Origin of the sequence: Dysgonomonas hofstadii (assembly GCF_014196915.1) — a bacterium.
Lineage (GTDB): Bacteria > Bacteroidota > Bacteroidia > Bacteroidales > Dysgonomonadaceae > Dysgonomonas > Dysgonomonas hofstadii.
Genome location: NZ_JACIEP010000010.1, coordinates 149,293 through 190,167 on the forward strand (window position 1 = coordinate 149,293; position 40,875 = coordinate 190,167).

The window sequence follows — 40,875 nt, forward strand, 5'->3', positions numbered from 1 at the left end:
ATTGTTTGTGCCATTGTATGCGCATATTCGTCCAGCGATTCGCCAATACGCGGGATATGCCATTCTATATATTTTTTAGCAAAACCTTTTGGAAGTTTTATTTTATCGAAAACACTGCAATTGTAGCACATGCCCGAGATGAAGTATACATTCGTATCTTCTTTTTTCCATAGCTGCTTTACTATCTTCCATAGTCGCTTTACGGGATGCAATGTTTCTTTTTCAGTTTTTTCGGACATATAGGTGTATCGGGTCTGTTATGAGTATATAAAGATAAGAATTTATCTTGTTTAACTAAAATGTGACATTTTGATGAAATATGTGACGATTTGCTGTCTATTTTCGTCTCTTATTATTATTTTAGTTAAAAAAATATCATAGTATTGAATAAGATAATATCTTTATGCGCTATATTGGAAGGTTTTCGGGTATCGTATTATAATCTAATTCATTCACATCATGGCTAATTTTTTTACCTATTTCGTAAGTAGAAATAAAAAGATTTATTCGGAAATAGCCAGAGAAGAGAAATGCAACTCTTTTCATGTATATTATCTGGCGCACGGAAAGAAAGCCAAATCGGATAGAGATTTCCGGATTATTAGCACACTTATACAAAAAGGACTGGTTCAGGGATGGCATATAGGGCGTAATCCTAACTGAATTCCTGTTTTTGTATAGCTTAGTATCCCGGAATAATATTATTCCGGGATTTTTTTTGATTATATCAACTTTTTTTAATTTTAATTTACTTGTAATCAAATTGTTAAAATAATTTCAAAAAAAATAGAAAAAATTTACAGTACCTTTTTCAATTATCATTGTCTTATTTTTAGAAGAGCCTTAATAAGCAATGAAAATTGATGAAAAACGGAAAGTATACACTCGAAGAACTATTAAGGGACGAGCTTTTTATAAAATCAGCCACCGATCCCAATGCAGAATCCACCGCTCACTGGCAGGATGCTGTAAACCAGGGGATACTGGATGAGGAAACTCTTGAGGAAGCTCGCAGAATAGTTTTACTCATCAATAAAAACGATATTCCCACTGATTTTGTAGATTCACGCATGCCCGCCATCTGGGACAGGATAGAAGAATCAATTAGTCCGAATAAACGGAAACTGTATATAAAATATATATCTGTTGCTGCGGCCGTTGCTATTATTGCTATTTTGGTGATAAGCCAATTTATAAATACAGATCAGTTTACCTCTTCACCGCTGGCCATAGAGAATATAGAGAATGACGATATAAAAAGAGCAAGCGACATACAGCTGATAACCTCTGACGAGAAAATGACCATTCCGGGCGATATTGCCGAGATCGATTACAGTCAGGAAGAAGGAATCATTGTGAACAATGAGACCATCGACAAAAAGGCAGGAGGAAAAGATAAACTGAAATACAACCAGCTTATTGTCCCTTACGGCAAACGCTCATCGCTCACATTAAGCGATGGCAGTAAGATATGGGTGAACGCAGGCACACGTGTGATCTACCCGGTAGAATTCAGCAAAGACAAAAGGGAAATTTCCATAGACGGAGAAATATATGGGGACTTTGCCCACGATCCCGGTCGTCCGTTCACCATCAGGGCGAGAGATATGGAGGTGCAGATACTCGGCACGCAAATCAATATACAGGCCTATCAGGACGACAACCAGCAAACAGTAGTACTGGTGACCGGTGCGGTAAGCGTGAAGAAAAAAGGGGAAAAAGCCCAACGCTTAATACCGAACCAGATGATAACCATCACAGAAAAGGATATAAATGTGCGCACTGTCAATGTCCTCAATTACACATCGTGGAAAGACGGTTATTACCAGTTCAAGAATGAAAAATTGCAAACAGTACTCGACCGCCTGTCCAAATACTATGGCGTAACAATAGAATGCGACCCGAAAGCAGCCGGACTGCATTGCTCAGGAGGGCTTTTCTATCAGGACGATATACTTCAGATACTGGACGGGGTTTGCCTCTCGGCTCCTGTAAGATATGAAATGAAAGAAGACAAATATATATTTAGTATTAACCCTTAAAAAATCGGAATGCCTATGAGAAACCAATAATATGAAAAACCGAAAAAGACGAATAATACTCGCGATATTATCCGTCTTCTATGCTTATGAATACACATTTCTGTATAAACATCTAACAATTTACAAATATATGAAAAGTTTTAAGTATTATAAGGAAAAGAAGCCTTTGTTAACCATTAACCTGAAAATATTTACATTCTTTATTGCTTTTCTCATCTTTACCGGTGTGCATGCCCGTGAATACCAGGCAACATATTCTTTCGACATAAAGAATGAGAGCATAACAAAAGTTATAGAGAAAATTCAGAAAGAAACAGGGTATATATTTTTCTACTACAATGGAGTGATCGATCCCGATCTGAAAATAAACCTCAAAACCAATAACCTTTCTTTATCACAGACACTCGACCGTTTATTTGCTAGTACCAATAACGGATACAGGCTCAGCGGACGGCAGATTTTCGTGTTCAGGAAAAACGAAGAGAAAGGTAATTCAATAGCGCCTCAGCAACAAACCAGGAAGGTCACGGTAAAAGGTACAGTGACCGACGATAGCGGTCTTTCCGTCATTGGAGCCAGTATTGTGGAAAAAGGTACGACAAATGGCACGGTTACTAATATCGACGGGCAGTTTACGCTCGGCAATGTAGCTCCCGGAGCCACTGTTACCATTTCATACATCGGTTTCACCACGCAGACTATCATTGCCAAAGAAAATGAGACGTACAATATCCGCCTCAAAGAAGACCCTAAGACAATGGACGAGATCGTAGTTATCGGCTACGGTACACAACGCCGTTCGCTGGTGACAAGCGCCATCAGTAAACTGACGATAGACGAATCCACTACAAGACAGGTGGCCAGTCCCAGCCAGTTGCTGAACGGCCGTATTGCAGGCGTCACTACATTCACCGGATCGGGTAATGTAGGTAGCGGCGAACGTATGAGTGTGCGTGGTATGGCATCTATCAGCGCAGGGAACGAACCTCTCTATGTGATAGACGGAGTGCCTATTACCAACGATTCGGGAAACCTTTTCAACTTCGGGGAAACAATGAGCTCCCTTGCCACGCTGAACACTTCCGATATAGAATCTATCGAGGTGCTGAAAGATGCGGCATCGGCTGCCATCTATGGTTCACGGGCAACAAACGGGGTTATTGTTATCACCACCAAATCGGGTAAAGAAGGGCGTTCCGATGTGCAGGTGAACGTTAGTACGGGATTCTCCAAATTCCCGAACATCGGAAAAATAAAGCTTGCCGATTCGGAGCTGTACATAAAAGACTACAATGCAGGTATAGACAATTATAATAAGCAATATGGTTATTCGGTGGGCAGTTCGGGATACAAGACACATATATCGAACCCTTTCGGTGACCTGCCCGATACTGACTGGATGGATCTGATCACACAGACCGGAACAATGTTCAACATGGACGCATCCTTTTCGGGAGGGACAAAGAAAACAAAATACTACATCGGAGCTAATTATAATACCACTGAAGGTATTATAGTTAACAACAAAATGAACAAGGTAAACCTGAAAGCAAAGGTCAGCCACGAATTTACTCCCTGGCTCGAAGTAGGGACAAACAATTCGGCCAACTATACAAAGAATTTTCAGGTTCCGGGTGCCGAACTGGGTTCTACCGTGATCGGACGTGCTATCGAGCAACGTCCTTTCGACCGCCCGTATAAGCCCAACGGAGACTATTATGTTGGGGGCACAGACGAACTCACACGCCATAACATTGTGCAGATAATGAACGAGCAGGACGTATATCTCGAAAACTTCCGTTTTCTGGGTAACTACTATGCCATGCTCAAGTATAAGGACAAATTGTCGTGGAAATATTCTTTCAGCGCCGATGTGAATTATACTTACGACTATACGTATTACAACGAAAACCATCCTTACGGAATGGGTAACGGACGCCTCATCGATCAGAACCGTCTGATAAAGAACTTCATCTCCGAAAATGTGATCAATTACAATGATAAGTTCAAAGACTTCTCACTGAGCGCCACTTTAGGGCATTCATTCCAGAAGGTAACCAACAGGAACGCGCAGGTCGACGGCCGTGGATTTCCTTCACCATCCTTTAATGTAAACAGTGTTGCCAGCGAAATTCTGGGATCGACCAGTATGGGTGTATATGCCATGGAATCGTATTTCGGGCGTGCTACCTTATCTTATCTCGACCGCTATATCCTTACAGGAACACTTCGTGGCGACGGATCATCCAAATTTGCGAAAGACCAACGTTGGGGCTGGTTCCCTTCGCTGTCGTTAGGATGGAATATATCGAACGAAAAATTCATGGAAGGGCGTGACGCCGAGATAAAATTCCGTGCCAGTTATGGTAAGACTGGTAACCAGGGAGGAATCGGACGCTACGACTACCAGGCGTTGATGATGGGAGGATACAACTACAGGGGGAACAGCGGTATCGCCGTTTCATCGTTCGGTAACAGCGAACTGACCTGGGAAACAGCCGACCAGTATGACATAGGTTTCGATGTCACTCTCCTTAAAGGGAAAGTGAATATAATGCTGGACGCTTACCAGAAGAACACAAAAGACTTGCTTTACAGTATGCCAATACAAGCCACATCGGGCGTTACTTCCATTATGTCGAATATTGGCAGTATGCGCAACCGTGGACTGGAGTTTACCATAAACACTCATTTCACATTCGGAAAATTCGAATGGTTGTCGCAGTTCAATATCGCAACCAACAAGAACAAGATCACGTCGCTTATCGACGAAACGACTCCTATCAGTATCGGCTCCAACAGGGCGCTGAAAGTAGGAGAGGAGATGGGTGCGTATTATATTTTCGAAATGGAAGGCATTTACCAGTATGATGGGGAAATTCCTAAAGAACAATACGATATAGGTATCCGTGCCGGAGACGTGAAGTGGAAAGATGTAGACGGCAATGGTATCATAAATGATAACGACAGGGTGATGATGGGTTCTTCCAATCCCGATTTTTATGGAGGATGGAACAATACATTCCGCTACAAAGGGTTGCAACTCGACGTTTTCTTCACCTACATGTACGGCAACGATGTATATGCGCAATGGATGACCACTGTTGCCCGTGCCGGATACCGCATGGCCAAACTGAAAGAATATGCTGAAAATGCATGGACAGGCCCGGGTAGTACAAATACATACTCACGGTCGATGGAGGGCGATGTGAATAACAACCGCAACTCTGACCGCTGGCTCAAAGATGGCTCTTTCATCCGCCTGCGCACACTTACGCTGGGATACAATTTACCTAAAAAAATTATAGAACCGATAGGGCTGAAAGGGCTGCGTGTATATTGCCAGGCCGATAACCTGTTCTTGCTGACCAAATATCCGGGATGGGACCCTGAGATAAGCAACAACCTCGATCCACGCTTCGTAGGAGTCGACAACTGGAATGTGCCTCAGCCACGGACATTTATGATAGGTGCTAACATTAGTTTTTAAAAAGTAACGGATATGAAAAAATATATATTACCAATAATCTGCTTAGTATGCCTCTTCTATTCGTGTTCAGGCGAATTAGACCAGTACTCACATGCGGCGATACCACCCGAAGCCGTTACCGAAAAAGATATCCCTGCCGTTCGTAATGGTATGTACAGTAGTGTACAAAACGCTCCGACAGTACGTGCGTATATTATGTTCGATATGCTGGGCGGTATTCTTACCACCAATACAGGGAATGCCAAAGACCTTATCAATTCAACCTTGAGCCCGCTTAATTCTTATATAGTTTCCAGTTGGAACGGCTATTTCAACGCGCTTTATCAGGTCAATAACATGCTGGCTATAACCGAACGTTTCCCTTATTCCGAAACAGGGCAGCTTGCTCGTGGCGAAGCTTATTATTTCAGGGCATATATTTATTATTGCCTTGTAACACGCTGGGGTGGGGTGCCTATCCTCAGGCAGAATACACTGGAAAAAGTATCCCGCAATTCAGAGAGCGAAGTATGGGCATTTATAGAAGAAGATATTGAAAACGCCCTGTCGATACTTGGCAACACGTCTACTTTCTACCTTGTATCGGCAGATGCAGCCCTTGCGCTGAAAGCCCGTGTTAAACTTAGCCAGGGCAAGATGCAGGAAGCAGCCACTATCGCCGAAAGCCTGATTACATCGGGGACTTACAAGCTCGATAGCTTCTCTAAAATATTCAGGAAAGAGATGAATAATGAAATCATCTTTGCATTCGAAAATCTGACGGAAGAATCAGCCCCTATCAATATCAGCGACCTGTATTATACCTATGCTCACCCTAACAAGGGGCAGGGGACATATAAGCCAACAAATGAGGTGATAGCCCTTTTCTCCGATCAGGACAACAGGAAAAGTATCTCTCTTGTGAATGTAGCCGGAACCGAGTGTATCAATAAATATCCAAGCGGACAAACAGGAACCGATCCGCTGATTATTTCCCGCATTGCCGAAATGTACCTTATCAGCGCAGAAGCCAAAGGGCGCACAGCCGGAGTAAGCCGCCTCAATGATCTGCGTACATATCGTGGACTGGACGAAATATATCCGTCTACCGATGAGGCTTATCTGGGCGCTATACTCGAAGAAAGGAAGAGGGAGTTGATGGGAGAAAACTTCATGTACTACGATCTGGTACGCACAGGACGGGCGAAATCTGAACTAGGACTACTCGATCATCAGGAGGTGCTGCCTATACCGGGCAGGGAACTACAGTTGAATCCTAATCTGGAACCGAATCCGGGATATTAAGACTTAGAATAATTGATATTTTGTCATCCTGAGGAACGAAGGATCTCGCCTTATTCAAAAGATGTTTCACTATCGTTCAACATGACAAAAGAAAGACAAAATATTAATAAATTATTTATAAAACTTAATTAATAAAAACAATGAAAAATTTTAGATATATATTTCTACTCTCAATATTTACCTGTTTTTCAATCAACTACAGTTGCAGCAATGATGAATATAGTTTTGAGTACAAAGTTGAACCGAAAACCGAAGTAGGAACTAAGCTGGCCAGTGGCACCGATCTTTTCGGGCAGATCTTCAGCGATTCTTCTTACACCGTTACCAGTGGTGTGACTGCTACCGAGATCAAATACCTGTCGCAGACAGGGCTGGCCATGAAAGTTTTTGTTTTTGAAGTAGATCTCACTAACCAGAATATCTCCATAGAAGCATCTATGCCAAAAGGCGGCACCAGCTTCGGCATGCAGCAGATGACCAAGCAGGCCACTTATGTGGATAAAGATGGTCATAAAGTGTGGGCAGGTGTGAACGCCGACTTCTATAATATGACTACAGGTGTTCCTCAGGGAATCGTTTACCGCAACGGTACCGCTGTGAAAACCACGTTCCAGGATGCAGTTTGCACATACTTTGCCATAACCAAGGATGGAAAAGCCATTGTGGCCGGACAGGATGTGTTCGAAGATATTAAGGACGATATACAGGAAGCCGTGGGCGGACGTGTATGGCTGGTACAGGACGGAGCCATCGTGAAGCAAACCGATGCGACCGTAGAGCCCCGCACTTGTATTGGCGTTTCGAAAGATGGTACGAAAGTATACATCATGGCTATAGACGGGCGTAACTTCTGGTATTCGAACGGTATGGCCTATGGCGAAATGGGGCAATGCCTGAAAGCTTTGGGTACGGAGAACGGAATCAATCTGGACGGTGGAGGTTCCACTACCTTCTTCATACGCAACACTCCGGATTTTGCAGATGACAGATTTGAGATACGCAACTGGCCTACCGACAACGGAGGAAAGGAACGTGCCGTTGCCAACGGTTTATTGATTATCTCAAAATAGTACAAATTCCTAAAATTGAATTTTTATGAACAAGATATTAAAACATACAGGACTCTTACTGTTTTTGAGTATATTCTTAGCTTTGATGAACGCATGTTCGGAAAATCTGGATATTGCAAGCTTCGATCCTGAAACACCGGAATATTCTCTCGAGGGAGGAGATGTTTCCGTACCAAAAGAAGGGGGTGATTTTACTGTGAACGTGAAATCGAATCTGCCATGGCGTGCCAAGACCAGCACCGACTGGATAACTATGAAAAGTGAAAGCGGAATGGGGGATGGCACATTTACATTTACGGCAGGCCGTAACCGGACTGTAGATGAGCGAATTGGAGAAATTATTGTATGGGTTACAGATGATGAACAGAAGTCAATAAAAATAATACAAGCGCCAAGCGAGGTCAGCGATCTGGTGAACCACTACTATGTGAAAACCACAGGAACAGATGCGAATGACGGATTGTCGTGGGCTACACCTACAACCTTGTCAAATGCTATTGATATGATGGCTCCGGGCGATTATATCCATATTGCGGCAGGAACGTATATTCCGACCAATAAGGTGTCGGGAGGAAGTCAGGATGCTGATATCACATTTGAGATACATAGTAATGTAACGATCATAGGAGGATATCCTGCTAATGCTGCTGAAGGAGCCGTTTCCGATCCTGAGAATAACGAGACCATCCTCAGCGGAGACAAGAAGTACTACCACACAGTGACAGTTACGGCACCTGTGGAAAGTGGCAATAAAGTAACAATTCAGAACCTGTCTATAAAGAACGGACTTGCGGGAGCTTCAACAGCAGGAACGATCAATATAAACGGAGCTGTTTACCGCCGCTCGTATGCCGGAGGTATGATGATAGGAAAATCGGTTGTCGATGTTATCGGCTGTAAGATATCCGAAAACGAAAGCCAGCAACATGCAGCCGGTATTTATGTATTCGCCGGGGCTAACGTTAGTTTTGTGGACAGCGATATAACCAATAATAAAGGTATACTCGAAGGCTCTAATGGCGGCGGTATATTTGTTGAATCGGCAACGGTTTATATGACCAATTGTAATATTACAGGCAATACCGTTTGGGGTGTTGGTGGTGGAATTTACACATACAGCGCCGATACAAATACTTACTTGTACCTGAGCAATTCTACTGTCGCGCACAATTCTACTAACGCCGGACCAAATACAACCCGCCGTGGCGGAGGATTTTATGCCCGCGAATTCTCGCGTGTACAGATAGTAAACTCTACGTTCTATGCCAATGAAAGTGGCCGTGGCGGTGGTATCAGCATGTACGGTGCGGCAGGAAAAACTGCGGTGGTAGATATGATAAGCTGTACTTTCTTTGATAATTATGCAATAAATAGTGCGGCAGGTGTAGAAGTACTTGCTAATACGACACTGAAAGCTTATAACACGATCATATCGGGTAATGATGCGCCTACCTATCCGGATATTCAATCGGCTGCCAATACGGCTACCCTTTCTTATATGGCAGTAAGTAACCAGCTACTTGATGCTTCAGGTACTGTGATAAACGGACAGGTATTCGATCCGGTCACAATGTTCGGTGGCTTTGAAGATAATGGTGGTCGTATGAAAACGATTATGTTATCTGCGACCTCTCCTGCAGCGACACTGGGTATGACATCAGCCGCGCTGGAAACACTGGCTTCCGAATATAGTCCAGCTATCGATCCGGATATAATCACGAAAGACCAGATTGGTAGTTCGCGATCCGGAAAAACAGCTATGGGTGCTGTCGTTCCTAAATAAACGTCATTCTTTAGTTTGAATATATCCCGGGTCTTATATTGGCCTGGGATATATTTAATTAAAATTAATAATGAAATGTTATATCCTATTGTCATGTTGAACGGAGTGAAACATCTCTTACGTAAGGAGATCCTTCGTTACACTCAGGATGACAGAGATATATTATTTGCTTTATTAATTGCCTCCACTTTTAAGTGGAGGATAATATAGCGATACAAAATGGCTTTAGCCAAATATATCCACGCCTTAAAAGGCATGGCAATTAATTAGAAAATCAAAAACAATGAAAAGAATCTATCTTATATTACTGGCATTCATTGTTATACTTCCCCTGTGTGCGCAACAAGAGTACCGCACACCGGTAAAACCCGTGAAGAATGTCATACTGATGATACCCGACGGCACATCGACCAGCGTACTGGCCATTTCGCGTTGGTATCAGATATACAACGATCTGGGAGGGGATAAGCTGAATCTTGATCCCTATCTTTGCGGGCTGGTAAAGACATATCAATCGAATGCCCCCGTACCCGACTCTGCACCCGCTATGTCGGCCTATACTACAGGAGTTCCAGCTCAGGCGGGGAATATAGCTATATACCCGCAAGCTAATCCCGATGAGGATATTTTGGAAGTAGATACACTGAGGGCATTTCAACCGTTGGCAACAGTAATGGAAGCCGCAAAAACAGATAAGAAAAAAGCGTTGGGACTGGTTGTCACCGTTGACTTTTGCCATGCTACGCCCGCAGCTTGCGTGTCGCATCATTACAACCGTGCCGAATATAAATACCTTGCCCCGCAAATCGCCTATCAGGATATGGATGTCGTATTCGGAGGCGGAGCATCTGCCGTGACCAATGAAATACGGCAATACCTGAAAGGAAATGAAACGGATTATTACAGAAACAATATAAAAGCATTCCGCAACTACAACGGAGAAAAGAAGCTGTGGGCTCTATTTTCGGATGGTTACCTGCCTTACGATCTCGACCGTGATAACGAAAAAGTACCGTCATTAGCTGAAATGACAGAAAAAGCCTTAATGAGGCTATCTAAAAACGAGAACGGCTTTTTCCTGATGGTAGAAGGTAGTCAGGTAGATGCTGCGGCTCATGCCACCGATCCGATAGGGATTATCACTGAATTTCTGGCATTCGATAAAGCTGTGGGCGCTGCTATCAATTTTGCCCGGAAAGATGGGGAAACTGCGGTGGTTATCATGCCCGATCATGGCAACAGCGGATTTAATTTTCCCAGCCGTAAGCTTCTACAATATACTCATAAGGGTTTAAAGCATACTTTTGAGAATGTATCTAAATATAAGAAAACAGCAAAAGGCCTCGAACAAATATTACTGAAAACAAAACCCGATAGCATTAAACCTGTATTCAAACAATATACAGATATCGACCTGACCGATGAAGAACTAGACTTGCTTTTATCATCCAAAAACTATAAGACAGCCGATTATACGCAAGTGGGAAATACAGTGAATATGATCTCGTCCATTGCGCATATTATGACCTCACATACTTATTTCGATTTTATCAGCGGGAATCATACGGGTGAAGATGTTTTCCTCGCAGCCTACCATCCGCAGGGAGATTTGCCTTACGGGCTGAATACAAACACAGAGATCAACAGGTATCTCTGCGACCTGATCGGTTTGCACAGGCCGTTGTCTGCCATAACGGATGAACTTTACGCCAAACATACCGATGTATTCAAAGGTAAGGACTATGAAATCGAGATTCTGTTAAAAGACAGGCCTATATTGTTAGTGAAAAAAGGAAATAAAGAATTATCCATACCTGCGTTTTCGTCTGTGGCCTTCCTTAATGGAGAACCATTCAAACTAGGTTCGGTGACAGTGTATATAGATAAGAATAATACTTTTTATCTGCACCGTAATGTGGTGGATAAGTTGTAGTTGTATTTTTTGTTGAATACTTTATCTATGTAGATAGTTATGAGTGATAAATTATAAATTATGAATGAAAGGTTCAAAAAATATTTACTCTGCTTAGCGTCTTTGCGAGATAATCTGTCAGGTTTGTCAGGTTTTGTGAACTAAATTATTATTAACGATCTTATTAAAAATAAATTATGAGAAACATACGATTATTATCTCTCTTTGCCATATTACTGGCTCTCGTTTCGTGCGAAAAGAAAGAGGTTGTCACCACTAATTATAATGTGATACCGCTTCCTCAGGAGATAAGTTTAAGCGAAAATAAGCCATTCGCTCTGAAGCAATCCACTGCGATCGCTTATCCGAAAGGAAATGACAAATTGAAAGTTAATGCGGAATTCCTGTCCGGATATATTTTTGAAACCGTTGGGATTAAACTTGCGGTGAAAGAATCGGATGGCGGGAATAACACCATAGCATTGAAAACAGGATTAAACCACGGCAATGAAGAAGCTTACCGGATAGATGTTTCCGAAAAGGAAATTGTAATAGAAGGCGTTTCCGAAAACGGCGTGTTCTATGGCATACAGACCTTGCGAAAATCGCTGTCTCCCGACTATAAGGGAAAAGAAGTGCATCTTCCATCCGGAATTATTTCCGATTATCCCCGCTTCGGTTATCGGGCGGCATTGTTCGATGTGGGCAGGTATTTTTTTTCCACGGATTTCATAAAAAGGTATATTGATATTCTGGCTCTGCATAATATCAACTATTTCCATTGGCATCTGACCGAAGATCAGGGATGGCGGATAGAGATAAAGAAATATCCGAAGCTGACAGAAATAGGAAGCATGAGGAAAGAAACCCTTGTCGGACATTTGAAAACAAAGCCGCATCAGTTTGATGGAACTCCGCACGGAGGTTTTTACACTCAGGAAGAAATAAAAGACATCGTGAAATATGCTCAGGACAGATATATCACCATTATTCCCGAAATAGACTTGCCGGGACATATGCTGGCAGCCCTGACTGCTTATCCCGAACTGGGATGCACAGGTGGCCCGTATGAAGTGGCTACCAAATGGGGCGTATTTGAAGACGTGTTGTGTATGGGAAAAGAAAATACTTATCAGTTCCTGAAAGATGTATTTACTGAAGTATTAGATTTATTTCCTTCCGAATATATTCATATCGGCGGCGATGAATGCCCGAAAACACGCTGGCAGAAATGCCCTCATTGCCAGGCGATGATAAAGAAGCTTGGGCTGAAAGGCGATGGGAAACGCACTGCCGAACAAAAGCTTCAGAGCTATTCGATGGCTGAAGTAGAAAAGTTTCTCAACAGTAAAGGCCGTAGAATAATTGCATGGGAAGAAATTCTGGACGGCGGAATAGCCGATAATCCGGTCGTGATGTCGTGGCTGAAAGAAGAAAGTGGTGCTGAAGCTGCAAAACAGGGATACGATGTGATAATGGCACCTCACAAGGAAGTGTATATCGACTACTATCAGTCGGAAGACAAGGAGAACGAACCTTTGTCCATCGGTGGTTATATTCCTTTGGAAAGGGTTTACCGTTTCGAACCTGTCCCTGCTGAACTGACCGATGAACAGAAGAAACATATTATCGGTACACAGGTGAATCTATGGACAGAATATATTTCGAAGCCTGATCATGCCGAATATATGCTGCTGCCGCGCCTGGCCGCAATCAGTGAAGTGCAATGGTCTGATCCGCAGAAGAAAGATTACGGGTCGTTCAAGAATCGTCTGACAGGTCTATTCAAATTTTACGATCTATATAAATACAATGCCGCGAGGCATGTTTTTACACAACAGTGATTTTTTAATTATGGGATGGTAAGGCTGCCATGTTACCCTTTTTGTCATTCTGAACGGAGTGAAGAATCTCATATCTCTAAAGGAGATTCTTCACTCCGTTCAGAATGACAATGAGACTATGATAACTGCATTTGTAACTGTCTCATCTTCATTTATTAATCTACTTAACTTCAACCTCTATTATTGAATCTACATCATCCAGATCGCCATCGAGGATAAACATCACATAACCAGTCTCCTTATCCTTTTTCCAAACCAGTTTTGAATCGACATTTAACCATTTGGCCGATTTTATATCGGGTATATTCAGTACGATAGTCTCAGTATTTTTATCCAGAACATGTATGTAATATGTTTTCTCTTTTTGGGTAGTGGCACCCCATGCCTGAGGTTTTACAAACCCTTGTTGTGTACCGTAAATAGTATATCCGTACTTATCCATCCATTCACCCATCTCTTTCAGGCGGTCTACACATTCCGGCTGAATTTTACCGTTTGGCATCGGGCCTACGTTCAGCAACAGGTTTGCTCCTGTCCCGGCCGTGCGGATAAGCAGATGTAGCAGATCTTTGGTTGGTTTATATTTATCATCGGTTATATTGAAACCCCATGTACGGTTTATTGTTTCACAGGTTTCCAGCGGCAGACGCGATACTTCCTGTCCGCTGAATCCAGATTTATTCTCTCCCGGCACATCCCGCTCAAATATCTGATAATCCTCTCCCGGGAACGGTGGCAAATGATGGTTGTTTGCGATCAGGCACTCGGGTTGCAATTTCTTTATCAGGCTGTATATTTCAGGATAGCGCCAGTCTACATGGGTAGAATGGTCAGTGCGGTTTTCATCGGCGGTCTGATCCCAGTGTCCGTCGAACCATATTCCGGCTATCGGGCCATAGTTAGTTAACAACTCGGTCAGTTGGGCTTTCATAAAATTGATATACGAATTCCAGTCACTCTTTTCAGTACGTCCTGCATTTTTACCAGTGCGTCCTGTCTCATATTGGTAGTCAGACCGCATCCAGTCGAGGGTAGAATAATAGAAGACAAGTTTTATGCCTTCTTTATGGCATTCGTCGGCAAGCTGTTTGATCAGGTCTTTTCCATAAGGAGTATTCATTATATTCCAGTCCGATTGCTTTGTGTCCCAGTTGCTGAACCCGTCATGGTGCCGCGAAGTAAAGGTTATGTATTTCATCCCCGCGTTTTTAGCTATCATCACCCACTCTTTGGCATCGAAGGCCTGAGGATTGAAAATATTCTGTAATTTCATATAGTTCTTTCCGCTGATGGGGCGGGTATTCATCACCCATTCTCCGGCTCCGAGCACACTATAAGGACCGAAATGAACAAACATACCAAAACGGGCATCTTCGAACCATTTAATGTCGGATTGCTTCGTTTGGATTTGGCAATTCATACTTACACAGAAAAGCAATAAAGAAAGGCTGATTATTATCTTTTTCATGAGACTGTATTTAAAGTTAGGGCAATAAAGGTATGAATTTTATCATTTCCAGTGTATACATTTTCATCTTTTTCAAAGATGTTTATCTATACTATAAAAAACAGTATGGAATTATTATTTTTTATCTTTCCCATTGTTGCCATCTCTGTCATTTCTCTTTGGCTGGGCAACACCCTTTCGATAAGGTTACCTGAAATTAATCGGGTGTTTAATCGCAAGCCATTCAATTGCAGGCCATGCTTTACATTTCATTTAACATGGTTATTGTCATTGATTTACACATTGATATCAAATGACGAATTATTTATATTCATTAGCATACTTATATCATTCGCATTGTTCTTTCTAACTAAATATATCGATAATAAAAAAATAACAAAATGAGCGAAATCAATCTAAAACAGGAAGTTGGACAGCTATTAGCTGAAATTGACAAAACACACCGTTACTCAATGAGCAGGATTTATAATCTCGCGAATAATGTATTTGGTGAAAGTGAAAGCCCCCAGTCGTGTGCAAGTTGCCTGATAAGGAAGGTAAGAGAACTGAGAAGCTGGCTGGCAAAACAGGAGAATGTAGTTGAAACGGAAAAAGTCCCACAAAAGAAGAAGCGGAAAAAGAAAGAGGGAAATATATAATTTGAATAATCTAAAATATTTATTGTAACATGTCAGCCTGACTGAAAGGAAGGATTTCGCATTTATAAAGGTAAGGAGATGCTTCGTTCCTCAGCATGACAAAATAAAACAATAATTATTATCAAATACTTAAACTTATCCTGAAAATATTTACTATTTCTTTTAAACCTTTTCCTAAATGATCAGTCAAAGTAAAAGTCTCACAATTAATAATTAAGGAAATGAAAAAACTGGTCGTATTATTGATGCTTACATTCTTCGTTGGTGGAAGCATATTTGCTCAACAAAGACAACGTGCCACACCTGAAGAGCGTGCAAAAAGGCAAACCGAAACTTTGGTGAAAGAACTGAGCCTGACGAAAGAGCAGGAAACGAAAGTACATGAGATTAATCTGAAATATGCGCAGCCAAAAGAAAACGCAAGCACAGACCGGGACAAGCGTCGTGAAGAAATGCGTAAATCGATGGACGAAAGGAATGCTGCTATAAAAGAGCTATTGACAGATGAGCAGAAGAAAAAATTTGAGGAGCATATAAAGAAGGCTCCTGAAGCACGTCCCAGGGGCGGTAACAGATAAGAAACAATATTAGACTGAAGGTAAAAAGTGGAGGTTATCAGAAGGGGTGGAAATTATTTTTTCTGCCCTTTTTTATTTAAGAAAACCGGAGTAAGCAATGATTCCAGCGAATCGAACCGCTTGATGAACCGGAATTGTATAGCCCCCGTGTCGAAAGCCATCTTAGCCTCGTCCGAGAAAAGAATGTATACCCGGTTGTTTACAACAGACAGTCCCAGCGACCAGTTATCATGATTATACCCTGCCGAGAAACGCGGAAATACCGTAGGATATATTTTCCACTCTTCTTTTTTTCCTAATTTGTCGAAACCCTCGGCACCGAGATTAGCACCTACTGCAATCGATCCTGAAATATATACCCGTTTATTGATAACCCATGTATAAGCGTATCCCAGGCTTACACCGATCTGTACATTTTCCATCATTTTGGCTCCGTTATTGAAAGCCAGGGTGCTGTCTGATTCTACCTTATTGTAATAGACCCCTCCACCCAGCAGGAAACTGCCGGTCGATTTCAGTTGCCTCTGATTCTGATCGAATGCCGCCTGGTAAGAGAACCTGTTCCCGTTGAAGACGTATTGGGCAAATCCACCGTACTGTGTTAGTTTTATATCAGAAAACAGATCATACACCTCCCTTTCTCTCTCAATATAGAATCGTTTATACCTCTGGAAAAACAGATCCATTACAAATTTGCGGCCATAGTGATGGTATTGGAAGTCTGTCGCCTTGGTATTTCCTTTTTTCTTGTCGCGCATAAAGCCAAACCCGTACGATCCGCTGATAGAATAGCCTTTATAGGTGATACCTATCCCCAGGCCAAAAGGCGCATTGGGCCTGTAAGTTATTTCATCATCGTCACCAAACTGGCACGACAAAGCTGTGAAGCTATCCGAAAAATAGGGACGTATAGACAGCTCATGGCTGAAAAAGCCAATGTATGTGGAATCTATTTGTGAATAACATTTCTGGCCTGCTACCGCCAGGCAGAGAAATAATAAGATAAACAATCTGCGCCGCACAGACATAGTTTTGATGTTAATTTAATATGAAACGGAAACCATACAAAAATAGTATAAAAAACGTTTCGTAAAAATATACAAAATAAGTCTCGTCAACTCAATATCTATTGATAGAGCAGGAATGTGAATAATATGAATCTAATCACACCGGAGAGTACCGAACGGAGCTTAGCAAGGGAACTTTGCATCAGGTTTTTTGCTGATTGCATGTTTATCTCCATCAATATGGCTATCTCCTTATACGATAGTTGTTCTACAAAGCGGTAGTAAATGATTTGTTGCTGGCGTGAAGATAATTTCTCGTTCAGTAATTTTACGAGTTCTTCGTTTTGTCTGATCTGTTCGTTTTCTATCAGTTCTTCTTCTACGCTGCTGTATGATAGCGACAATACATCTTCTGTAATATTCAGGCGGAACGTGTCCTGATTTTTATTCAGATGGTTATACAAAGTATTTTTAAGTGAAACGAAGAGATAGAATTTAATATTGTTTACTTCTGCAGGGAGTCTATGCCTATTGTTGTATAGCTTTACAAACACATCGTGTATGGCATCTTCTATCAGCTCCTTGTCGGTGGTGATATGTAATCCGTACATATACATAGCTTTTGCATACTTTTTATAAATATTCTCATACGCCCCTTTCGAGCCATTTATAAAAGCAAGCCAGTTTTCAGAATCTGTTAACTGTTCTTCGTTTTGCATAAACTTTGTAAATACTCAAACTTAGCTATTTTCCTATACGGACATTTAATTATAATCAGAGTGCAAGTTAGTAAAAAATATATTGTTACCAACCGGCTTTTGTTAAACTTCACAGGTTTGTAATAATCAACCGGTATAAAAAAACAGAACCATTATGCAACTTTATTTAACATATTTGCATCAATCAGATATATGGACAAATATCCTAAATCAGAAAACATATGAAAGCACTATCTACAATTTTTATTATCTTGTTATTATTATGGGGAGTTTCTTGTTCAGACGATGATTATGCTGTTTACACATATGATGATCCTACAATCTATTCTTCGTCAAATAAGGTTTTGCTTACCGAAGTTATTCTTTTTCTAAGTCCGTATATCGAGGATGCTGGGCAGAAAAAATATATAGTGGCAGATAATCTAAGCAACTTATTCCTGACCGTAAATAAAAGAGGCTGGCAACCTGCTGGTTCATACCAGATAGACACACTGAACCTGAAACAGAAAGAAACAGTAGGTAATTATAGGGTAACGGTACAAAAATTGCTATATCCGTTTGCAGTAAATATCCGTGTATCGTCGGAGGGGATAAGTACAGCCGGAGAGTACTCCGATTTGCTGAATAATTACCTCAACCTTCAGCCGGGAAGCTACATTTGTAATATAGAATCGTTCGATATAAAGCTGGCTGACGGAAGATCAAAAACGGTTTATACTCCTAACCTGATCTGTCCGCTCGAAGTAAAAGAAAATTATGCCAGTGCTAATTTGGGCGAATTTGAAGTATTAGTCGACTAATCTAAAAAAAGGAATTATGAAAATACAATATATTATCTTATTATGCGCCATTCTGGGATTCGTTTCTACTTCCTGCGATAATAATGCACGCGTAAGTGTTACCAACAAAGTCAGCAATGTTCGCCTCGAAAATATATCTTACGGTGATATCTCTCTAGGGAGCAGTAAGTTGATATTTGGTGAAACCACAGGCGAAAGGACTATATCGGACAGGTGGGATGGCATAAAATTTCCAATGAATGAGAAAGTGCAATTTTATATGGTTAGTGGAGATAATAGGGTGTTACTGATTACTAAAGAATCCTATAAATTAGATGAAGATCAGCATCTTAATATTGTGATAGATGATGATACAGATGTGATAAATCCTGCAACTGTAAATTCGCAGTCTATGTTAAAAATGAAAGAAATAAAATAAAAATAATCTTTTCTGTTGAACTTATTTTATATACTGTTGTTATAAGCTGTATATAAAAGTTTTGTAAAGTTTGAGTTAAAGTTATGGGAAGTCTGCGATGCGATGTCGCGGACTTTTATTTTATACTGCGCACAATCGAGGATTGCTTGCCATCCTTTTTCCCTAAGTAAAAAAAGGATGCAAAAATGCTTTGGTGGCCCATTAGTAAAATTGAACTATTAAATCTAGCATTAAAAATATTCTAAAAGCAGGCAAATAGTTTATGGTATCTGTTTTGAATAATTGCATTCATGGTATTGAACCTTATTTATTTTAACTTGTTAAAACTGGAGATCAAACTAAGAACAACATCAAAATCATGGAAATAAAGAACACAAAGAGAATAAAAGTTCTCGAAAACGGGCCTTATGAGGTAACCGGTGGTATTCCTTTAAATCAATTACGGTTTGTCCCTGATAGACAGGGCGTTTCAATGGCTTATGAGGAGGGATGCCGATTCCTTTTACAGGAAAAATATAATTTGTGCCGTTGTGGCAGATCGAAGAGTAAACCGTTTTGCGATGGAACTCATCTTGAAGGATTTTATGGAAAAGAAACGGCTACTCATCAGACTTACGACCAGATGGCTGGCTTTATTGAAGGAAAACATATAAACCTGCTCGATGCTGAAAGTTTGTGTGCAGTGGCCCGTTTTTGTGATACGAATGGTACTACATGGAATCTGGTGGAAGAGAGTGAGACTGCCGAAACAAATGAGATTGTTGTCAGGCAATGTTGCGATTGTCCCAGTGGCAGACTTACGGCAGTAACAAAAGACGGAAAAGCCATAGAACCAGAACTTCCACAGGAGGTCAGTATTCTTGAAGATCCTGCAGCTGAGGTTCGCGGGCCTATATGGGTAAAGGGAGGTATATCTGTGGAAGGGGCGGACGGGCGTCCTTATCCCGTACGGAATAGGATGACATTGTGCCGTTGTGGTAAATCGAAGAATAAGCCGTTTTGTGATGGACGTCATATGCAAAACCAGGGAGAGATTTTGGAATAACACATATACATTTCCAATAGGATAGGGGAGAGGGTGAACCGGAAATGTTCACCCTTTTATTTTATACGCTTCTGCGGGAACATCGTCTATCGTTGGTTGATCTTTGAATATTTTTTGTATGCCATTCAGCATAGGGCCTGTCATAAATGTAGTGACCAGAGCCATAATGATCATCATGGCAAAGATTTCAGCATTGAGTACGCCCAGGTCGTATCCTATATTAAGTACGACTAGTTCCATTAATCCCCGCGTATTCATTAGCGAGCCTATGGTCATGCTGTCTTTCCAGCTTTGGCCTACAAATTTGGCGGATATGGTACTGCCTCCAAATTTTCCGGCTATGGCAACCAGAATGATAAGTGCAGTCACACCCCATAGTTCGGGACTGTTGAGCAGTCCTATCTGGGTTCTTAAACCTGTAATAACAAAGAAAATAGGTAACAGCAATACGAGAGCCAGGTCTTCTATTTTTTCGGTAAGTGCAGTTCTTAATTTATTCTCGGGCATGATAGTTCCTGCCATGAATGCACCGAACAGAGCATGTATGCCAATGGCCTCGGTTATGAATGACGATACTAGTAACACAAGGAGAATAACCGCAAGGAATGATTTGCTGATTCCCTTTTCTGGCCTGTATCTGGCTTCTAGCTTTTTCAGGAGCGGACGTACGGCTTTCAACATGAACACTACATACCCAACAGCCAATAGTATTGTATATACCGAACTGAGTACTGATCCGGCCTTTACTATGGCTATCACCACGGCCAACAGGCACCAGGCTGTTATATCATCGGCAGCAGCACAGGTGATGGCTATTGCTCCCAAACGGCTTTTTTGCATTCCCCTTTCCTGTATGATACGGGCTAATACCGGGAAAGCTGTTATGCTCATCGATATGCCCAGGAAAAGTCCAAAAGAAGAGAATTCGACACCCTCGGGCGCAAATGAAGAATAAATGAAATAAGCTAGTCCTACACCTAAGGCGAATGGTACTATTATGCTGGCATGGCTGATTACTACAGCTTCATGCGCTTTATCTTTTAATACATTCAGATTGAGCTCCATGCCTACAACGAACATAAAGAGAATTAACCCTATCTGGCTCAATACCTGTAAGTTGCCCAGTGAAGCTGCCGGAAATAAAAATTGTGAAACATCGGGCATATATAAGCCCAACAATGATGGCCCGAGTACTATTCCGGCCAGTATTTCTCCTATGACTGACGGTTGTCCTATTTTTTTGAATATCCATCCGAATATCCGGGCGAAGAATATGATAATGATTACCTGAAGTAGCAGTATTCCTGCCGGATGGTGTAGATTGTCTGTAAATGAACTGATAAAATCGTTGAACGCACTACCCGATACAGCATTATTAACTATCTGATGTCCATGTTCCAGAGCCTTGCCTTCAGTGATTATCCAGTATATAAAAGTCGAAAATCCTCCTATGATGAGGATGTAGAAAAATATAGTCTTAAATCTTCTAATATATTTCATTCGCGTTCTTCTGTTAACGGTCAGGGATGTTAATACAAGAGGTAAGCCACATGTATCCGTGTTGTTAGTGATGTGTTATAACAAATAAATAGTGGAATGTGTTTATCCGGAAATGTTAAATATTATACTATTATATCTAAAATTTTCAGAGATTGTATCTATGCTTATTGGTTGAGTTAATAATATTATTCGGTGTGTCTACTACCTCATAATCTACAATGGACAGGAGCAAATACTATCCACAATTTTTCGCTGTTCTTCGAAAAACAGGGTTCTGTCTATATCCCCTGTTCCAGAGATAAGGGTTGAAACTTTTTTTAATGAATTTATCCATTTTTCGATATTTAAACAGGTTTTCGGGTCCTGGCTTATTAGAGAACTTATAAAGTTACTCTTTGTATAACAATACATATTATTCTCAGAAATGAAATAACTACTGTATAAGCCAATGCTGCAATTTGGAATATAAAGTTCGACTTCTCCTTCAAATATTGTATTATTTTCAGACCCCCTGGCAAGTAATTCAATGTTATCTAACATGGATGCTAGTTCATTCTTGAGAGAATCAACATCTTCGTCTCGCAATACCTTTAAACAGTGATAATAAGAGATATCCTTAGCCAGGTTCCAGATAACAGGTATATCCCATATATATGTAATCTTATCAATTTTTTTAATAACTTTAATTAATTCATTATGATAATGTTCCAACTGTCCAGGATATTCCCATGAGCTAAAATTATTCAGTTCTCTCGTTTTTATAAAGTTATGATTCCATTTGTAATAGAAGAATTTAACGATCGAAGGATATAGAACAAAAAATTCTAAAGGTAACGAGTCGAATACAGCACCTCCTTTATTGGGTGATCCTTTGGTTTTGGAACATATTTTATCTATAAACGATATAAGATCATCAAACGCTTCCGCCTTGTTCGGTTGCATCATCATTAAGGGCAAAATGTTGATATTCTTATCTTTTTGTAATAGATTATCAATCGATATATTCAGATTATGGGCAAGAATACCCATTTCATTCACCGTAAATGGAACTGTCCCGTTTATCCTCCTCAAGGCTGCCCCTCTCTCTATCCTTAAAATATCAGAAATCTGAGTAACCAGGTGTTTTTTGTTCCTAAACCTATTTTCTAATACACCTGTAAAACTTTTTTGTAAGCTGTCTTGATTCATAGTCAGTCTTTCAATTTAAGATCTATATACTATCAATAATATTATGTTGCTCTTCAAAAAATAACCTTCGGTTTTTTTCTCCGCTACCCGAAATCAGGGTGGATACCATCTTTAACGAATTAATTAAGTTCGCCATTTCGATGCAAGTCGGATTATCTTCACATATTATGGATCTGATAAATTCATTTCTAAAAAGACAATAGCATTGATCTCCCGAAGAACAGTAAGAATAGTACATGCCTGTATTTATATTTGAAATATATAAATCGGTATTATCCGAACGGAAATAACTACTGAATCCTCCTCCGGCGGCTTCTTCGAGAGTATACATCATGTCATACAGTTCGTTTTTTATATCTTCAAGTTCGCTTTGCGATATTGCCCGTATATTGAAAAAAAAAGTGATTTCTTTAGCCAGATTCCACAGTGCCGAAATATTCCATATATGCGATGAATGCTTACATCTGCTATATATATCCTTAATTTCATCAAGATAATTTATTAGTCTTTCAGGCATCGTCCACGAAGAAAAACTGTGTAACTCGGTCGAATCTACAAAATAGTAATTCCATTTATAGTACATAAACTTGCACAATGCAGGATAATGCACGAAGAAAATCAGCGGAAGTGTCTCGTATACAGTGCTGATCAGTTCTGGTTCGGGCATTCTCTCTTTATGTATTTTCAGACGCTCTTCTATTTCATCCAAAAGATGGTCTATGGAAGTTACTTTTTGGGAAATAACTACTCTGAACGGTAAAAAGTTCTGATCTTCGTTGTTGTATAGCAAACGATCGAGAGAGATGCCCAACTTTGTACCCAATACACCCATTTCCTGGGCTGTGAATAAGATTTTCTCGTTAAGTCTTCTTAAAGCGGTTTGTCTGTCAAGATTCAGCGTTTCGGTTATAACTGAGGTTAATCTTCTTTTATCTGGAATATGAGCATATAGTTCTTCTACAAATTTCTGATTGATATCTATTTTCTTCATATGTCTTCGGTTCGACAAAAGTAGTGAATCGGGTGGAAAATATTAAATCAAAAAAATATTTATTTTACTGGTAAGGTTTAAAAAAATATTATAAAAATTTAATTATGCTAATCTATGATCTTTATAAAAATGAATATTGATTTGATGACTCTAAATAAGGCTGAATTATGAATTTTAATATATTTTACTATCAATATTTGCTTTTTTTCTAACACTCAAATTCCCGACATTTGTTCTGCATTTTAAAAAATCTGCATAAAGAGGATATATCTCTGAAAGTGCATATTTTATTATTAATGCCCCTTATAGATGTAATACAACTTTATAAAATTACAGAAATTATGCTGATGTCTTATTTTTTTTAAATGTTTGATCGTGAAAAACTTAACACATACTTTACAATGCTTTTAAAATAATATAATTATGACTACGACCCAAATTCATAATGAGTGGATACCCAAAGGCAAAAAGCAATTGGCGACTTGGCTGTTGACAGCTTTCTGCTTGTTTTACTATTGTAATTTTACTTACGGACAAGTTTCGATAGGGATGCTGGAACCTCCTGAAAAAGCTTCATTATTGCAACTAAGTACACAACTGCCAGATGGCAATAATATAACCAGTGATAAAGGTGGGTTATTATTACCACGGGTAAGACTAGAAGACCGGAAAACTCTTCAGCCATTTGTTAAGATAACTGACAATGACTGGATTAATACCTCATCCAACAAAATAAAGGAAAAGCATGCCGGCCTTACAGTTTATAATATATATGTGTCGCCAAATAGCGAAACCAAACAGGATAAGATCTTTACACAAGGGATATATACATGGAACGGCGAGGAATGGGAAAAGTTGGCGACAAAAGACAATAGCAGCAGGGGATGGTTCTATATGCCGGCTTTCAATCTTCCGCTCGAGGCCATAGGGAATGCCGATTCTTATGACCTGTATGCCGAATATGAACGGCAATTCACAAGGAATAGTACAAATAATCCTGATTTCACATCTAATCCTGCACTTACTGGTTCAACTGTTCCTGCTCCGGACGAGGGAACACTCTACAAACGTGGTGAACTCGACTATGCCGTAGTGTATTACGATAAGGGAATAATAAATGTTACCGGAGTCGATAGTGGAGGAGTAATGTCGTATGAGGTGCTGGACAATGATCCGGGGCCAACATCATTCGTGACAATTATATTTATTCCTAAATAAAGACAAGTAAAAATATTATGAAGAAATTGATATATACAAGCTGTTTACTTCTTCTTACCATATGCGGCTATGCCCAAAAAGAGACTGATAACTGGTTTTTTAGACAAAAAACGGAATTGACATGGAATACCTCCCCTGATTTTTGGGCTAAGGGCATGTTTGGAGCAGGAGACAAAACATTGGCCAGCCTGCCAGCTTTTGTTTCGGGTTCGAGTATAAATACATTGGAAAGATGTTTCTCTCCCTCCGATGCAGAAAGTAATTTATTATTTTATTCGGATGGAATGACCATTTGGAATAAAGATGATAGCATAATGAAAAAAGGTGGCAGTATGAATGGAAACAATTCATCTGCTCAGTCGGACATTATCCTTCCATCTTTTGCTGCCAGCGCGTTTGATATATCCATAGAGGGCGAAAGCGAGTTTTGCATGAATACTCCTCAGGCATATACAGTAACGATCACGCAAAGCGGGACGGGAGACAAGGCCGCTTATACCATGTGGGATTTTGGCGATGGGTCGTCTTTAGAAAAAGATACAAATATCAGTTCAGGTACTCACACCCGTACCCATACCTATACCAAATCGGGTACATTTGTTATCCGTGTCAGATCTTATAATACAAACGATGTCCAGATTTCGGAAAAAGATCATAAAGTGCTGATCAACCCTTGTGTATTACCGGTCAATCCGAATGTGCATTTCTATAATCAATACTAATAAAATTATCTATATGACACAAATTAACATGTATAAAAAAACAGGACTTGTATTACTCCTTGCTATTGGAGGAATCGCGATATCTTATGCTCAGGTAACTGTGGGTTCGGGCATAGCTCCGGCCAAAGCGGCCTTACTGGAAATAAAATCGGAAGAAAAGCCAGATCCTGCTTCGACCACCGATATAGCAAATGTAACATCAACAAAAGGAGGATTAGGCCTTCCCCGCGTACAGTTGGTCAATAAAAAGACACTTCAACCATTTGTCGGTCTGGAGGATAATGACTGGAAAAATCCGGCAACCAGTAAAATAAAAGAAAAGCATGCCGGCCTGACTGTCTATAATATTAAAGTATCACAGAGTGCCAGTCCTGACGAAACATTCGTAAAGGGAATATATGTATGGAACGGAGAGGAATGGGAGCTGCTCGCAATTGAACAGTCTGCGGCACGCTGCTTTTACATACCGTCCTTCAACATCAATCTGAATGTGACTATAGGTGTTGAGTTGACTTGTGATCTGTATGATCAATACAAAAAACAATTTACCAGAGCAGGAAATGATACATTTGTCAGTAATAATACATCAATGGCAAATATTCCGTCGCACAGCACATCGAAATTATACACAGCCGACGAGCTGGACTATGTTGTCACCTACTATGATAAATCGGTCATAGAAGTAACCGGGCTTACCGATGACGGGAAAATGAAATATAAAGTAAAATCAAAGGAAACTACTCCGAACTCATTTATTAATGTGGTTTTCGTAGTTAAAGAAAACTAATATTAGCAGGTGGGATATGAAAAGTAATATGAAGAAGTATATTTTATCGTCCGTTATCTTACTTTTATTTGTTGTAAGTAATGGAAAACTGTTTGCACAAAGTACCCAGGGAAAAGACTTCTGGGTAACCTTTGGCTTCAATGGCGCGCACTTGATGGGAAGAGGTGGAAAACAAGATAATATAGAAAGCGCTTACCTCACTTTACAGATAAGGATAGTGGCTGTAGAGAGTGCCCAGGTTACGTTTACGTATACAGAAGGTGGATCTGAAACCATTTCTATACCGGCTGGAACTGTTTACACTAAAGAACTGACCAAAGAGGATAAAAAGAAGGTTTGCCCTTCTTTCGCTGAGCCGACCAATGGGATCACTTCTAAATCGCTGCATATAACATCCACTGCCCCTATCTCAGTATACGCATTCAACCAGTACAATGCTACTACCGATGCTACAAATATATTGCCTACCGGTAGTCTGGGATATAAATATTATCAAATTTCGCGCGCGTCTAATACCCTTTATAATGGTCAGAGTTCTAAATATTATGTTGATGGTTATACCGTTATTGCAACGCAAGACGGTACGACAATTAGTGATAATGGTGCGACTAAAAAATTAAATAAAGGACAGGTCTATACTTTTTATACAGGTACATCTACAACGGACTTAACCGGCCGGTGGGTTACTTCAGATAAGCCTGTAGCTTATTTTGTTACAAATACGATAACGATTATTCCTCAAATGACGACACTAGCATCTGCAGATATTTTATATCAACAGCTAATGTCGGTAGACATGTGGGGCAAGGAGTTCCTCGTGCCGGTTACGACACAGGGAACCGAACGGGTCAGAATTATGGGTTCACAGGCTGGCACGACAGTAACACACCTAGGAGGAACCAAAATATCAGGTACGGGCGGCCCGAATACTTATACGATAGGTGCAGGCCAATATATAGAACTGGAAGTTAATTCATCGTCAAAGGGGTGCTATATATATTCCGATAAGCCTATTGCTGTATGTTCATATATGACAACAGCCTCGCATGTAAGTTCCACCAATGGCGACCCTGCTATGGTCTGGGTTCCTCCATTCGAGCAGTCAATAAAACAGACGACTATTGCTCCGTTTGTTCCTTCGTTGAGTGGTAGCGGATATTCCAGTTTAAATACTCATTATGTGTTGATTATAACTCCGACAGTAACAAAAAACCAAACGACTATGTCTGTAGGACAAGCAACAGCCCAGCCTTTGACCGGAGGAACATGGGTAGACAACACTGATTCGAATCATTCTTATTATACACTTAAGTTGACCAGTGGAGGCGGTACTTCCTACACATTTGGTAATTCTGCCGGTCTGATTGTCCTGGGTTATGGAACCGGTCCTCACGAATCTTATTATTATCTGGCTGGATCTGCTGCCCGTGAATTGGTTCCCTCTTTTTACGTAAACACCTACCACTTTCAGGATCTGATGGGATTAACTATTTGCGAACCTCCTTATAGAGTCACAGGCGTGGTAGATGCCTCTGTCACTACAAGTATAAAATGGATACTCGATGGAGTAGAACAAACTGCGCATGCTAATTCGACGAGCTGGGAAATTGAAACGCTTGATAATGGAGAGCATACAATAACCATGATTGTGAATGGCTCAAAAACGATCAGTTCTACTTTTAACGTGGATTGCCCTGAAGAAACAGGCAATATCACTCCGGCTGAACAGAATGTATGCATAGGTGCCGCTGAATCAATGACCACCGATATAGACTTCACCGGTGTAAATTACCAGTGGCAATCCAGTACTGATAATGTTACATGGGTAGATATCACAGGTGCTGACAAAAAGACTTATGCTATTGTTATTCAAAAACGGGGTACGACTTTTTACAGGGTTGTAGCAACAAATGGTAGTAAAACTGTGACCAGTAATTCGGCACGAGTCAGAATAAGATCATGTATACTTCCTGTCAATCACAACATTAGTGTGATGAAATATTAGTCAACCTTACACTTCTTTATAATCTCATTAGCTTCCTCAGGTATGGGTACATTTATTCCTCTATACATATTTGTCTTATATACATTAGTCTGTCTTAGCAATATTACTTTGCTTTAAATTAGCCATATCTGAGAAGCTAATACCCTGTGGTAATTCATTGTAAAATCATATATACTTTTTAGCTTTTGTTTTACTACAGTAGATGCAGTAAACAAGCCATTTTTATGGTTCAAAACATTTGACAGAAATATCAATATAATTTTTCTGTAATTTTGAAATATAAATGAATCTTACTTTTAATGTTTTCTTTCAAACTCCTTATCAGTACTCATTTTTCAAAAAACAGTCTGTTTGTAATCCTCTGAAATCCAATATCTTTATATTTTTCTTAAAAAATATCCTCGAAATATTTGGAACAAAAGGTTTCTCATCCTATCTTTGCATCGCATTTGAGAGAAAATGCAATCTCAAAAAATGGTGTGGTAGTTCAGCTGGTTAGAATACCTGCCTGTCACGCAGGGGGTCGCGGGTTCGAGTCCCGTCCATACCGCTGGGAGCCTAAGACAAGAGGCGCCAACAGTAAGACAAGTCCTTCATATTCAGTGAATATGGAGGACTTTTTCTTTTTATCCTGTCTTAGTCGAAAGCCAAGAAAAAGACAAAAAAAGACAAAGCATCTAACCCAATTCGTACCCCTTTTTTAAAAAAGGTGCAGGGGGTACGAAAAATCACTTTATAGGGGGTACGATTTGTCCTAAATTGGCAGTATGTTGTCGCCATTTGGCAGTGTGCATAAAACTCATTTACAGATAGTTATAAGTAATTTTGTAACATTAAAAAATGAGTTTATGAAAAGTACATTTAAGATTCTTTTCTATTTGAAAAGAGACAAAGAAAAATCAGATGGTTCAATACCTATTTTTGGGAGGATTACGATTGACGGACAAGCAAGCCGTTTTAATACTAAATATAGTATTAAACCTGAATTATGGGACACGAAATCTTCTACTATCATTGGCAAAACAAAAGAAGCCCTTGAAATCAATTCTGTTTTAGAAGCTATTAAAACGAGTGTTTATAATGTATATCACGAATTACTTACCCGTGAAAACAATGTAAATGCCGAAAGGGTAAAAAATATCTTTCTCGGTCTTGAAATAAAACATCAAACTGTTCTCGAACTTTTCCAACGCCACAATGAGGATCTTGCCAAATTAGTCGGCATAAGTAAATCTAAAGAAACACTCCAAAAATATGAAGTTGCCTATAGACGCATGGCTGGCTTCATCAAGGAGTATTATAATGTATCAGATATTTCTTTGAAAGAAGTAAATCATATGTTCCTGCATAATTTCGAGATTTACCTGATGACTACCTGTAAATGCAAAGAAAATACGACTGCAAAATTCCTACAACGTTTCCGAACCATTATTATCATGGCGAAAAACAACGGTTGGATACATATTGACCCGTTTGCCAATTTCAAGATACGATTCAAAAAAACGGATCGTGGCTACTTAACACAACAGGAGATTGATATAATTATGTGTAAGAAATTCGCTTCCGAACGTCTTGAACGAGTAAGGGATATATTCATTTTCAGTTGCTTTAGCGGACTTGCATACATAGATGTAAAGAATTTGCGCCAGTCAAATATTCGTACTTCTTTCGATGACGGATTGTGGATTATGGGCAAACGAGAAAAAACAGGCGTAAATTATAATGTGCCTTTACTTGATATCCCAAAGCAAATTATAGAGAAATATTCGGGTAAATTGCCAGATGATAAAGCACTTCCGGTAATGAGTAATCAAAAGATGAATGAATACCTCAAAGAAATCGGAACAATCTGTGGAATTGATAAAAATTTAAGCTATCACCTTGCAAGACATACGTTTGCGACTCTCACGCTTACAAAAGGTGTATCTATCGAAAGCGTGTCAAAGATGTTAGGGCATACTAATATCAAAACTACCCAAATTTACGCACGAATTACTGATGTTAAAGTCAGCAATGATATGGCTTCTTTTGCTGAAAAACTGGAAGAAAAGAGAACCAAATCTAAATCTAAATTAGATCAACTCTTTGAGTGCCTTTCACTACGTGAAAAAATGGCTTTATTTAATCTTCCCGGCACTTTGTCTGATGATCCCGAAAGATTAAAGCGAATATCCGTCATGTGGCACAGCCTTTCGGAAGAAGAAAAATCCTCTCTCTGGTCAAACACCTTTGAAAGTGAGAATAATTTAACTTTCAAACCAATGAAAGCTAAAACCCAGGTCGCTGTTTAACCCATTAAATATATTTATCATGGAATTACAGATTATTCAAAGTAAGATTTATGAAATCCGGGGTATGCGTGTCATGTTAGATTATGACCTCTCCGAGTTATATCAGGTTGAAACAAAAAACCTGAAACGTTCTGTCCGGCGGAACATAGACCGCTTCCCACCCGATTTTATGATAGAACTCACAAAAGATGAGTACGATTTTTTAAGGTGCAATTTTGGCACCTTAGAAAATCAAGGTCAAGGACAACACGTAAAATACTTACCCTTTGGTTTTACAGAACAAGGTATAGCCCAACTTTCAAGCGTTCTTAACAGTACGCTGGCCATTCAGGTTAATATATCTATCATCAGAGCTTTTGTCGCCTTACGACAATATGCACTGGGATATGCGGAATTAAATCGTAAACTGGAGGAATTTATGGTGGAAACAAATATGCAGTTCAGTGATATTTACCAGGCTCTTACCGAACTGGCATCACAAAAAGAACTGGAAAATAAACCCCGTAAACGTATTGGTTTTAATGTTCAACACAATGAAGAATAATATAATTATGGAACGAGGATATATAAATATTAAAGAAAACAATGAAAATCAACTGATTGTTGAAGCAAAACTTGTAAATTGCACCCTATGGGTAACGAAACATCAAATTGCCGACTTATTAAATGTATTCGTCAATACGATTGGTAACAACTTTCGGAGTATATTCAAATCCGGGTTACTCCATGAGGAAGATGTTACCCGAATACATAAATTTGAGAGCAATGGGCACCCATGCGAAACGGTACTGTATAATCTGGAAGCACTGATATTTGTCAGCTACCGTGTAGCATCTTTTGAAGCAAGGGCTTTTCGAGAATGGGTAATGAAAGCACTAACCGAATATACCCGGAATGATAATAAAAAGACAGCCGAAGTTCTGATAGTATATAACCTGCATTCTGAACTTCCGGCTATTTCAATGAATTAATAAACGTTTAATACATTCAGATATGAAACACGTATTTTATTTATTTATCGCTGTTTTAATGGTTTCCTGCGGTTCCAACTCATCAACGAGTAATTACGAAAAAATCATTACTGATAACCTGTTAAAAGGGAGCGACACAAAAGAAAATCTCAACTTCAAAATTGTGGAGATTAGCGAAACCGGCAATGTTACGGTTGCCGACAGTATTGCTTATTTAACTGATGAGTTCAGAAAAGACAAACAACTTATCATTGATCGTGTTGCACTTGCCCTTGAGAAGACTAAAGAATTAAAGTCTTATCAATCAACAAAGCATAATCATGAAAAATACAATACTGACATTGCTGTTATGAGTGATCGCATAGATTCGCTTAGAAATCTTACTCCCGATAACTTGAAAGGTTATGATAGTAGGAATCCGGCAGATGTTCTTGCCGTAATCGTTAGATGTAAATATTCATTGGTTCCTCCCGGTGGAACAGCCGTTGAAGAAACATTCGATTTTTACTTATCTCCCGATGGAAGCAAATACTACGGTAAAACCAGAGCCAAGTAAAAAGTATATATCACAATCCAAACGGAGCCTGTATCATATTGGTACAGGCTTTTTATATATATAGCTTTCCTTTCTGTGGGGAAAGTTCTGCGTTTTATGATGATAAACGCATAGCAGACAACTCGATTTCCTTTTTTCTATACTTCCCTCGATATAATTTCTTCCTCATTTAGCTATGTATGCGGAAAGCGGCTCGGAGTGAACGAGTATCAGGCGCGAATTTATCTCATGTTTATTGGCTGCACAAGATCAGACGTGTTTTCAAAAAAATCTTCCTCGATTCAAAATCTCTTTTGTGATAGATTTTAAGAAATTATCCGGCAATAATTATAGCCTCTTTTCTTAAAGAAATGTACCTGTACCCCTATCAGGTACAGGAAAGCGAGTGTATTTTTTTGAAAAATCTTGATGCTGCCAAAAAGCACTACGTGAGTAAGGCACCTGAAACTCGATCACACCTCACCGGCTCCGATACGGCATAAAAAAAAAGTCAGAAATTATGAGAAATATAGAAAAAAATAGGAAACAACGACCGACAGCCTACCTTCCAATTAGCATAAAATTGGTTTTAAAAATCGTTTTGGCGGTTTTGGGCTTCTGTGTGTGGGGAACAGGGTTTATTTGGGCTTTAGTGGGCTTGTATCTCTTTCTTCCTGTTATACGGGGTATCCTCTCCTTCTTCGTGGGCATGGGTGCTATAATTCTCTTTATTCTCGCAATGCTGACCTTTTTATAACCCATTAAAATTTAGAGTTATGAGCAAAGTATTTTTATTAGGAGCAAACAAGGAAATTGACAGGGCTAAACAAGTAGTAGAAGTCAATCAGGTTATCCAAATGGAGGGGTACAGCTACGACAGATATGTAGTCTATGACATCGTTAAAAACGATTGGGGAGTACATTACAAGCTGATTAACCTACGGGGAAAAATCTTTCAAACGGCAGACATAATCAGACCATTGAAAGAAAAATTCGGTATCGGTTACTATTACGACAGCGAAAACCCTGAATTTATGGACGGTTTTGAAGTGGCGATACTCCTTCAGGAAGCGAAAGAAAAAGCCAAAGCGGAAGCGGACGAAGCCGAAAAAGAGAGAATAAGAGTAGAAGAAGTTAAGGTAATAGGGCGTAAACGCTTTGCCGATATATTTCCCGAAGATGCTTTAGGCGTTATAGTGGCACGGCTGAAACAGAACGAAAGCGACAGCCAAACCGACTATTACGCAAGCAGTAACCAACGCACCGTTATTTTAGGCTTTTCCAAACATAAGAGGGACATCTTTTCCGAAATGCGTAAACACGCATCCAATTTCGAAGAAACCACCTATTTATCAGAGTTTAACGAAGATTACGAACATAGGGAAAAATACTCTATGGGTGCAGGGTATTATTTAGGCGAATATAGGCATAGCGGTTGGATAATTGAAAAAGTAGGCGTTTGGAAACGTGAAAACACAATAGAGGAATTTGCCTATACCGCAGGGAACGAAGATAATATACATATCAGTAAGACCGACAGCACACCCCCAAGCAATCCACAGGGAACAAGTACGGGTAATTGCACAGTAGTAGAATATTCAGCCAAAGCAGTTGCAGTTTTCGGAGAAACGAAAGCAATTAAAGACGAACTCAAAGCAATGGGCGGACGCTTCAACAGCCGATTAACCTTTAATGGTAAGAAGTTGGCAGGGTGGATATTTCCGAAATCACAGGAACAACGGTTAGCTTATTATTTCGGATTGGATTAAGTAGTAACACGGGGCAGTAACCCTGCCCCACAATACCAAAAAACATGAAAGCATCAAATCATTTCAAAAACGATATAAAGGCATATTTAGACCAACGGGCAGAAACAGATGTATTGTTCTCATTCCAATACTCCAAACCCGAAAAGAACATTGACGATTGTGTTACATACATTCTCAACAGCGTACAAAAAACAGGCTGTAACGGCTTTGCAGACGAGGAAATTTATAGCATGGCAGTACATTTTTACGATGAAGATAATATCGAAGTAGGCAAGCAGATAAACGCCCATGTAGTCGTAAACCATGTAGTGGAACTGACCGCAGAAGAAAAGGAACAAGCACGTAAGGATGCCATACAAAAGGCACAGGACGAAGCATACAGGAAAATGATACAGCCTGTTAAGAAAACCAAGAAAGTAGCATTAAATCCTCAACCCAGTTTATTTGATTTTTAAAATATAGACCTATGAAACCGCAAAATAAATTTCAAGCACAAGTAGTTGAAGCGAGTAGAACTCTACCACAAGTTACCAAAGAGCAAGTTAATTGGGGGTATGAAAACGGCATCGACCATATCGGGCACAGAACCGAAAAAGGGGTAATTACCTGTACTAAATGCGGTCATTCATGGCAGGGAGCAGGGTATTTGGTTACCACCCTTACCGATTGTGACTGTCCGAACTGCAAAGCCAAGCTAAAGGTAGAAACCACCAAGAAACGAATGTTTAACAACCGTTATTATATGACCATTATTACTACTCACAAAGGTTATCAGGTTTTACGTTCCGTAATGTTGTTCTATTCGGCAAAGATAGGAGAAGCAACCAAATATGACTATTCGGAAGTTATGCAACGGTGGATTGCTCCGGGCGGTAAACATTGCACATTGGCAAAACTCCGTCAGACAATGGGCAACTGTTACATTGATTCATGGATATATCACACTGACATAGAATTGCGTAGCGAAAGCACCAATAACAAGTTTTATATAAATGTCTATGACAAAATTCATACAAGCGTTATTTATCCACAACAACAACTCATTCCCGAACTGAAAAGAACAGGCATTAAAAAGCGAAATTTCAATCAAAAACCCTTCGATGTGTATAAGGCATTATTGAAAAATAGCCGAATGGAAACCCTGTTGAAATCAGGACAATTAAGCCTGTTTAAATCATTCCTGAATGATGCTTACCGCAAGGTAGATAATTACTGGGCATCTATCCGCATCTGCATCCGTAACGGATACAAAATCAAAGATGCAACATTATGGTTTGACTACATTGATTATCTGCGCTTTTTCGGTAAAGACTTACACAATGCAAAGTATGTTTGCCCGTCAGACCTGCACAGGGAACACGACAGATATATGCACAAGAAAGCAAAGGCAGATGCACAAAAGGAAATAGAAAAACTACGGGAGAAAGAAGAAGCATTCAGGCAAGCAAAAGCCAAGTTTTTCGGGCTTACCTTTTCCGATGGACTTATACAAGTACGGGTACTTGAAAGTATAGAAGAAATACTATTGGAGGGTAAATTGATGCATCATTGTGTAGGCGGTTACTATTCAAAAACAGATTCCCTGATACTCTCTGCCTGTATTGACGGCAAAAAAATAGAAACCATCGAAATATCCCTTTCAAAATTGCAGGTTATCCAATCGAGGGGGGTATGCAACAAGAATACAAAATACCACAATCAAATTATCAACCTTGTAGAGAACAATATACCTCTCATAGAAAGCAGATTAGCAGCATAAAATCAATTTTAAACAGTAAACAATATGAAAGCAACAGAAGTAAACGAAAATTTAATTGGGAAGTATTGCCACATTTCGGGCGACTTAGAAAACGGATATTTTGACGGAAAACCGTACATCTGCCACGAGAGTATCACACGAGTTATCACTCGCATAACTGACACACATATCATTTGCGAATGTGGCAGAAAATTCTTAAAAAACCAAAATTTAGAGATTGTAGAACGCTAATAAATCATAGGGCGGAGCAATCCGCCCACAACAAAAAAGAATATGAAACAAGATAAATCAATAACAATCGCATTTTCAGGACATAGAAGCAATCGTATTACTATGGATATGGATAGTCTTGCCAAACAGGCAGAAAAGACAATCACAGCCTTTTATATGCAGGGGTACAGGCACTTTATGACAGGTATGGCAGAAGGTTTTGACCTTCTGACGGCAGAAGCCGTTTTGAAGATAAAAAATCTTCATACCGACATAAAGCTGATATGTGTCATTCCCTTTTCGGGACAGGCTTTAAGGTTTTCCGATGAAGATAAAAAACGGTATGGAATCATTTTTCAGCAATGCGATGAATCCATATTGATTACCGACCGATATTATAAAGGATGCTTTCACCGCCGTAATGATTATCTGGTAGATAACTCCGCATTCCTAATTAGCTATTTTGACGGAGAAAGCAAAGGCGGTACATATTACACCGTAAATCGGGCTAAGTCCAAGAATATAGCAGTCATTAACCTGATGGACTACCAACGGGCTAACGAATGGTGGAATAGTGCCACAAGTGAAGAAAAAGACCTGTTTTCAGGCTATTCTACCGAAACGGAACAATCCTTATTTTGGGAACAGCTACACGAATCAGACAGAAGCAACATTCATCAATACTACCAGTACCAAACGGGTAAAATCGAATTACAGGAAGATGATGCCAACAGCCTGTTAATGGAGATTATATGCGAATTGGCAGACATCGCACTGGAAAAGGAATATAGTATGCCCCGTGAAAAAATGTGCGACAGGCACGGCTCATTCTTAGAAAAGTATCAGGACAGTTTTAATAACTTGTATGATAATATTGAGGACAGAATAGTAAGCTACGATTTTATAACAGAATAAATATATACGGATATGAAAACAAATTCAATCAATCACAACGGCTGTTCCGTATGCGGACAGGGAAAAGAGAACTATACAACGTTTCGTTTTGCACACCGCCCGAAACAGACATTCTATCAGTACGATTACAGGCACACAGACGGGGAGTTATTTTCAATAGTCGCACCGACTTTGGAGGAATGCCGTACCCGTCGGGATGAATGGCTAACTAAGAAAAGTAATAACAACTAATACCCAACATCATGGCACAGGAAAAAATGGACGATTGGATGCAAGATGCGAAAGACCTTGCAAAAGCGGAACGGGAACTCAAAATAGAACATTGGGTATATATAACCTTTGAAATAAGGGACGAGGATAGAAACCGTGAAATACTACATATAATCGACATACCCCGTGCCATGTTAGACCGTTGGCGGTGGGTAATCGAATGGCGCAGGGCAAAGTTAGTATGCAAATATCCCCGTAAGCATATTTGGGTATATCACTGTGCATACGACAAGCGGACGGGCTTGCAGACGGGTTTTGATTTTTTGTTAGGCAAAGTAACTTCGGCAAAGGCACAGATAACTAAGGTAGAGAGGGCAATCGCCAAATATACCGACTATATGACACACAACGACCTATTTTTTAATATAGATACGGATGAGAAGTTACTCAAATCTAAATCCAAATTGGAGCAAAAAAAGAAGAATTATAATGAAGCGTATGCCATTTTACAGGCAGAAGTCATCAAGCATAAACAGAACAGCACCATGTATAAATTATTTATAGGATTCAAGAAATTAGGCGAGTTTGCCTCTATCATGGAAGCCAAGAAACACGCGGATAATAGCGGATTATCAGGTACTTTTAACCTGATTGGCGACCGCTATCGGGATAGTTGGTATGTTTTCCCGAACTTCAAAAATGAGTAGATATGATAATACGGGCGGAAACGCCCGTTACTATTCTTATGAGATTTCCAAATTATTTTGAAGAAAATATTAAAACTTGCGAAGAATTAATTCTTCGCAAGTTTTAATATCCTTATTGCCCCTCTGATAACAATAAAAAAGACGATACTACCGATAATAAGGTCTGGTATCTGATTATTTAATTGCCATACCAAGAATCCTGCAAGAACTACCCCTGCATTTATAATCACATCATTAGATGAAAAAATGATACTTGCCTGTATATGGGCATCTTTGCTTTTTGTCCTTTGAAGTAAAAGCAAACAAATGACATTGGCAATCAAAGCAAGTATGGATACACCTATCATCGTTTGAAAGACAGGCATTTCTTCTGCACCTGTAAACCGCCTGATTACCTCTATAAAACCGATTGCAGCCAAAAATATCTGGAAATATCCGCAAATCATGGCAACCCGCTTTTTACGGCTTACGGCTGCACCTACCGCAAACAAGCTTAATCCATATACAAAAGCATCGGCAAGCATATCAAGACTATCCGCAACCAATCCCATTGATTTGGATATGATACCCGTTGACATTTCAATCAGGAAAAAACCGAAGTTAATAGCCAACACAATCCAAAGGACTTTACGCTGTTTACTATCTTCCTCTGCCTTAAATTCGCCTGTCATTTCAGCACTTTCAATAAAGCGTGAACCGAGATTCAAGGTAGCAAGCTGTTGTTCGATTATTTGATAGTCGCCTGTATGGTAAACAGTCAATACCCTGCCTTTCAGGTCAAATTCCTGTTTGGCAATACCCTCTACGTTTTGAAGTTTCATCCGAATGAGGTTTTCCTCACTCGGACAATCCATTTGTTCAATTTTAAAAATTGATTTATTCATTTTACAATTTAAATATTATCCCGGCATTCAGAACAAAACCGTCCAATGGTGCGTAAATATCCCGGAATTCGGGCTTAGTCATCGAACCTGTATGAATGGTGTCGAACCTTGTCTGCCGTCTGTCGGTAAAGTTCTCAAAGTTAGCATATATTGAGAATCTTTCCCAAATCCGTTGCATCATTAATCCGCAGATAAGGTAATCTTTTCCCTTTTTTCCGTCATTCAAGTTTTGTTTTCCTGTATAGTAGGCTTCTAATCCGATTTTCCATTTATCTTCCACCTCATACATTAATACAGAATTGATTTTATGTTTCGGTGTAAGGGTTTTCTGATAGCTTCTGCCGTCTTCCTTAACTTTAGCATCCGTATAGGTATATCCGAGAAATAAACCAAAGTCCTTATATTTTATTTTCATATTGGTTTCAGCCCCTTTGCTGTCCACATGACCGTCTATGTTGTTAAACTGCCAACGGTTATTATCCGCAGCTTGCAGTTCAAGCGGATTTTTCAGGCAAGTATAAAAGAATAACTGGTTTATACTTAAATATACTTGGTCGTCAAACAAACCTGTTTTATAAGTGAAATCCACATTTGCCCCGTAGCTTCTTTCCAGTTTGTTATTATCATCATCTATCGGCAAGACATTCTGAAACTGTATGCGTTCGCTATCTTCCGAAAAAATGGTAGGTGCTTTATATCCGAATCCGCCACCTACACGGGATGAAAATTTATCCGTTATTTTGAAATGTGACGATATACGGGGCAGTACTGCAAAACCGTAATCGGTAACATAGTCGGTACGCAATCCGGTTTCAAGGTTCATCCAGTCCGTTATTTTCGTATTGTTTTGTACAAATAAGCCTAAAGTAGTCATATTGTAGTCTCGCAAAGGAAAATCGGTCAGTTTCCTTTCGGTAAATTTATCCGTCCATATATTTGCACCGGCTACCCATTCTGTCTTTTCTTTCGTATGTATATAGGATACTTCCGAGAAAGACGATAGCTGCTCTCCGTCAAATTTAAAATCGGGAATCTCAATCTTACGGCTGAAATAGGTTACACTGTTTTTTACATTCAATCTGTTTTGTTTATCAAAACGGTGTTCAAATGTAAGTTGGCTTGAATGCCTCTGTGTCTTGTTTCTTTCAAAATAAGAATGTTCTTCATCCCCTTTATCTTTTAAATATCCCATATCACCACCTAAACGGGTTTCTATCATGGAGTTTATACCGAAATTTAAGTCTGTATTTTCAGACAGGTATAAGAATAGTTTTGGATTCAATACAAACCTATCGAATTTTGGTATTGCTGTAAAGCCTACATCTGACGGGTCATAAGCCCAGTTACGGTTATACGATGCAAATACGGTAGTACCTACTTTATTGAATTTCTGACCGAAAAAGCTGTTTACATCAAGTCCTTTGCCTGTTGTCCCGTTCAGGTGTATTGAAAAATCCCTTTCTTTTTCAGGTGTTTTCGATATAAGGTTTACCAAACCCGCAATCGCACCGCCACCGTATAAGGTAGAAGAAGAACCTTTTATAATTTCAACCTGCTTTAAATCGAGAGGCGGTGTCTGTAATAAGCCTAATCCGCTTGCTGCACCCGAAAATACAGGAAAACCGTCTTTTAATATTTGGGTGTATCTACCGTCCAAGCCCTGAATACGGATAGATGAATTACCCGATATGGCAGATGTTTGTTGCGTCATAATACCCGTGCTTTCATTCAGAAGCATACGGATATCTCCGGGTTTCATAACCCCTTTTTCGCCTAATTCTTCGGCATTTATAAATTCAATGCGTGTAGGAATATCTTTAAAAGTACGTGTTCCCCTTGTCGAAGAAACAACTATTTCCTGCAATGTTTCTTCGTCCGCTTCAACCCTGATAACAATAACTTCATCCGAAGCCAAAGGGAATGTAAACTCTTTGATGGTTTTTTCATATCCCACATAAGTAATTTCAAACTTATGTTTTCCATCAGGAATATTGGAGAGAACCGCCAAACCTTCGGTATCTGTATAATATAATTGAAAAGTAGTCCACTTAGTAATTGAAAAGTATACCACTAAGTGCTCTCGGATGAGATTGATTAAAGATATTTATTCTTCAT

The 40,875-nt window shown here is 39.7% G+C and carries 36 protein-coding genes, 1 tRNA gene and 1 pseudogene (1 of these 38 only partly in view); 29 read left to right on the forward strand and 9 right to left on the reverse strand.

Going from position 1 to position 40,875, the window contains the following annotated elements:
* Nucleotides 1-239: the beginning of an alpha/beta hydrolase gene (locus tag GGR21_RS14275; RefSeq protein ID WP_183307914.1), read on the reverse strand. The gene continues 502 nt to the left of window position 1, outside the view; 239 of the gene's 741 nt are visible here — the first part of the coding sequence; the start codon lies at nt 237-239; the stop codon falls past the left edge of the window.
* 220 nt (nt 240-459) lie between these two features.
* On the opposite strand from GGR21_RS14275, the gene GGR21_RS14280 reads away from it, so the two are divergent.
* From GGR21_RS14280 to GGR21_RS14315, 8 genes are all read left to right on the forward strand, one after another.
* A complete protein-coding gene (locus GGR21_RS14280; protein WP_183307915.1) occupies nt 460-663 on the forward strand; it encodes a hypothetical protein in 204 nt (67 codons plus the stop codon).
* 200 nt (nt 664-863) lie between these two features.
* The gene (locus GGR21_RS14285; RefSeq protein ID WP_183307916.1) at nt 864-2,042 is read left to right on the forward strand and encodes a FecR family protein; all 1,179 of its coding nucleotides are present in this window, start codon (nt 864-866) and stop codon (nt 2,040-2,042) included.
* A 130-nt stretch (nt 2,043-2,172) separates the two neighbouring features.
* Nucleotides 2,173-5,532 carry a TonB-dependent receptor gene (locus GGR21_RS14290; RefSeq protein ID WP_183307917.1) on the forward strand — a complete coding sequence of 1,120 codons (3,360 nt, stop codon included), beginning with the start codon at nt 2,173-2,175 and terminating at the stop codon, nt 5,530-5,532.
* Between the two features lie 12 nt (nt 5,533-5,544).
* A complete protein-coding gene (locus GGR21_RS14295; RefSeq protein WP_183307918.1) occupies nt 5,545-6,816 on the forward strand; it encodes a RagB/SusD family nutrient uptake outer membrane protein in 1,272 nt (423 codons plus the stop codon).
* A 140-nt stretch (nt 6,817-6,956) separates the two neighbouring features.
* A complete protein-coding gene (locus tag GGR21_RS14300; protein ID WP_183307919.1) occupies nt 6,957-7,886 on the forward strand; it encodes a phosphodiester glycosidase family protein in 930 nt (309 codons plus the stop codon).
* Between the two features lie 25 nt (nt 7,887-7,911).
* Entirely contained in the window at nt 7,912-9,669 is a 1,758-nt protein-coding gene (locus GGR21_RS14305; protein WP_183307920.1) for a BACON domain-containing protein, read from the forward strand.
* A gap of 283 nt (nt 9,670-9,952) precedes the next feature.
* Nucleotides 9,953-11,602, forward strand: a complete 1,650-nt coding sequence (locus GGR21_RS14310) for an alkaline phosphatase (RefSeq protein WP_183307921.1) — start codon at nt 9,953-9,955, stop codon at nt 11,600-11,602.
* A 176-nt stretch (nt 11,603-11,778) separates the two neighbouring features.
* A complete protein-coding gene (locus GGR21_RS14315) occupies nt 11,779-13,425 on the forward strand; it encodes a beta-N-acetylhexosaminidase (RefSeq protein ID WP_183307922.1) in 1,647 nt (548 codons plus the stop codon).
* 160 nt (nt 13,426-13,585) lie between these two features.
* Here GGR21_RS14315 and GGR21_RS14320 read toward each other — a convergent pair whose 3' ends face one another.
* A complete protein-coding gene (locus tag GGR21_RS14320; RefSeq protein WP_183307923.1) occupies nt 13,586-14,893 on the reverse strand; it encodes an alpha-L-fucosidase in 1,308 nt (435 codons plus the stop codon).
* 380 nt (nt 14,894-15,273) lie between these two features.
* On the opposite strand from GGR21_RS14320, the gene GGR21_RS14325 reads away from it, so the two are divergent.
* Complete coding sequence (locus GGR21_RS14325) at nt 15,274-15,531, forward strand: hypothetical protein (RefSeq protein ID WP_183307924.1); 258 nt, start codon at nt 15,274-15,276, stop codon at nt 15,529-15,531.
* 221 nt (nt 15,532-15,752) lie between these two features.
* The gene (locus GGR21_RS14330) at nt 15,753-16,109 is read left to right on the forward strand and encodes a DUF4890 domain-containing protein (RefSeq protein ID WP_183307925.1); all 357 of its coding nucleotides are present in this window, start codon (nt 15,753-15,755) and stop codon (nt 16,107-16,109) included.
* Between the two features lie 53 nt (nt 16,110-16,162).
* On the opposite strand, the gene GGR21_RS14335 is transcribed toward GGR21_RS14330, so the two are convergent.
* Nucleotides 16,163-17,131: a DUF4421 family protein gene (locus tag GGR21_RS14335; RefSeq protein ID WP_183307926.1), complete on the reverse strand. Its 969-nt coding sequence runs from the start codon at nt 17,129-17,131 to the stop codon at nt 16,163-16,165.
* A gap of 104 nt (nt 17,132-17,235) precedes the next feature.
* Entirely contained in the window at nt 17,236-17,835 is a 600-nt protein-coding gene (locus GGR21_RS14340) for an RNA polymerase sigma factor (protein WP_183307927.1), read from the reverse strand.
* Between the two features lie 221 nt (nt 17,836-18,056).
* On the opposite strand from GGR21_RS14340, the gene GGR21_RS14345 reads away from it, so the two are divergent.
* From GGR21_RS14345 to GGR21_RS14355, 3 genes are all read left to right on the forward strand, one after another.
* On the forward strand, nt 18,057-18,635 hold the full coding sequence (locus GGR21_RS14345; protein ID WP_183307928.1) for a hypothetical protein: 579 nt from the start codon (nt 18,057-18,059) through the stop codon (nt 18,633-18,635).
* Nucleotides 18,636-18,651: 16 nt separating this feature from the next.
* Nucleotides 18,652-19,053, forward strand: a complete 402-nt coding sequence (locus GGR21_RS14350; RefSeq protein ID WP_183307929.1) for a hypothetical protein — start codon at nt 18,652-18,654, stop codon at nt 19,051-19,053.
* Nucleotides 19,054-19,411: 358 nt separating this feature from the next.
* Complete coding sequence (locus GGR21_RS14355; RefSeq protein ID WP_183307930.1) at nt 19,412-20,098, forward strand: CDGSH iron-sulfur domain-containing protein; 687 nt, start codon at nt 19,412-19,414, stop codon at nt 20,096-20,098.
* A 48-nt stretch (nt 20,099-20,146) separates the two neighbouring features.
* On the opposite strand, the gene GGR21_RS14360 is transcribed toward GGR21_RS14355, so the two are convergent.
* The 3 genes from GGR21_RS14360 to GGR21_RS14370 form a co-directional block, all read right to left on the reverse strand.
* Nucleotides 20,147-21,598: a cation:proton antiporter domain-containing protein gene (locus tag GGR21_RS14360; RefSeq protein ID WP_183307931.1), complete on the reverse strand. Its 1,452-nt coding sequence runs from the start codon at nt 21,596-21,598 to the stop codon at nt 20,147-20,149.
* A 213-nt stretch (nt 21,599-21,811) separates the two neighbouring features.
* Nucleotides 21,812-22,786, reverse strand: coding sequence for a helix-turn-helix domain-containing protein (locus tag GGR21_RS14365; RefSeq protein ID WP_183307932.1), 975 nt, complete (start codon nt 22,784-22,786; stop codon nt 21,812-21,814).
* Between the two features lie 22 nt (nt 22,787-22,808).
* On the reverse strand, nt 22,809-23,777 hold the full coding sequence (locus GGR21_RS14370; protein ID WP_183307933.1) for a hypothetical protein: 969 nt from the start codon (nt 23,775-23,777) through the stop codon (nt 22,809-22,811).
* Between the two features lie 423 nt (nt 23,778-24,200).
* On the opposite strand from GGR21_RS14370, the gene GGR21_RS14375 reads away from it, so the two are divergent.
* From GGR21_RS14375 to GGR21_RS14450, 16 genes and pseudogenes are all read left to right on the forward strand, one after another.
* The gene (locus GGR21_RS14375) at nt 24,201-24,995 is read left to right on the forward strand and encodes a hypothetical protein (protein WP_183307934.1); all 795 of its coding nucleotides are present in this window, start codon (nt 24,201-24,203) and stop codon (nt 24,993-24,995) included.
* Nucleotides 24,996-25,012: 17 nt separating this feature from the next.
* Nucleotides 25,013-25,717, forward strand: a complete 705-nt coding sequence (locus GGR21_RS14380) for a PKD domain-containing protein (protein ID WP_183307935.1) — start codon at nt 25,013-25,015, stop codon at nt 25,715-25,717.
* A gap of 13 nt (nt 25,718-25,730) precedes the next feature.
* On the forward strand, nt 25,731-26,504 hold the full coding sequence (locus GGR21_RS14385) for a hypothetical protein (RefSeq protein ID WP_183307936.1): 774 nt from the start codon (nt 25,731-25,733) through the stop codon (nt 26,502-26,504).
* A gap of 28 nt (nt 26,505-26,532) precedes the next feature.
* Nucleotides 26,533-28,509, forward strand: a complete 1,977-nt coding sequence (locus tag GGR21_RS14390) for an IgGFc-binding protein (RefSeq protein WP_183307937.1) — start codon at nt 26,533-26,535, stop codon at nt 28,507-28,509.
* 476 nt (nt 28,510-28,985) lie between these two features.
* A tRNA-Asp gene (locus GGR21_RS14395) sits at nt 28,986-29,059 on the forward strand.
* Nucleotides 29,060-29,357: 298 nt separating this feature from the next.
* Nucleotides 29,358-30,548: pseudogene (locus GGR21_RS14400) on the forward strand (site-specific integrase); the annotation flags it as partial.
* A 271-nt stretch (nt 30,549-30,819) separates the two neighbouring features.
* Nucleotides 30,820-31,344, forward strand: coding sequence for an ORF6N domain-containing protein (locus GGR21_RS14405; RefSeq protein WP_006843957.1), 525 nt, complete (start codon nt 30,820-30,822; stop codon nt 31,342-31,344).
* Entirely contained in the window at nt 31,334-31,771 is a 438-nt protein-coding gene (locus tag GGR21_RS14410; protein ID WP_018074962.1) for a virulence RhuM family protein, read from the forward strand. The genes GGR21_RS14405 and GGR21_RS14410 overlap by 11 nt, the downstream gene beginning before the upstream one ends.
* Nucleotides 31,772-31,793: 22 nt before the next feature.
* On the forward strand, nt 31,794-32,327 hold the full coding sequence (locus tag GGR21_RS14415; protein WP_006843955.1) for a hypothetical protein: 534 nt from the start codon (nt 31,794-31,796) through the stop codon (nt 32,325-32,327).
* Between the two features lie 499 nt (nt 32,328-32,826).
* Complete coding sequence (locus GGR21_RS14420) at nt 32,827-33,063, forward strand: hypothetical protein (RefSeq protein WP_080904117.1); 237 nt, start codon at nt 32,827-32,829, stop codon at nt 33,061-33,063.
* Between the two features lie 19 nt (nt 33,064-33,082).
* The gene (locus GGR21_RS14425; RefSeq protein WP_006843954.1) at nt 33,083-34,075 is read left to right on the forward strand and encodes a hypothetical protein; all 993 of its coding nucleotides are present in this window, start codon (nt 33,083-33,085) and stop codon (nt 34,073-34,075) included.
* A gap of 44 nt (nt 34,076-34,119) precedes the next feature.
* Entirely contained in the window at nt 34,120-34,530 is a 411-nt protein-coding gene (locus tag GGR21_RS14430; RefSeq protein WP_080904116.1) for a PcfK-like family protein, read from the forward strand.
* A gap of 11 nt (nt 34,531-34,541) precedes the next feature.
* The gene (locus tag GGR21_RS14435) at nt 34,542-35,834 is read left to right on the forward strand and encodes a PcfJ domain-containing protein (RefSeq protein WP_183307938.1); all 1,293 of its coding nucleotides are present in this window, start codon (nt 34,542-34,544) and stop codon (nt 35,832-35,834) included.
* Between the two features lie 273 nt (nt 35,835-36,107).
* Nucleotides 36,108-36,959 (forward strand): SLOG family protein, encoded by an 852-nt coding sequence (locus GGR21_RS14440; protein WP_006844345.1) that lies wholly within the window; start codon nt 36,108-36,110, stop codon nt 36,957-36,959.
* A gap of 12 nt (nt 36,960-36,971) precedes the next feature.
* Nucleotides 36,972-37,190: a DUF3873 family protein gene (locus tag GGR21_RS14445; RefSeq protein WP_006844346.1), complete on the forward strand. Its 219-nt coding sequence runs from the start codon at nt 36,972-36,974 to the stop codon at nt 37,188-37,190.
* 11 nt (nt 37,191-37,201) lie between these two features.
* Nucleotides 37,202-37,876 carry a hypothetical protein gene (locus GGR21_RS14450; protein ID WP_006844347.1) on the forward strand — a complete coding sequence of 225 codons (675 nt, stop codon included), beginning with the start codon at nt 37,202-37,204 and terminating at the stop codon, nt 37,874-37,876.
* Nucleotides 37,877-37,962: 86 nt separating this feature from the next.
* Here the strand turns inward: GGR21_RS14450 and GGR21_RS14455 are convergent, their stop codons facing one another.
* The gene (locus tag GGR21_RS14455; protein WP_246348082.1) at nt 37,963-38,697 is read right to left on the reverse strand and encodes a cation transporter; all 735 of its coding nucleotides are present in this window, start codon (nt 38,695-38,697) and stop codon (nt 37,963-37,965) included.
* A 64-nt stretch (nt 38,698-38,761) separates the two neighbouring features.
* Nucleotides 38,762-40,831 carry a TonB-dependent receptor gene (locus GGR21_RS14460; RefSeq protein ID WP_317169894.1) on the reverse strand — a complete coding sequence of 690 codons (2,070 nt, stop codon included), beginning with the start codon at nt 40,829-40,831 and terminating at the stop codon, nt 38,762-38,764.
* Between the last annotated feature and the right edge of the window lie 44 nt (nt 40,832-40,875).

What these genes read in the sequence shown, in the direction of transcription:
- GGR21_RS14280 (WP_183307915.1), top strand. Translation starts at nt 460, where the DNA reads ATGGCTAATTTTTTTACCTATTTCGTAAGTAGAAATAAAAAGATTTAT.
- GGR21_RS14285 (WP_183307916.1), top strand. Translation starts at nt 864, where the DNA reads ATGAAAAACGGAAAGTATACACTCGAAGAACTATTAAGGGACGAGCTT.
- GGR21_RS14290 (WP_183307917.1), top strand. Translation starts at nt 2,173, where the DNA reads ATGAAAAGTTTTAAGTATTATAAGGAAAAGAAGCCTTTGTTAACCATT.
- GGR21_RS14295 (WP_183307918.1), top strand. Translation starts at nt 5,545, where the DNA reads ATGAAAAAATATATATTACCAATAATCTGCTTAGTATGCCTCTTCTAT.
- GGR21_RS14300 (WP_183307919.1), top strand. Translation starts at nt 6,957, where the DNA reads ATGAAAAATTTTAGATATATATTTCTACTCTCAATATTTACCTGTTTT.
- GGR21_RS14305 (WP_183307920.1), top strand. Translation starts at nt 7,912, where the DNA reads ATGAACAAGATATTAAAACATACAGGACTCTTACTGTTTTTGAGTATA.
- GGR21_RS14310 (WP_183307921.1), top strand. Translation starts at nt 9,953, where the DNA reads ATGAAAAGAATCTATCTTATATTACTGGCATTCATTGTTATACTTCCC.
- GGR21_RS14315 (WP_183307922.1), top strand. Translation starts at nt 11,779, where the DNA reads ATGAGAAACATACGATTATTATCTCTCTTTGCCATATTACTGGCTCTC.
- GGR21_RS14320 (WP_183307923.1), bottom strand. Translation starts at nt 14,893, where the DNA reads ATGAAAAAGATAATAATCAGCCTTTCTTTATTGCTTTTCTGTGTAAGT.
- GGR21_RS14325 (WP_183307924.1), top strand. Translation starts at nt 15,274, where the DNA reads ATGAGCGAAATCAATCTAAAACAGGAAGTTGGACAGCTATTAGCTGAA.
- GGR21_RS14330 (WP_183307925.1), top strand. Translation starts at nt 15,753, where the DNA reads ATGAAAAAACTGGTCGTATTATTGATGCTTACATTCTTCGTTGGTGGA.
- GGR21_RS14340 (WP_183307927.1), bottom strand. Translation starts at nt 17,835, where the DNA reads ATGCAAAACGAAGAACAGTTAACAGATTCTGAAAACTGGCTTGCTTTT.
- GGR21_RS14345 (WP_183307928.1), top strand. Translation starts at nt 18,057, where the DNA reads ATGAAAGCACTATCTACAATTTTTATTATCTTGTTATTATTATGGGGA.
- GGR21_RS14350 (WP_183307929.1), top strand. Translation starts at nt 18,652, where the DNA reads ATGAAAATACAATATATTATCTTATTATGCGCCATTCTGGGATTCGTT.
- GGR21_RS14355 (WP_183307930.1), top strand. Translation starts at nt 19,412, where the DNA reads ATGGAAATAAAGAACACAAAGAGAATAAAAGTTCTCGAAAACGGGCCT.
- GGR21_RS14360 (WP_183307931.1), bottom strand. Translation starts at nt 21,598, where the DNA reads ATGAAATATATTAGAAGATTTAAGACTATATTTTTCTACATCCTCATC.
- GGR21_RS14365 (WP_183307932.1), bottom strand. Translation starts at nt 22,786, where the DNA reads ATGAATCAAGACAGCTTACAAAAAAGTTTTACAGGTGTATTAGAAAAT.
- GGR21_RS14370 (WP_183307933.1), bottom strand. Translation starts at nt 23,777, where the DNA reads ATGAAGAAAATAGATATCAATCAGAAATTTGTAGAAGAACTATATGCT.
- GGR21_RS14375 (WP_183307934.1), top strand. Translation starts at nt 24,201, where the DNA reads ATGACTACGACCCAAATTCATAATGAGTGGATACCCAAAGGCAAAAAG.
- GGR21_RS14380 (WP_183307935.1), top strand. Translation starts at nt 25,013, where the DNA reads ATGAAGAAATTGATATATACAAGCTGTTTACTTCTTCTTACCATATGC.
- GGR21_RS14385 (WP_183307936.1), top strand. Translation starts at nt 25,731, where the DNA reads ATGACACAAATTAACATGTATAAAAAAACAGGACTTGTATTACTCCTT.
- GGR21_RS14390 (WP_183307937.1), top strand. Translation starts at nt 26,533, where the DNA reads ATGAAGAAGTATATTTTATCGTCCGTTATCTTACTTTTATTTGTTGTA.
- GGR21_RS14405 (WP_006843957.1), top strand. Translation starts at nt 30,820, where the DNA reads ATGGAATTACAGATTATTCAAAGTAAGATTTATGAAATCCGGGGTATG.
- GGR21_RS14410 (WP_018074962.1), top strand. Translation starts at nt 31,334, where the DNA reads ATGAAGAATAATATAATTATGGAACGAGGATATATAAATATTAAAGAA.
- GGR21_RS14415 (WP_006843955.1), top strand. Translation starts at nt 31,794, where the DNA reads ATGAAACACGTATTTTATTTATTTATCGCTGTTTTAATGGTTTCCTGC.
- GGR21_RS14420 (WP_080904117.1), top strand. Translation starts at nt 32,827, where the DNA reads ATGAGAAATATAGAAAAAAATAGGAAACAACGACCGACAGCCTACCTT.
- GGR21_RS14425 (WP_006843954.1), top strand. Translation starts at nt 33,083, where the DNA reads ATGAGCAAAGTATTTTTATTAGGAGCAAACAAGGAAATTGACAGGGCT.
- GGR21_RS14430 (WP_080904116.1), top strand. Translation starts at nt 34,120, where the DNA reads ATGAAAGCATCAAATCATTTCAAAAACGATATAAAGGCATATTTAGAC.
- GGR21_RS14435 (WP_183307938.1), top strand. Translation starts at nt 34,542, where the DNA reads ATGAAACCGCAAAATAAATTTCAAGCACAAGTAGTTGAAGCGAGTAGA.
- GGR21_RS14440 (WP_006844345.1), top strand. Translation starts at nt 36,108, where the DNA reads ATGAAACAAGATAAATCAATAACAATCGCATTTTCAGGACATAGAAGC.
- GGR21_RS14445 (WP_006844346.1), top strand. Translation starts at nt 36,972, where the DNA reads ATGAAAACAAATTCAATCAATCACAACGGCTGTTCCGTATGCGGACAG.
- GGR21_RS14450 (WP_006844347.1), top strand. Translation starts at nt 37,202, where the DNA reads ATGGCACAGGAAAAAATGGACGATTGGATGCAAGATGCGAAAGACCTT.
- GGR21_RS14455 (WP_246348082.1), bottom strand. Translation starts at nt 38,697, where the DNA reads ATGAAACTTCAAAACGTAGAGGGTATTGCCAAACAGGAATTTGACCTG.